The following is a 41,258-nucleotide window of genomic DNA, read 5'->3' on the forward strand; positions in this document are numbered from 1 at the left end:
CGGTAGCGCCCCTCCCAGAGCGTGCCGCGACGCGCATAGCGCCGGTTGAAATGCGCCACGTAGCGCCGGCCGACCGCCTGCATTGCCTTGGGCAGGCTGGATTCGTCGGAAGGCGTGACGAGCAGTTGCACCGCGCCGGGCATCAAAACCCACGCATGAACCGCCAGATGATGATCGCGCGCCGCGGCCTTCAGGCAGTCGATGAACAGTTCGTAGTCCTGGTCATCGACGAACGCGGGCTGCTGATCGAGTCCGCGCAGGATCACATGCTGTGGCTGATCGGGAACATAAAGACGTGCAAGCCGTGCCATGCTCGATTTTCCTGGTTCCGTTGGTGAATACCCGCAGACCCGCCAGGCCCCACCAGCGCTAGTTCTCGCTGGCATGCGGCTTCGGCGGAAAGCTCGCGGCGCTTAGTAAAAAAGCTCTAACGGTCGCGTCTGGTTTGTTGCAAACGTTGTGTTCATAATGAGCGGGCCTTTCATGGAGGAGCAATTAATATGAAATTAAAACAGGCGCTGGCAGGGGTCGCCGCGCTCGCCAGTTTCACGGCAGCACACGCACAATCCGCAAACACGTTCTACGTCACCACCGGCTGGTTCCGCTTCATGCCGCAGGACACCAGCGATTCGCTCAAGATCGACAGCGTCGGCGGCACGCCCGTCAACATGGCCATTCCGAATACGGGCGCCAGTGTCGGCTCGGCCGACACCGTGGGTTTCTCCCTCGGCTACTACATCACCGACCACTTCGCTACCGAAGCCGAACTGGGCATTCCGCCGAAGTTCGATATTTCCGGCGGCGGCAGCTTCAGCAGCTTCGGCAAGGTCGGCTCGGCAAAACTGTGGAGTCCCGCGCTGCTGTTCAAGTACTACTTCAACAGCCCGGAAGCAAAATTCCGTCCTTACCTCGGCATCGGCGTGACCTACGCCTGGTTCACGGACGCGAAGATCACCAACGGCTCCTTCGAACAGGGTGTGCTTGGGGGTCCGACCAGTGTTTCGACGGATCGTTCCTGGGCCCCCGTGTTTAACCTGGGCTTCAACTACAACTTCACGAAGCACTGGTTCGCCGGTTTCTCGCTCTCGTACATTCCGATCAACGTGACGGCCACGTACCACACGACGCTGAACAACCAGTTCGGCACCCAGCGAATCGCAGAATCGAAGATTCACCTGAACCCGCTCGTGACGTACCTGAAGGTCGGCTACAACTTCTAACGCGCTGCGGCGCCCCGCACTACCTCGCGCCGGCCCTTCGCCTCGCCCTTGCGGCGTCTGGCGGAGGGCGGCGTTTCCCGCCCGGCCGTGCCCTTCCCGTCTTCGCGTCTCCATCGATTTTTTCCGCCTCCGCATGGGCTTATCCTGATTCTATGCCTCTGCGAAAAAGCGTGCTGTCCCCGTAATCACCTGTTTTGTCACCAGAGAGCGAAGCCCCGCCTGGCGGGCGTTTGCGCCCGGCTCACTGCGCTCGTTCGAGGCTCGGGCACTGGAATTGCGCAATACTTGCACTCCGGCTCTCGCTCCCGCGCCCTTTTTCGTGCGCGCCGCGGCGAGCCTTTTACCTGTGACTTTTCAACGACGGAGCCATACATGAGCGCCTTTCCGAACACGCGAGAAGCCCTCGGAGATTCCTGGACGCGCACGAGCCGACACGCGCGGCGCATCGCGCGCCGCGGCCGCAGCGCCGCCGCCGATATCACCGACGAGTTGCGTGATCTGCTCGCCGAGCTGGAAAACACGCTGGGCGAAGGAACCCAGGCCGATGCTGCCGCGCTGCGCGACGACATCCGCAAGCGTCTCGACGCCGCCCGCGAGCGGCTCGAAGTGGCGCGTGCAGCCGCGCGTGACCATACTGACGCGGCCATCGCCAGCGCGGACGACTACGTGCACCGCAATCCCTGGCAGGCCGTCGCGATCGTCGGCGGCGTGGCGCTGGTAGTGGGCGCGCTGCTCGCGCGCCGCTGAATGAGGATCCGGGCGCTGGCCGCCCGGCTTGGGGCCTCAGGCGTCGAGCGCGTGCGGCCCGATCAGGTCGATACGGTCGGTACAGACCGTATCGACGCCCCAGCTCACGAGCTGGCGAGCGCGCTCGAGGTCGTTCACCGTATAGGCGAGGATGAAAAGCCCCGCCGACTTGATGCGCTCGACGAGCGCCTCGTCGAGATGGCGATAGCTCGCATGGAGCGACACACATTCGAGCGCCGCGGTCTGCTCGCGCCAGTCGGCGGGCACGCGCTCGAATAGCAGGCCGCGCGGCAGTTCCGGCGCGCTCTCGCGCGCCGCCTCGAGTGCCGCGTAGGAAAACGACGAGAGCAAAGGCGGCATACCTGCCTGCGCTTCTTGCGCCCACAGGCGCGCCGTTTCGGCGCCGACCATGCGCCCTGTCTCCACGTCGCGGCCCGCGCAGGGCTTGACCTCGACGTTCGCCGACAGCCCCAGCTCACGACAGCACGCTGCGACTTGAGCGAGCGTGGGCATCGGCTCGCCCGCAAAACGCGCATCCCGCCAGCTGCCCGCGTCCAGCGTGGCAAGTTCCACGTAGCGCATGCACGCCGCAGCGCCCTGCCCGTTCGACGTGCGGTTCACCGTGTCGTCGTGGAGCAGGAACGCGACGTTGTCGACGGACAGCCTCGCGTCGAACTCGACCATCGTATGGCCGAGGCTCGCGCCGGTGTGCAGACCCGCCAGCGTGTTCTCGGGCGCGAGCGTGCCGCCCCCTCGGTGCGCGGCCACGCGCGGGTACGGCCAGGACTTGATCAAATGGGCTCCCGGAATCCGCAGGGGCGGTGAGATGGGGCGAGCCGCGCCGTCAAACGTCGTCGGCGACGACGAAGAGACGGCGGTACTCCTTCAGGGCATAGCGGTCGGTCATGCCCGCGATGTAATGCGCGATCAGCCGCGGCTGCACGGCGGCGTCCTGCGTCTGGTACGGCGGCGGCAACAGGCGCGAGTCTTCGCTGAACGCCTCGAACAGCCCCTTCACCACGCGCCGCGCCTTGTTGGCCATGCGCATCACGCGGTAGTGGCGGTACAGGTTGCGGTAGAGGAAGCGTTTGAGCGCAGCCGCCTGCGCGGCCACACGCTCGCTGTGCGCGACGAGCGCAGGCGCCGAGCGCACGTCGTCGAGCGACTGCGGCGCGCACTCGGCGAGATTGCGCCGCGTCTGCCCGATCAGATCGACGATCAGCGTGTTGATGATGCGCCGCACGGTCTCGTGAACCAGCCGGCGGCCCTCGATCTGCGGATATTCGGCGCGTGCGGCATCGTAGTGCGTTTGCCAGAGTTCGACCTCGGCGAGCTGCTCGATGGCGAGCAGACCCGAGCGCAAGCCGTCGTCGACGTCGTGGTTGTTGTAGGCGATTTCGTCGGCAATGTTGGCGATCTGCGCTTCGATCGACGGCTGCCGGCCGAGCAGAAAACGCTCGCCCAGATCGCCCAGATGCCGCGCATGCTCGCGCGAACAGTGCTTGAGAATGCCTTCGCGCGTCTCGAAGCACAGGTTCAGGCCGTCGAACGCGCCGTAATGCTCTTCGAGCTCGTCCACGACCGCGAGGCTCTGGAGATTGTGCTCGAAGCCACCGTGCTCGCGCATGCACTCGTTGAGCGCGTCCTGGCCCGCATGGCCGAACGGCGTATGGCCGAGGTCGTGGGCGAGCGAGATCGCCTCGACCAGATCTTCGTTCACGCGCAGGTTGCGGGCGACCGAGCGGGCGATCTGCGCGACTTCCAGGCTGTGCGTGAGCCGCGTGCGAAAGAGATCGCCCTCGTGATTCACGAACACCTGGGTCTTGTACTCGAGGCGGCGAAACGCCGTGGAATGGACGATGCGGTCGCGGTCGCGCTGGAACTCGCTGCGCGCGGCGGGCGGCGGCTCGGGAAAGCGCCGCCCGCGCGAGCGCGAGGCGTGCGCCGCGTAAGGCGCGAGGCCCGCCTCGAATGACGCGACCAGCGCGGCGCTGGCGTCGCCACCATGCGCGTCGCTACCTTCCTGAACACTACGGGGATCACTGCGGTTATCGCTGCGGGTGTCGCTCACCGTTCCTCCGCAAGGGGTTGTTGCCGGCGCCGCCTCAGTTCTGCGTCGCGGCGGCGAGCGTGGCCTGCACGGCTTCGTCGGGCGCGCGGCCGATGTGCGTCTCGCCAAAGCGCTTGAGCAGGATGAACTTGATCGCCCCGCCCTCGGCCTTCTTGTCGACCTGCATCAGCTCGACGTAGCGTTCGGCGCCGAGCGCGGGCGCACGCACCGGCAGCTTCGCGGCCTCGACCACGCGCACGAGGCGCGTGCGCGAGGCTTCGTCCAGCATGCCCATGCGCACCGAGAGATCCGCCGCCATCACCATGCCGCAACCCACCGCCTCGCCGTGCAGCCACTCGCCGTAGCCGAGCCCGGCCTCAATCGCATGGCCGAACGTATGGCCGAAGTTGAGGATGGCGCGCAGGCCACCCTCGCGCTCGTCGGCGGCCACGACCGATGCCTTGATCTCGCACGAGCGCTTGACCGCGTGCGCGAGCGCTTCGGGCTCGCAGCGGTTGAGCGATTCGACGTTGGCTTCGATCCAGTCGAAGAATTCGGCGTCGGCAATCGCGCCGGTCTTGATGACCTCGGCAACGCCCGCCGCCAGCTCGCGCTCGGGCAGCGTGGCAAGCGCGCCGATATCGGCGATCACGGCCTGCGGCTGGTAGAACGCGCCGATCATGTTCTTGCCGAGCGGATGATTGATGCCCGTCTTGCCGCCCACCGACGAATCGACCTGCGAAAGCAGCGTGGTCGGCACCTGGACGAACGGCACGCCGCGCATGTAGCAGGCGGCCGCGAAGCCCGTCATGTCGCCCGTCACGCCGCCGCCCAGCGCGATGAGCGTGGTCTTGCGGTCGGCGCGCGAGGTGAGCAGCGCGTCGAAGATCTCGTTGAGCGTTTCCCAGTTCTTGTGCGCCTCGCCATCGGGCAGCACCACCGTGTTGACGTCCTTGCCGAGCGGCGCGAGGGCGGTGCGCAGCGTCTCGCCGTAGAGCGGGTCGACGACGGTGTTCGTCACGATCGTCACCGACTTGCCGGCGATATGGGGCGCGAAGAGCGCCGTCTGACCGATCAGGCCGGAGCCGATATGGATGGGGTAGGCGCGGTCGCCCAGTTCGACATTGACGGTAATCATGCTCTGAATCTTGTGGGTTTCCGATGCGCTGCCTGCTGCACGACTCACTACGCGACTTACTGCGCGACCTGCGCCCTACTCGCGCGCCGTGGCCCGCACGACGCCGGCCATGTCGAGCTGCATCAGCACCATGTTGACGAGTCCGTTGACGGAAGGCCGGCCCGTTTCGATCACGAAATCCGCGATTTCGCGATACAGCGGGTCGCGTACTTCGTACAGCGCTTCGAGCCGCGCCTTGGGGTCTTCGGTTTGCAGGAGCGGGCGATTCTTGTCGCGCCGCGTGCGCAGCCACAGGTCGTGCGGATGCGCGCGCAGATATACGACGAAGCCGCGCGCCTTGAGCGCCGCGCGATTCTCGGGCCGCAGCACCGCGCCGCCGCCGGTCGCGAGGACGATGCCTTCGCGCCCCGTGAGCTCTTCGATCATCTGGGCCTCGCGGTCGCGAAAGCCCGCCTCGCCTTCGAGTTCGAAGATCACCGGGATGCGCGCGCCCGTGCGCGCCTCGATCTCGTGATCGGAGTCGAAGAACGGACGCTCCAGCCGGCGCGCGACCGCCCGGCCCACGGTCGTCTTGCCGGCGCCCATGAGCCCTACGAAAAATACATTGGCGTTTGCGTCCCGCACTTGCAGCGATTCCTACGAAAGGTTGGTGCCGCAGCTTACTGGCAAAGCGGCGGCGTTGTCGAGCCTGCGGCCCCGTCGTTCCGGCCCCGCAAGCATGCGGCTGCCCGCTTGCGGCCGGTTCGCCCGATCAATGAGGGTCAATTTGACTCCACGACACGCGGCGTGATGAAAACCACCAGCTCGCTGCGCTTATCCCGGTGCGCGCGGTGCGAAAAAAGCGCGCCCAGAACCGGTATTTTGCCCAGGAGTGGCACGCGCGTCACATCATCGCGGTCATCCGTCGCGTCGATGCCGCCAATCGAGACCGTCCCGCCGTCCTCGATTTCCACTCGCGTCTGCACGTGTTTGGTGTTGATCGCAGGCCCGGCGGCCGTTTGCTCGCCGACACTGTCCTTCGCCACATCGAGGTCGAGTATCACGCGGCCATCGGGTGTGATCTGCGGCTCGACTTCGAGTTTCAGGCTGGCGCGCCGGAACTGTACGCCCGAAACGCCCTGCCCGACCTTGGCCTGATATGGCAGCTCGGTGCCCTGCTCGACGACGGCCTTCGTGCGGTCGGCGGTGACGACGCGCGGACTCGACACCACGCGCCCGCGCCCCTCGGCCTCGAGCGCGCTTAACTGGATGTCGAGCAGGCGCGTGGCGCGCGCGGCCAGCAACGTCAGCCCAAGGCCTGCGGCCTCGAAGCCGGAGATCGGGCCCGCCGCGAGGTTGTACACCGTGCCGTCGGCTCTGGTGGTCAAGCCGCGGGCCGTCGTGCCGTCCACGTTCACCGGCGTCACGCCAAGACGTACGCCCAGCTCGCGCGATAGCCCCTCCTCTCCCTCGACGATGCGGGCCTCGATCAGCACCTGACGCGCGGGCGCGTCGAGCCGCCACACGAGTTCGCCGATCTGGTCGAGTCGCGCCGGCAGGTCGGTGACGAACAGAAGGTTCGTGCGCGCGTCCGCCACCGCCGTGCCGCGCTTCGACAGTGCGCGCTGTGTGCCCGAGCCGGTCAGGAAGCGGCGCACATCCTCGGCGCGTGCGTATTGCAACTCGAACGAGCGGCTCGCGAGCGGCTCCAGCTCCGTGGCCCGGGCGTGCGCTTCGTAACGCTGCCGCTCGCGCGCCGCCACCTCCGCGGCGGCCGCGACCCAGATCACGTCGCCGATGCGCGACATCGCAAGGCCGTTTGCCTCCAGCAGCAAGTCGAACGCGGTACGCCACGGCACGCGGTCGAGGCGCAACGTCACCTGGCCACGCGCACGCTCGCTTGCGACGATATTGAGCTTCGTGAACTGGGCGAACGCGTGCAGCACGGCCGTGAGTTCAGCGCGCTGGAAGTTGAGCGTGATCGGCCGGTCTGGCGGCAACCCATCGTTTGCTGCCGCGGTGTCGCCGAGGCGCATCGGCGCGCGCATGGGTACGGGCGGCCCTTCGAGCAGCCCAGCCGCTGGCGCGTCGCTGCCGGGATCGCGCGTAGGCGGGGCGGCGCGTTGGGACACGCCAGCGTCGCCGTCCGCGTCTGCCCGCGAAACGTCCCCGGGCGCGACTTCGGTCGTTGGGGCATCGCTGCCACCCATGAACGGATTGGCGACCCACTGATTTGCTGCGGGCTCCCCCGCCCCATCGGGCAACGGCGGCACTTCGTAGCGCGCGAGCGGCGCCGGCGAACGTGCCCACCCTGGTCGAGGCGACGGCACAGCGGCCCATGCAGCGCACGCGGCGACGCTCACCATCAACGCGGCGAGTGCAGCAACGTTCCACTTGAGCGCGCTCATTTCGCCGGCTCCGCCCAGCCGAGCGCGCGCGTCGTCCCACCTGCCGCGACGACGACCCGCGCCGGCCCGATTGCCAGCACGCGAGCGTCGCCGATCGCCTCGCCCGCCTGCGCGGTCACGATGCCCTCGGGCGTCTCCACGAGCGCGAGGATGCGCTGCCGATCCTGGAGGATGCCGGCAAGACGCCACCCGTCTTCCGCCCTCCCGGCCGCAGCCGCATGAGTGAAGGGATCGCGAGCCGCCGCTGCGGGAGCTGCCGCCAGCGGCACGGCGGGAAGCGCATCGTACACACGCAATGTTGCCGAGACCGACAAGCCGGTTCCGATGCGCCGGATTGCCAGCTCGAATGGCACCGTGAGCGCCGGCTCGCGCGCCAACCCTTCGAGCAGTCCGCGCAGTTGCGCGAAGCTGCCTTGCGCGACCAGCTTGATCGACCGGAACGCCTCGGCTTGCGCGCCGCCCGCAACGCCTGGCTCCAGCGCATGCAGCACGAGGCCCGATTGCGCGGCGAGTTGCGAGGTGCGGCGAATGTCGTCGGCGGAATTGCCCGCACGCCGCGCACGCGAAGTCGTTCGCGCCGCGGCTTCGCGCAGCGCGGGCAGGCGCGCCAGGACTTGCCGGGCGTCGCCGTAGCGCCTTTGAGCGGCTTCCAGCGCGGCGCGCGCTGCATGCACACCAAGCGGATCCCCGACGATGCACGCGCCGCTCGCGGTGGCGAGAGCGAGCACAGCAATCGTCAACGCGACAGCCTGGCGGCGGCGCGTACCCCATGCGTGCAGCGGCGGCCACCCGCGCAATGCGTTGCCCGCGCCTGACTGAGCCGAAACGAGCGCCCGCTCCTGTCCAGCGTGCGCAGGCATCGTGCTCATGTCGCCTCCTTCGCTGCGACGCCGCTCGACGCTCGCGGCACCTCGTGCGCTCGCGGTGCGCCGGCCCGCGGCACGGTGCTCGCGCCTTGCCAGACGAGATGAGCCGCCACGCGAATCGGCTCGCCGCCGGGCGCGCTCCCGCGTGCAGCGCCAGCCGGCGCGCCGCGCTTGAGTTCGCGCACGCTCACGGCCTCGACATCGGGCAGCGAGCGCAGCCGTCCGAGCCACGCCGCAGCTGCCGATTCGTCCACCACGCTCGCCTGCAGATCGGTTTCATCGGCGGACTGCGCGAGTTGCTGCAAGCCGACGCCCGGCAGAGGGTCGCTTGCCAACGCGTCCGCGAGGGCAAAAAAGCGCGCCGTTGCCCGCGCGTGCTGCCGGGCCAGTCGATCGCCGGCGCGCCGCGCTTCGCTCTCCCGCACGAGGCGCTGCGCCTCCGCGAGCGGCGTGCGCCACTGCGCCAGCGGCCGTTCCAGCGCCTCGCGCCGAGCCTCGAGCGCGTTGCATTCGACGCGCTGCCAAAGCACGACACCCAGCGCGCACGCGCACCCGCCAAGCACGGCGGCGCCCCATTCGAGCAGGCGCCAGCAACGCCGCTTGCGGATCGCACGCCGCCGCCATGGCAGCAGATTGAACCCGCCGACGGCCCGGCCCGGCAATACGCGCACGGCGCGCGCGAGCGTCATTGCGCCACCCCGCGCAACGCGAGTCCGAACGCCACCGCGCACGCCGGATCATGCAACAGCGTCGCTGCGAGCGGCCACTCGATGTCGGCCAGCGGTGCGCATTCGAACGGCAGCACTGGCGCGCCCAGCGCGTCGCCGATGTCGGCCATCGTGAAGTTCGCGCCGCGCAGCATGGCAAGCTCGCCCGAGACCTGCACGCAGCCGGCCTGCTCGCCGTCGACGAGGTCGCGCAACGCCTCCACGAGATCGGCATGTTCGAGCGCGGGAAAGCGCATGTGCCGGATGACCGAGTCGTCGACGAGCAACCAGCCGTGCACGCCTTCCGGGCCGACCCAGATCGCCACCCAGGGTTCGTGCGGCGGCAACTCGTACACCGCCGCGTGCCGCATGGCGCGCAACGCGGCGTGCGCCTCGCCGTCCACGGCGCACAGCGTGATGCCGGCCATGGCCGCACACTCGATGCGCGCTTCGAGATGCTGCCGCGCCGTCGCCGCGATCGTCACCTGCGCTTCGTGGCTGCGCGGCGTGGCCGGCAGCACGCTCCAGTCGACCGCCAGCTCGCCGCGCTCCACGCCCGCCACGCGTTCCGCCTCCGCCAGCACGAGCGGCTCGAGCGCCGCGTGAATACCCGACTCGTCCATCGCACCCGCCGGTGCAAGACGCGCGAGCGGCACGGTCGCGACGAGCGTCGCGCTCGTGGGCAGCGCCATGGCACACCGCAGCGACGCCGCGGCGCTGGCGCGCGGCAACTCGCCAAACACGCTGCGAAGCGCCGCGACGATGGCCGCCCGGTCGACGATCTCCGCGCCGGCGAGCGCCTCGCGCGCGAGCGGCGCGCTCGCCAGCCATTCGAGGCGGACCGGCCCCGCCCCGACAATGCGCTGGCTCAACACCGCCAGCGTGACCCCGCGCGCGCTTAAATCCACACCCGCGGCAAAACGGCGAGCGCCCAACAACAGCGGATTCCCGAAACCCATCGCATCCCTCCCGTACGTCCGTGCGCCACGAACCGTTCGCAGCGCGTCGATAGAGAAATTGTGCGAACCGGGGCGGCGCACGAATACTCGGCCGAACGGCCAACGGTCGCCGCCAGCGCTATCCACGCGCGAGGGGCGCGTCTACAGTGCGAATATCAGCAATAAGTGTCAGCAAAAGCGTCGACAGAAATAACGGGTTGCGTGCTCGCATGCGCCGTCCATGTAAGCATCTCGAAAGCCAGCGGGCGAGCGACGGCTATAATCGCGGGACCGTTTTTCTGGTGTTCGTATGCAAGATCAGCTTCCTTCGTCCGTACCGCCTTCCACCCCGCCCGAGCCGCCCCGGCGGCGCAAGCGCCCGTGGTGGGCCACGCTGCTGATCGCCTTTTTCGGCCTCATCTTCGCCGGCGTGGTTTGCGTGGCGCTGGTGCTCGGCTACGCGCTCGTCGTGGCGACGCCCAACCTGCCGTCGCTCGAGGCGCTCACCGACTATCGTCCGAAGGTGCCGCTGCGCATCTACACGCGCGACCACGTGCTGATCGGCGAATTCGGCGAGGAGCGGCGCGACGTCGTCCATTTCAAGGACGTGCCCGACAACCTCAAGAAGGCCATTCTGGCCATCGAAGACGCGCGCTTCTACGATCACGGCGGCGTCGATCTCGCCGGCATCGCGCGCGCGGGCTTCGTCGCGCTGACCAATGGCCACGCCACCCAGGGCGCCAGCACGATCACCATGCAGGTGGCGCGCAACTTCTTCCTTTCGAGCGAAAAGACCTACACGCGCAAGATTTACGAGATGCTGCTCGCCTACAAGATCGAGTCGAAGCTCTCGAAGGATCAGATTCTCGAGGTGTACATGAATCAGATCTATCTGGGCCAGCGCGCGTATGGCTTCGCGAGCGCCGCGCGCGTGTACTTCGGCAAGGATCTGAAAGACCTCACGCTCGCCGAGTGCGCGATGCTGGCCGGGTTGCCCAAGGCGCCGTCGGCCTACAACCCGGTCGTCAATCCGAAGCGGGCGAAGGTGCGCCAGGAGTACATTCTGCAGCGCATGCTCGAACTGCACTACATCACGCAGCAGCAGTACGACGAGGCTGCGGCGCAGCCGCTCGTCGTCAAGGGCGCGGGCAAGGAATTCAGCGTCCACGCCGAGTACGTCGCGGAAATGGTGCGCCAGATGATGTACGCGCAGTACCACGAAGAGGCGTACACGCGCGGACTGAACGTCGTCACCACCATCGACTCCGCCGATCAGGACGTCGCCTATCGCGCGCTGCGCAAGGGGCTGATGGACTACGAGCGGCGCCACGGCTACCGCGGGCCCGAGGCGTTCATCGACCTGCCCACGGACAGCGACGAGCGCGAGCAGGCCATCGACGACGCGCTCGTCGAGCACCCCGACAACGGCGAACTCGTGGCGGCAGTGGTGACGGCGGCGAGCCCGAAGGAAGTGAAAGCCACCCTCATGGACGGCAACACCACGAGCATCACCGGCGACGGGCTGCGCTTCGCGCAGTTCGCGCTCTCCGCGCGCGCGCAGCCGTCGCAGAAGATCCGGCCGGGCGCGATCATCCGCATCGCGCGCAACAACGCGGGCGAGTGGTCGATCACGCAGCTGCCGCAAATCGAAGGCGCGTTCATCTCGATCGTGCCGCAGGACGGCGCGATCCGCGCGCTCGTGGGCGGCTTCGACTTCAACAAGAACAAGTTCAACCACGCCACCCAGGCGTGGCGTCAGCCGGGTTCGAGCTTCAAGCCGTTCATCTACTCGGCGTCGCTCGACAAGGGGCTCGGGCCGGCGACCGTCATCAACGACGCGCCGCTCTTCTTCAGCGCCGCCGAAACGGGCGGCCAGCCATGGGAGCCGAAGAACTACGGCGGCGGCTTCGACGGCCCCATGAGCATGCGTACGGCGCTCATGAAGTCGAAGAACCTCGTGTCGATCCGTATTCTCAACCACATCGGCACGAAGTACGCGCAGCAGTACATCACGCACTTCGGCTTCGACGCCGACCGGCATCCCGCCTACCTGCCGATGGCGCTCGGCGCGGGTCTCGTCACACCGTTGCAGATGGCCGCCGGCTACTCGGTGTTCGCCAACGGCGGGTATCGCGTGAATCCGTATCTGATCGCCGAGGTCACCGACCAGCGCGGCATGGTGGTCGCCCAGGCGCAGCCGCTCGTGGCCGAGCAGAACGCGCCGCGCGCCATCGACCCGCGTAACGCGTACATCATGAACAGCCTGTTGCAGAGCGTCGCGCAGCGCGGCACGGGCGCGAAATCGAACGTCCTCAAGCGCACCGACCTGGGCGGCAAGACCGGCACGACCAACGACTCGCGCGACGCGTGGTTCGCGGGCTTTCAGCACACGCTGGCCGCGATCGCGTGGATCGGCTACGACAACCCGCGCAGCCTCGGCGACAAGGAAACGGGCGGCGGTCTCGCGCTGCCGGTCTGGATCGACTACATGCAGAAGGCGCTCAACGGCGTGCCCGAGTACAGGATGGCGATGCCGGACGGCATCGTCACGCTCGGCGACGAGCTCTACTACGCAGACGCCACGCCGGGCCACGGCTTCGTCTCGACCGTGGGCATCAGTCAGGCGGCGCTCGAGGCGTCGGCGAGCGGCGCATCGGGCGCGGGTGGCGCCGATGCGGGCGCCACGCCCACGCCGGAGCACGTGAATGCGAAGGAGAAGGAAGACATCATGAACCTGTTCCGCGGGCACTGAGGCTCGCCGCAGCGGTGGCAATGATAAATGGGCGCCAGTCTTTCGACTGGCGCCCATTTATTTTCCGAACTCACGCTTGCGCGTTTACGGCTCGAACCGCACCGGCTCGCCCGCCTGCTCCGTTGCATAGGCCGTGAGCGCCGAGAAGAATTCGGTGCCTGTGCGCGTGTCGCGCCATTCGCCGTCGATGAAGCGATAGTGGAAACCGCCAGCCTTCGCCGCGATCCAGATTTCGCGCATCGGCGGCTGCAAGTTCACGATGATCTTCGTGCGATTCTCGAATTCGAGCGTCAGAACGTTGCCGCTGCGCTCCAGTTCGATGTCCGCTTCGGCCTCGTCCACGGCCCGCTCCACGGCCGCCAGCACGGCCTCCGCGCGGCTCAGGTAGTCATTGTCTGGCATGCTAAACTCCACCGGTTATTCATTCAGGGACAATTATGCGTGTCATTTTCCGGACGCGCGCAGCGGCCCCCAGCGCATGGACGCCCCGCGCGATTTTAGCGGCTTTTGCGATCGGTGCCGTCACGCTCGCAGGCTGCGGCCAGCGCGGCGCGCTCTATATGCCCACCGTGCCGCCGCTTCCGCCCAAGCCCAATTTCGAAACCACGCAGCCGGAAACCGGCGCGACGCCTGCAAGCGCGCCCGCGAGTGCTCCCGAGTCGGCTTCGGCACCCGTCGGCACGATTCCGGACACCTCCGGCACGCCGCTCTCGTTGTCCCCGGACACCGAACTCGGCACGACACCCGCGACCACCGGCAGCCCGCAAGCGGCTTCCGACGCCACGCCAACCCAGTAAAACGCTCGCATGACCCAGTCCGCTTTTCACCGCGATAACGGCACGCTCTTCGTAGAAGGCGTCTCGGCCGCAGATCTCGCCGCACAGTACGGCACGCCGCTCTATGTGTATTCGCGCACGGCGCTCACCGCCGCATGGCACGCCTACGCCGACGCCTGCGCCGGCCGCCGCGCCAAGGTGCACGTCGCGGTCAAGGCGAACAGCAACCTCGCCGTGCTCAACGTGTTCGCGCGCGAAGGCGCGGGCTTCGACATCGTTTCGGCAGGCGAGCTCGCCCGCGTGCTCGCGGCAGGCGGTAAAGCGCAGGACGTGGTGTTCTCGGGCGTCGGCAAGACCGCCGGCGAAATGCGCGAGGCGCTCGAAGCGGGCGTGAAGTGCTTCAACGTCGAATCGATCCCTGAACTCGACCGCCTCAACGACGTGGCGGGCAAGCTCGGCAAGAAGGCGCCAGTTTCGCTGCGCGTGAACCCGGACGTCGATCCGAAAACGCATCCGTACATTTCCACCGGCCTGAAGGCGAACAAGTTCGGCGTGGCATTCGAGCAAGCGCGCGCGACCTATCGCGCCGCCGCGGCCATGGCGCACCTGGACGTGGTCGGCATCGACTGCCACATCGGCTCGCAGATCACCGAAATCGCGCCGTATCTCGACGCCATCGACAAGCTGCTCGAACTCGTCGACCAGATCGAAGCGGACGGCGTGAGTATCCGCCACATCGACGTGGGCGGCGGCCTCGGCATCACCTACGACGACGAAACGCCGCCCGACATCGGCGAGTTCGTGCGCACGGTGCTCGACCACATCGAGGCGTATGGCGCGAAAACGGGCAAGACGCGCGAGGTGTACTTCGAGCCGGGCCGCTCCCTCGTGGGCAATGCGGGCATCCTGCTCACCACGGTCGAGTTCCTGAAGCCGGGCTCGGAAAAGAACTTCGCGATCGTCGACGCCGCAATGAACGACCTCGCCCGTCCGGCCATGTACGACGCGTATCACGCGATGGAACCAGTCGTTGCGCGTCAGTCCGCGCCGCAGACCTACGACGTGGTCGGCCCAGTGTGCGAAAGCGGCGACTGGCTGGGCCGCGCCCGCTCGCTCGCGATCGAACCGGGCGACGTGCTCGCGATCCGCTCCGCGGGCGCATACGGCTTCGTAATGAGCTCGAACTACAACACGCGTGCGCGCGCGGCCGAAGTGATGGTCGACGGCAAGCGCGTACATCTCGCGCGCGAGCGCGAAAACGTGGCGCAGTTGTTCGCGAGCGAGCGCGTGCTGCCGGACTGAGTCTTTCGTCCGCTCGCCCATGTAAAAAAGCGACGCCACGGCGTCGCTTTTTATTTGCCTGCCTGCGCGCGGTGTACCTACGCGGCGCGCGCACCCGCGCGCGAAGCACGCCAGCGCGCAAGCAGCCACACGGCCACGCGCCAGCCGAGCAGCGCCAGCATGATCGCGCCGTAGAGCTTGGGCAGCACGAGGTCGTGCTTGCCCGCCTTCATCCACCAGAAGTGCAGGATCGCCAGCACGCCGATCGCGTAGATGAGCCGATGCAGCGTCTGCCAGCGGCGTCCGAGCCGACGCGCCATCGCGCGCGTGGACGTCACGGCGAGCGGAATCAGCAGCACGAACGCCGCGAAACCCACCGTGATGAACGGCCGCTTGCCCACGTCCTTGAACATCGCGGCGACGTCGAACCACTTGTCGAACCAGATGTAGGTCGTGAAGTGCAGCGTCGCGTAGAAAAACGCGAAGAGGCCCAGCATGCGCCGAAAGCGGATCAGCGTATTCCAGCCCGTGAGTCGTCGCAGCGGCGTGACCGCAAGTGTGATGCAGAGGAACACCAGCGTCCACAGGCCCGTGGACCGCGTGATGAACTCGATCGGATTCGCACCGAGCCCGTCTGTGAAGCCGAACAGCACGAGGCGCGCGAGCGGATACAACGCCGCGACGAACACCGCCGCCTTCGCCCACGGCAGCCAGCGCGGGCCCGTCACGCTCGCCGCACCGGCCTTTCGCGCAGGACGCGTCTGCCCCGCCCCCACGCGTGCGGCGGCCTGCGGTGTCGTCGTCGATTCCATCTCTCGCTCCATCAAGCTCGTTGCTCAGAAGTTCTTGCGCAGATCCATGCCCTGATACATCGACGCGACGAGGTCGCCGTAGCCGTTGTACATGAGTGTCTTGCGCTTGGGCTGGAAGAAGCCGTCCTCGCCGATGCGCCGCTCCGTGGCCTGGCTCCAGCGCGGGTGATCGACGTTCGGATTCACGTTCGAATAAAAGCCGTACTCGCTCGGTGCGTACTTGTTCCAGCTCGTGGGCGGCTGGTTCGCGACGAAGCGGATCTTCACCAGCGACTTCGCGCTCTTGAAGCCGTACTTCCACGGCACGATCACGCGCACCGGTGCGCCGTTCTGGTTCGGCAGCACCTGGCCGTAGAGGCCCACCGTGAGCAGCGTGAGCGGATTCATCGCTTCGTCCATGCGCAGGCCTTCGGAATAGGGCCAGTCGAGAATCGGCTCGGCGAGGCCCGGCATTTGCGAGGGGTCGGCGAGCGTGATGAACTGCACGTAGCGCGCGTTGCCCGTGGGCTGCGCACGGCGGATCAGTTCGGAAAGCGAAACACCGATCCACGGCACGACAATCGACCAGCCCTCCACGCAACGATGCCGGTACACGCGCTCTTCGAGCGGCGCGAGCTTGAGGATCTCGTCGATGTCATAGACCTTCGGATTCTTCACCTCGCCCTCGACGCTCAGCTTCCACGGACGCGGCCGCAGCGTGTGCGCGTTTTGAGCCGGATCGCCCTTGTCGGTGCCGAATTCGTAGAAGTTGTTATAGGTCGTGATGTCCTTGTAGGGCGTGACCTTGTCGAGCGCGACGAACTTCGTGTTCGTCTGCGCGGCGAGCTTCTGCGCCTTCGGGTCGCCGGGGGCGTATTCCGCAAGCGCCTGCGTTGCACTGAACGGCCCCGCGATGCCGCCGAGCGCGAGCGCGCCCGCAGCCCGCAGAATGCGCCGACGCTGTTCGTACACCCTTTGCGGCGTGATTTCGCTCGCGGGGATGTCGTCACCGTTGAGCAAGATCCTGCTGCTCCGCTTGATCCACATATCGCTGCTCCTGCTTTTTGCGTGGCGTGCGCCGCCAGCACATTGATCGTATCTTGACCCGTCCTGCCGTGCTGTGCACGACATGGATCGACTGGATGACCTCAAGCGGGCAAACGCGCAATTCGCAGAAAACTTCCCGGCGGCCCAAAAAAAACCGTCGGAGCGCGAGGCATCCGACGGTTAATTCGTCTTGAGAGCGGATTCGGTTACAGCTTGCCGTAACTGTGCAGGCCCGAAAGGAACATGTTCACGCCAAGGAACGCGAAGGTCGTGACAAGTAGACCCGTCAGCGCCCACCAGGCCGCCACGCCGCCTCGCAGGCCCTTCATGAGGCGCATATGCAGCCAGGCCGCGTAGTTGAGCCACACGATCAGCGCCCAGGTTTCCTTCGGGTCCCAGCTCCAGTAGCCGCCCCAGGCCTGCGCCGCCCACAGTGCGCCGAGAATGGTCGCGATGGTGAAGAAGGCGAAACCCACGGCGATCGACTTGTACATGACGTCGTCGAGCACCTCGAGCGCGGGCAGACGATCCGCCAGCACGCCGCGCTCCTTCATGATGTACGCCACGCCCACCATGGCCGAAAGCGCGAAGCTGCCGTAGCCGATGAAGTTCGCCGGCACGTGGATCTTCATCCACCAGCTCTGCAGCGCGGGCACGAGCGGCTGGATCTGCTGCGCGTCGCGCGAGATCGAGTACCACATGAGGAAACCCACGGCCGCGCTGATCACGAGCAGCACGAACGCGCCGAGCGCACGCGTGTTGTAGTGCTTTTCGTAATACAGATAGAAGAGCGCGGTGATGAGGCTGAACAGCACGAACACTTCGTAGAGGTTCGAGATGGGAATGTGCCCGACGTCCGCGCCGATGAGGTAGGACTCGTACCAGCGCACCATCAGGCCGACGAAGCCCATGAGCACCGCCGCCCACGTGAGCTTCGAGCCGATCGACCCGCCCGAGGGCGAGCGAGAGAGCAGGCCGATCCAGTAGAACAGCGTGGCGAGCACGAACAGCGCGCTCATCCACAGAATGGCCGACTGGCTGGACAGGAAATACTTGAGGAAGAACGCCTGATCCGCGCGCGCGAGGTCGCCCTGGTAGATCTGGAGCGCGAAAAGTGCGAGCACCGCGATGCCGGCCATGAGCAACCGCGCCGGCTTCCAGCGCCAGCCCAGTACGACGAGCGCCGGCGTCGTACCGCCGAGCACCAGCTTGTCGTAATAGTTCATGTGCGCGTGGTAGCGCGAGAGCGCGAAGCCCGCGCCCGCCACGAGCGCCAGCGCGAACAGCCAGTCGACCACCGTCAGGCGGCGCAGGAAGGGGCGTTCGTCGAACAGGGCGTCGGCGAGGGGATCGCGGGCACTCGCGGCGCCGTGCGCCACAGCGGCATTGGCCACCAGCGCACGTTCGGCGCGCCGGGCCTTCGCGGAGGAGGAAACCTGAGACAAGTCCATGGGCTTACCGATGTTGATCGTGAGTGGCTGCAATCACGTGCGTGAATCAGGGCGCACGGTCCGTGCCGCTGCCGTTCGTGTCGCCCGCATCGTTCGTGGCGCCCGTTTGCGGCGCCGCGCCCAGCACACGGCCGACCGCGTCGCGGGTACGGGCGAACTCCTTCTCGAAGTCGAGGGTACGGCGGGCGGTCGACATCGCCATGATGACGTCGACGCCGTGGTCCTGACCGTCCTGACCCTTCCGGTCCTTCAGCCAGAACCACAGACGCCGCTCACGCACGTAGAACATCGAGAAGATGCCGAGCACGAGCAACAGGCTGCCAAGATACACGACTTTCTTGCCCGGCGCGCGCGTCAACTGAAATACCGAAGCTTGCACCTGCTTGAATGAATCGAGCTGTAGATAGACAGGAGATCCATACAGGAAGCTGTCGGATATCGCGTTGATCGAATCCTGTACGAAGCGCGCGGCGTCGGCATCGGGCTTCAGGTCGGGCTCGCCTGCCTGCTCGCGCGCGAGCTGCCAGAGGTCCCAAGTCGCACCCTCGAGCATGCGCAGCAGCAGGCTCGCCGCCTTTTCCTGCTGCTCCTTCGGCACCGACTTGTCGATGAACGCGGCCACGGCCTGGAAGCCGCCTGCGGCACCTGCAGCCCCCGCAGCACCTGGCTGCGGTGCGTCCGAGCCCGCGAAAAGGGTCAAGACGCGCTCGGCGCTGTCCGCGAGATGCTGTTGCAACTCGCGGTTCGAAGCGGGGACTGAGCGCGTGCCGAAACGCTTCGCGGCCTGCGCGCGCAATGCGGGGTCCTCGAAGGCCGCGCGCAGCATCATCCACTCCTTCGGCGTGCCGCCACTGTCGGCGGGAATGCGCAGGTAGCGGAACGGATCGTCGGGATTCTCGCGCATGCCCGCGAGGAACATGCGATCGCCGCCGCCCACGTCCACAGGCAGCATGTAGTTGTTGTACTCGCGCGCCTGGCCGTCCTTGTCGCGCACCTTGTACTGCACCGAAGGGCCGACGTTATGCAGGTCGAGCGGCTTCGAGCTCTTCGCACCGGAGCCGAGGCGCTCGTCGAACGCTTCCTTGAGCGACTGGTGCGCCACGCCGCGCGCGTCGTTCGCGCCGCTGCCATTCGAGATGTTCTCGACGTTGATCGCGCGGAAGTCCGCGAATTCGATGGTCTGCCCATCCACGCCCGGCACCGTCTGGCCCGCGGGCACCGCGAGCGGAGCCGAATTGCCGATCGTGCCGCCGTACGGAAAGCTCTTCGCGCTTGCGCCCGACATGGGCCACGCCGTCATCGACATCTGCGAGCCGCCGTCCTGGAAGCTCGACTGATAGATCGACACGCCGTCGTACTCGAACGGCTCGTTCACCTCGATGCGCGCTGGAACACGCTGGCCCGTCTTGTGGTCGATCACGACGATATCGCTCGCAAAGAGCTTGGGCATGCCGGTCGAGTAGTAATCGACGATGAACTTGTTGAGCTGGATGGAGAACGGCAGGTCCTGGATCAGCGAGCCGTCGGGCTGGTTGAGGATGGCCGTGGAAACGAACTGGCCCTCCGGCACCCAGGCGTAGCCGCGGAAGGTCGGGTTCGACTGCGAGAGCCGGTGCTCGGGCGCAATGTCGTTGATGACTGCGTTGCTGCGGATGGGCGTCTTGTCGAACAGCCACATCTGGAATTTGATCGGCAGATTGCTGTCGAGCAGGCCGCCGAGGCAGATGATCACGATCGCGAGGTGCGCGAAGATATAGCCGATCTTCGTGAGCGCACCGCGCTTGGCCGCAATGAGCGTAGCGCCATCGCTCTCGCGCGTGACGAACCGGTAGCCCATGCGCCCCGCCAGCTTGCCGAGCATGGCGGCCGTTTGCTCACGCGTGCCGCCCTCCACCGCGAACTCGCCCTTGTGATGGAACGCGCGCAGGCTGCCTTCGCGGACCTTGTCCTTCCAGCTCTTCATGTCGGCGAGCATCTTCGGCGCGTTGCGGATCACGCACAGCGAGACCGACACCACGAGAAAGCCGAGGATCGTCATGAACCACCACGCGCTGTAGACCGTGTAGAGGCTCAGCGAGCGGAAGATATCGGCCCAGAAAGGGCCGAACTGGTTGACGTAGTTCGGGTACGGGTCGTCCTGCGTGAGCACCGTGCCGATGATGCTCGCAATGGCGAGCACAACGAGCAGCGCAATCGCGAAGCGCATCGAACTGATCAGCTCGACGGCGACTTTCACCGCCTTCTGGCGAACATTCAACTGCAAACCCTGCGTGGTGACGCTCATTCAAACTCCGCTTTGTCGCTCTTGCTGGCTTCTCGCCGATCAGGCGCTACAGCAAAAAAGGGTGCAGGCGCGCCGTCGGCGTGACGACGCCCTCACCCTTTTCTTGTTTTCCGGCCGGCCGCGCCGTGAAACTGCTGATCAAACGCGCGGCAAACCGATTACGCTCAATGCAGGCCGGCGGCGTAATCGGCGACGGCCTTGATCTCGTCGTCCGAGAGCCGGTGCGCGATGGTTCGCATCGGATCGTTATTGTTACGCGTGCCCTGCTGGAAAGCATTGAGCTGTGCAACGATATATTCCGACCACTGGCCCGAGAGGCGCGGATACTGGATCGGAATACCCTGGCCCGTAGGTCCGTGGCACGCCGCGCAGGCCGGCACGCCCTTGTCGGCGATGCCGCCACGCCAGATCGACTGGCCGAACGGCACGGTCTTCGCGTCGCGCGCGTAGCCGGGTTTGGGTGTCTGGGAGGCGAACCAGGCTGCGACATTGATCATATCCTGGTCTGACAGCGCGGCAGCGAAGCCGGCCATGATCGGGTTTGCGCGCGCCGCCGGCTTGCCGCCGGGCTGCGGTTTGAACTCCTTGAGTTGCTTGACGAGATAGTCGGCGTGCTGGCCGGCGAGCTTGGGATACGCGCCGCCGGTGCTGTTGCCGTCCGCCGCGTGACAGGCTGCGCACACTTGCGCAGCAATGGCTTGCCCCCGGGCGACGTCGGGCTTGGCCGGCGTTCCCTGATCCGCCGCGCTTGCCTGCCCCGCCATCATGAATAGACCTGCTGTAAGACCTGACGCTATCGCACTCTCGAACACCTTCAAGCACTTGCCCAGTCGATTCATTCGCGCACCTTGTTTCGTCTTGTGGGAATCAGGTTCTGCAATGGACGACAGCGACCGATCTACCTCGAAGGCCCGCGCTGGCCTCACTGGTATTCAGTAAACCATCGCATTGTACAATAGCGCGCAAGGCGCCACGGCGCCAGTCGGGCCTGCCCCCGATATCCCAGAATCCATCCCGGGCGCGTCCGGGCCCGGCGGGCCACCCGCCGCGTTGTCTCACATTGTGGTCCTTTTCCGATGGCCTTCCTGCTGCACCAAGCCCGCTTCTTCACGACGGTGAACCATCTGCGCGACCTGCCCGCTACGGCGCGGCCCGAGGTCGCGTTCGCCGGCCGTTCGAACGCCGGCAAATCCACCGCCATCAATCTGCTGTGCAACCAGAAGCGGCTCGCCTTCGCCTCGAAGACGCCGGGCCGCACCCAGCATATCAACTACTTCTCAGTCGGCCCCGCGGACGAACCCGCGGGCTATCTCGTCGACCTGCCCGGCTACGGCTATGCCGAAGTCCCGTTAGCCGCGAAGGCGCACTGGGAGCAGCTGCTTTCGCTCTATCTGCAAACGCGCGCGCAGCTCTCGGGGCTCATCCTGATGATGGATGCCCGCCGCCCGCTCACCGACCTCGACCGCCGCATGATCGAATGGTTTGCGCCGACGGGCAAACCGATCCATGCACTCCTCACGAAGTGCGACAAATTGACGCGTCAGGAAAGCGTGCTCGCGCTGCGCACGGCGAACAAGGCGTTCGACGAATACAGCAAGCAAGGCTACGAAGGGAAGCTGAGCGCCCAGCTCTTTTCGGCGCTCAAGCGCGTGGGGCTCGACGAGGCGCACGCCGTGATCGAGAGCTGGATCGTGCCGCAGGAATCTGTCGGCGAAACCGACGCGCAAGTGGAATAACATCCTCAGTCGTCTAAAAGACCACACTGTCGGGCTTTTCACGCGCTTTCATCAGATCTTTTCACAAGGCCGGCGCGGCATTCGCCGCGCTATGTGCGCTACCGCACACAGACCACGCTAATGCCAGGCGCAAGCGCCCTCTCCGGTCTGCGCCGCGGGGCCTTGCTACGGCGCTTTCGGCGCACATAAAAAAACCCGCCGTAATTTCCGGCGGGTTAAACAGCCTTATCGAAAAACGACAGGCACCCGCTCAGGGAGGAGAAGCGGGGAGCTCGGCGCCAGGCGCCTCGCTCGATCGGTATGATATACCATTGTCCCGAAAAGTTTCCTGTGCTCCGGGACCCATCCCGTTTCAAGATATCCGCCGACATGAGCTTCTATCCGCATCATCGTCCGCGCCGCATGCGACGTGACGATTTCTCGCGCCGTCTGATGCGCGAAAACCTCCTCACCACGAACGACCTGATCTACCCCGTATTCGTCATTGCGGGCAACAACGTGCGCGAAGCCGTGCCGTCGATGCCTGGCGTCGAACGCGTGTCGATCGATCTGCTGATGGGCGTCGCCGAGCAGTGCGTCGAACTCGGCATTCCGGTGCTTTCGCTCTTCCCCGTTGTCGATCCGGCGCTCAAGACGCCCGATGGCATCGAGGCGACGAACCCCGACGGTGTGATTCCGCGTGCCGTGCGCGAACTGAAGAAGCGTTTCCCCGACCTCGGCGTGCTTTGCGACGTCGCGCTCGACCCGTACACGAGCCACGGCCAGGACGGCGTGCTCGACGAGAACGGTTACGTCATCAACGACGAGACCATCGAGATCCTCGTCGCGCAGGCGCGCGCGCAGGCGGAAGCCGGCGTCGATATCGTCGCGCCGTCGGACATGATGGACGGGCGCATCGGTGCGATCCGCGAGATGCTCGAAAGCGAAAACCACATCCACACGCGCATCATGGCGTACTCGGCCAAATACGCTTCGGCGTTCTATGGTCCGTTCCGCGACGCCGTGGGCTCGGCGTCGAATCTGGGCAAGGGCAACAAGATGACCTACCAGATGGACCCGTCGAACTCCGACGAGGCGCTGCGCGAAGTGCGCCTCGACATCGAGGAAGGCGCCGACATGGTGATGGTGAAGCCCGGCATGCCCTACCTCGACATCGTGCGCCGTGTGAAGGACGAATTCCGCTTTCCGACCTACGTGTACCAGGTGAGCGGCGAGTACGCCATGCTCAAGGCCGCTGCGCAGAACGGCTGGCTCGATCACGACAAGGTGATGATGGAATCGCTGCTCGCGTTCAAGCGCGCGGGCGCCGACGGCATTCTCACGTATTTCGCGCTCGACGCCGCGCGTTTGCTGCGCGCACAGAAGTAAGCGCTGGGCACGTCGTATGAAAAAAGGCACGTCTGCGGACGTGCCTTTTTGCTTTTGGGCCGATGCGCGATCTCACGCGCGCGCAATGTCGCCGATCATGCCGATGGCGCTGCCTGCGTCTGCGGCGCCGGCGCCGTCACGCGATCGAGGCGCGCGAGGAACCGGTCGGCATTCTCGTAGCCGACGACGCGCAGCACTTCGTGCCCTTGCGTATCGAAGAAGATGATGCCCGGCGGCCCGAAGAGGCCGAAGCGCTTGAGTAGCGCCTGGTCGTCCGAATTGTTGGCGGTCACATCGGCGCGCAACAGCCCCAGCTCCGCGAGGCGCACCTGCACGCGCGGGTCGCTGAACGTGAACTTCTCCATTTCCTTGCAGCTCACGCACCAGTCAGCGTAAAAGTCGAGCATCGACGGCCTGCCCGCAGTCTTGAGTGCCGCGTCGAGTTGCGCGGGCGAGCGCACGGGTGCGAAGACCAACGCGTTCGCTTCGCTGGCGCCGGAGGACTGCGCCGCGCCGGCTGCGGCGACATCGCTCGTGCCACCCACGCGCGCGGCAAGCACCGCGAGCGGACGCAGCGGATTGGTCGAACCCGCCGCAAGACCTACGATCAGCGTCGCCGCCCAGATCGCAAACGCCGCGCCGAGACCACGCCCTAGGCGCCGCCAGACGTTGGCCGCACCCGCGTTCGGCGTGAAAAGGCCAAGCGCGGCGGCCGCCAGTAGCAGCCAGAGGGCGGCGAGCAGCATCTGCGCGGTGGCGCCGAGCACCGGCCAGACGATCCACAGCGCGGCCGCCAGCAGCACGACGCCGAAGAACACCTTCACGCCATCCATCCACGCGCCCGCTCGAGGCAGCAGCGAGCCCGCGCCGAGGCCGAGGATCATCAGCGGGACGCCAAGACCCAAGCCCATCGCGAAGAGCGCCGCGCCGCCGAGCACGGCGTTGCCCGTGTGCGCGATGAACGCCAGCACCGCGAAGAGCGGCGCGGTCATGCAGGCGCCCACGACGAGCGCGGAAAGCGCGCCCATCACGGCGACAGCGGCGAATTTGCCGCCGGAACGGCCCTGGGTGGCGCGCGAGGCGCCGTCCTGCCAGCGCTGCGGCAGCGCGATGTCGTAGCCGGCGATCAGCACGACGGCGAACGCGGCGAGGAGCACAGCGAACACGCCCAGCACCCACGGGTTCTGCAGCCATGCGCCAAGGCTCTGGCCGACCAGGGCAGCGGCAATACCCAGCGCCGTGTAGACGAGCGCCATGCCGAGCACGTAGACGAACGAGAGCGCGAAGCCGCGCGAGCGCGTGACGCGGGCACCCTCACCAACGATGATCGCCGAGAGGATCGGGATCATCGGGTACGAGCAGGGCAAGAGGCTCAGCACCATGCCGGCCACGAAGTACAGGCCCACCACGGCGAAAAAGCCGCCGCCCTGCAACAGCGATTGCGCGTAGTCGGCGCTCGTGGCGCGCTCGTACCAGGGCTCGTCGGTACCGCCTGCTGCGGGTGCTGCGCTGGTTTGCGGCTGGGGCGCGGGCGTCGGGTTCGCTGCGCCCGGCACGGGGCTCTGGCCAGCCGTAGCGGCCTGCAACGCCGCGCCGCTTACGTGAAGCACGTGTTCCGCGGGCGGATAACAGATGCCCGCATCGGCGCAGCCCTGCGATGTCACCGCGAGATCGAACGGACCGCTCGCCTTTTGCACCGGCACGCGGATCGTCAGCTCGCCTCGATAGGTTTCGACATTCTTCTGGAAGGTCGGATCGAACTTGACGTGGCCAGGCGGGATCTGCGCCTCGCCGAGCTGCGCCGTCCCGTTGCGCGCGGCGAAGGCGAAGCGCTCGCGGTACATGTAGTAGCCGTCGGCGATCTTGAAGTGCACGTCGACCATGCCCGGCGCTTCGCTCGCGCTGAACGTGAAGGCCTGGTCGGGCGGCAGGAAGTCGTCGTCGTCGGCCGCACGCGCAAGCGAAGTGCCAAACAGCATCGGCAGCAGACAGCAGACGAGCAGGAGAAAGCCGGACAGCGTAGCGTACGGCGCGGCGCGCAAGCGCCGATCGAAGCGGTTAGACATGAAGAGTGCGCTGAGTCTCGGCATTGACCCATTGCCCGTAGGCGTTCGACGCCGTGGCTTGCCACGAGAGAATCTCGGGCGTCTCGTAGGGATGCTGGGTCTGGATGAACTGTTCGAGCTCGGCCGCGCGGGCGAGGCTCGTCTTGAAGAGCAGCTGGATCTCGTTGCCCGACGCGATGTTGCCCTGCCAGTGATACTGCGAGTGCACGGCGCCGAGGCGCGTCACGCACGCAGCGAGGCGCTGCGCGAGCGCCCCGGCGGCGAGCGCTTCGGCGGTGCCCTCGTCGGGCACCGTAGTCAGCATCAGGGTCACATTGAGGGTCACGACGAACTCCGGCGTGGTGCCCGCGTGCGGGAGCAAACGGGCTTCGGGGCAGAACGTAATCGTACCATCGGCGCCGATCGGCTTCTCTCGTGCACCGTGTGGCAAAAGGGGACTGCAACCGGCAAACACGGTTCGGAGCGATTTCATCCACGCCCGAAAACAAAAAAAGCCAGGCTAGGCCTGGCTTTTTTGCGTGCCGCTCAATCCGGGGATCGAGCGACGGAAAGCTTATTCCGCTTCCTGGATGTTCTCTTCCGCGACTTCCGGACGGTCGAGCAGTTCGACCAGTGCCATCGGTGCGTTGTCGCCAACACGGAAACCGAACTTCAGGATACGCAGGTAGCCGCCCGGACGGTTCGCGAAACGCGGACCGAGCACGTCGAACAGCTTCGTGACCGAGTCACGATCGCGCAGGCGGTTGAACGCCAGACGACGGTTTGCGAGCGACGGCTTCTTGCCCAGCGTGATGAGGGGCTCGACAACCTTACGGAGTTCCTTGGCCTTCGGCAGCGTCGTCTTGATGACTTCGTGCTCGATGAGCGAGTTGGACATGTTACGGAGCATTGCCAGACGGTGGCTGCTCGTGCGGTTCAGTTTCCGCAGACCATGACGGTGACGCATTTCAATTTCCTTGAAACAAAGTTTTGGTCCAGCTCTTCTATCGCCTCGCGGGTTTGGCAACCCCGCCTAAGGCACGGGCCGGTACGTGAAAAAGGCAAGACGCGGATTTTAAAGGAAAATCCGCGTCCGTGCCAGACTTCTTACTTGTCGAGACCAGCCGGCGGCCAGTTTTCGAGCTTCATGCCGAGCGTGAGACCGCGCGAAGCGAGCACTTCCTTGATCTCGTTGAGCGACTTGCGACCCAGGTTCGGGGTCTTGAGCAGCTCGTTCTCGGTGCGCTGGATCAGATCGCCGATGTAGTAGATGTTCTCGGCCTTCAGGCAGTTCGCCGAGCGAACCGTGAGTTCGAGATCGTCCACCGGACGCAGCAGGATCGGGTCGATCTGCGGTGCGCGCGAAGGCGCTTCCGCGGCCGTTTCCGTGCCTTCCAGTGCCGCGAACACCGACAGCTGATCCACGAGGATGCGGGCCGACTGGCGGATCGCTTCCTCAGGCGAGATCACGCCGTTGGTTTCGATGTTCATCACGAGCTTGTCGAGGTCGGTACGCTGTTCGACACGCGCGCTTTCCACGGCGTAGCTCACGCGGCGAACCGGCGAGAACGACGCGTCCAGCACGATGCGACCGATGATCTTGGCCGACTCTTCGCCGTAACGACGCACGTTGCCAGGCACGTAGCCACGGCCCTTTTCGATCTTGATCTGCACGTCGAGCTTGCCGCCCTTCGTCAGACGCGCAACCACGTGATCCGGGTTGATCACTTCGCAGTCGTGCGAGAGTTCGATGTCGCCAGCGGTGACAACGCCTTCGCCTTCCTTGCGCAGCGTAACCGTCACTTCGTCACGGTTATGCAACTTGAAAACGACACCCTTGAGGTTCAGCAGCAGGTTGACCACATCCTCTTGCACACCATCGAGCGTCGAGTATTCGTGCACGACGCCTGCGATCGTCACTTCGGTCGGCGCGTAGCCCACCATCGACGACAGCAGCACGCGCCGGAGCGCGTTACCCAAGGTGTGGCCATAACCGCGTTCGAACGGCTCCATGACCACTTTCGCGTGGTTGTCGCCGAGCGATTCCACAGCGATGATCTTGGGTTTCAACAAACTGGTTTGCATAGGTTTTCCTTTTCAATACCCTCGGCTCGTTACACCGATAAGGCTGAGATGGCAACAACCTGAAAAAAACGGCCGAGGCCGCCTCCTGCGCGAAGCACAGAGGTTACCCCGGCCGTCAATCCGATTACCGCGAATACAATTCGACGATCAGGCTTTCGTTGATGTCGCCGGCGATGTCGCTGCGCTCAGGCATGCCCTTGAACGTGCCTTCGAACTTCTTCGCGTCGACCGACACCCAACCTGCCATGCCGCCTTGCTCTGCGAGCGAGAGGGCTTCGACGATACGCGCCTGCTTCTTCGCCTTTTCGCGAATCGCGACGACGTCGCCAGCCTTCACTTGCATCGACGGGATGTTCGCGACGACGCCGTTCAGCGTGAGAGCCTTGTGGCTCACGAGCTGGCGCGCTTCGGCGCGGGTCGATGCGAAGCCCATGCGGTACACGACGTTGTCGAGACGCGATTCGAGCAGTTGCAGCAGGTTTTCGCCGGTGTTGCCCTTGATGCGGTCAGCTTCCGCGAAGTAGCGGCGGAACTGGCGCTCGAGCACGCCGTAGATGCGCTTCACTTTTTGCTTTTCGCGAAGCTGCGTGCCGTAGTCGGACGTGCGGGCGCCCGAGGTGCGGCCGTGCTGACCCGGCTTGCTGTCGAGCTTGCACTTGTCGGCGAGCGAGCGGCGTGCGCTCTTCAGGAAGAGGTCAGTGCCTTCACGGCGGGACAGCTTGGCCTTCGGGCCGATATAACGTGCCACGTTGCTTTCCTTCGATAATTGATCACGCGAAACCTCAGTGGGAAACCCGCGGTATCGCGCTAGTCCGGCCCTTTGGGCCGAACGGTGGGCTTAGTCAATTCATTAACGCCGAGAGCCTGGGTCGCCGTTTCCGGCGGCTCAGGCATTCGGCTAAAACGACGCCTTAGATGCGGCGGCGCTTCGGCGGCCGGCAGCCGTTGTGCGGAACCGGCGTCACGTCGGAGATCGCGGTGATCTTGATGCCAAGACCATGCAGCGCGCGCACCGCCGATTCGCGGCCAGGACCGGGGCCCTTGATCCGCACTTCGAGGTTCTTGACGCCGTATTCCATCGCCACGCGGCCAGCCGATTCGGCTGCGACCTGAGCTGCGAAGGGCGTCGACTTACGCGAGCCCTTGAAGCCCTGACCGCCCGACGTTGCCCAGGCAAGCGCGTTGCCTTGACGGTCGGTGATCGTGATGATGGTGTTGTTGAACGACGCGTGAACGTGAACCACGCCCTCGGCGACGTTCTTCTTAACCTTCTTGCGAACGCGTTGCGCCGCGGAGTTGTTCGAAGCCTTAGCCATTACGTTTTCCTGTAACTTTCAGTTCCGCTTACTTCTTCAGCGACTGTGCTGCGCGGCGCGGACCCTTACGCGTACGTGCGTTGGTACGCGTACGCTGGCCACGCAGGGGCAGGCCCTTGCGATGGCGCACGCCGCGGTAGCAGCCGAGGTCCATCAGGCGCTTGATGTTCATCGTCACTTCACGGCGGAGATCGCCTTCGACGACAAACTTGCCCACTTCCTCACGCAGCTTTTCCAGATCCGCGTCGTTCAGGTCCTTGACCTTCTTGTTGAACGGCACACCGGCGGACACGCAGATGTTGCGCGAACGCGTGCGGCCAACACCGAAAATTGCCGTCAGGCCGATTTCAGTGTGCTGGTGGTTCGGGATGTTAACCCCTGCAATACGAGCCATTGTTTTTCCTCAAACAAAAAGCGCAAGCGCGCTAATCAGCCTTGGCGCTGCTTGTGGCGCGGGTCCGAGCTGCAGATCACGCGAACGACGCCGTTGCGCTTGATGATTTTGCAGTTGCGGCAAATGCGCTTTACCGATGCCATCACTTTCATGATATTACCCTTTTTCCTAAATCACTTCGCCCGGAACACGATCCGCGCACGCGACAGATCGTAAGGCGTCAACTCAACCGTCACCTTGTCGCCCGGGAGAATGCGGATGTAGTGCATCCGCATCTTTCCGGAAATATGTCCCAGAACGACATGGCCGTTTTCCAGCTTCACCCGGAAGGTTGCGTTGGGGAGGTTTTCGATCACCTCGCCTTGCATCTGGATTACATCGTCTTTGGCCATAGGTCCTTTCAACGCATCGGGACGCCGCCGCCCTTGAAGTTGGCCTTCTTGAGCAGCGATTCATATTGTTGCGACATCACGTACGACTGCACCTGCGCCATGAAGTCCATTGTGACGACGACAATGATCAGCAGCGACGTTCCACCAAAATAAAACGGCACATTCCAGCGCAGCACCAGAAACTCCGGCAGCAGGCAAACGAACACGATATAGATCGCACCGGCCAGCGTCAGACGCGTGAGGATGCGGTCGATATAGCGTGCCGTCTGATCGCCCGGGCGGATGCCAGGTACGAACGCGCCACTCTTCTTCAGGTTGTCGGCCGTTTCCCTGCTGTTGAACACCAGTGCGGTGTAGAAGAAGCAGAAGAACACGATCGCCAACGCGTACAGCAACACGTACACGGGCTGGCCAGGCTTGAGGGCTTCGGCCACATTGTGCAGCGTGTCCGCAAACCAGCCGGTTCGCGACCCCGAACTGAACCAGTTCAGGATAGTTGCCGGGAACAGGATGATCGACGACGCGAAGATCGGCGGAATCACACCCGACATGTTCAGCTTGAGCGGCAGGTGGGACGACTGCCCGCCGTAAATCTTGTTACCGACCTGACGCTTCGCATAGTTCACGAGGATCTTGCGCTGGCCGCGTTCGATGAACACCACCAGGTACGTCACGGCTGCGATCAGAACGACCACGATGATCGCCGAGATGATGCTCATCGAGCCGGTGCGAACCAGTTCGAAAAGACCACCGAGCGCATTCGGGAAGCCTGCCGCGATCCCGCCGAAGATGATGATCGAGATACCGTTGCCAAGCCCGCGTTCCGTGATCTGCTCACCAAGCCACATCAGGAACATCGTGCCCGTTACGAGCGTCACGACCGTCGTCAAGCGGAACACCATGCCCGGATCGATCACGAGGCCGGGCTGGTTTTCCAGCGCGACCGCGATGCCGAACGCCTGAAACGTCGCCAGCACCACCGTGAAGATCCGCGTGTACTGCGTGATCTTGCGTTGCCCAGCCTGCCCTTCTTTCTTCAACGCTTCCAGCTGCGGCGAAACAATTGCCATCAGCTGCAGGATGATCGACGCCGAGATATACGGCATCACACCCAGCGCGAAGATCGTGAACCGCGACAGTGCGCCACCCGAGAACATGTTGAACATGCCAAGGATGCCGCCCGACTGGCTCTGGAAGAGCTTCGCCAGTTGGTCCGGATCGATACCCGGAACCGGAATATGCGCGCCGATACGATAAACGACCAACGCCAGCAGCAGGAACACTGCACGCCGGCGCAGGTCGCCGAACTTCGGTGCGCTGCGACCGGTTTTTGCGAGACTCGGGCTGTTAGCCAAGTACCTTCTCCGATGCAGATGTTAGTGACGGCGGGCAAGCCCGCGCGCACCACTCACAATCACTCGGCAAAAGAACCGCCTGCTGCTTCAATCGCAGCACGCGCATTCTTCGTCGCACCCAGACCCTTCACGACGACCTTGCGCTTGATCTCGCCGGTGGCGATGATCTTTGCGCTACGGGTCAGTTCGCCCACGAGGCCTGCCTGCTTGAGAGCCAGCAGATCGATTTCGTCGACCGGCAGCTTCTCGATGTCGGCGAGGCGCACTTCACCGACGAATTCCTTCGTCAGCGAGGTGAAGCCGCGCTTCGGCAGACGACGCTGCAGCGGCATTTGACCGCCTTCGAAGCCAACCTTGTGAAAGCCGCCCGAACGCGATTTCTGACCCTTGTGACCACGGCCCGCGGTCTTGCCGAGGCCGGAGCCGATGCCGCGACCGACGCGACGCTTAGCGTGCTTCGCGCCTTCTGCCGGCTTCAGGTTATTCAATTCCATTTTCAACTCCTGGAGTCCTGGTCGAGCGCTTAGCCGATGACCTTGACGAGGTACGAGACCTTGTTGATCATGCCGCGCACAGCCGGCGTGTCCTGCAGCTCGGAGACCGAGTTCAGGCGGCGCAGGCCGAGACCGCGCACGGTGGCGCGGTGCGTTTCGCGGGTCCCAATCAGGCTCTTGACGAGCTGAACCTTGACAGTTTTTTCAGACATGGTGCCCACCCTTAGCCCAGAATGTCTTCGACGGACTTGCCGCGCTTCGCCGCGATGTCAGCCGGGGTCGACTGCTTGCGCAGACCGTCCAGCGTGGCACGAACGAGGTTGTACGGGTTCGTCGAACCGTGGCTCTTGGCCACGACGTTCTGCACGCCCATCACGTCGAACACTGCGCGCATCGGGCCGCCGGCGATCACGCCCGTACCTGCCTTCGCCGGAGCGAGGAGGACGACCGATGCGCCGTGCTTGCCGTGCACTTCGTGTTGCAGGGTGCCGTTCTTCAGGGGCACCTTGAACATGTTGCGGCGAGCTTGTTCCATCGCCTTCTGGACAGCAACGGGCACTTCCTTCGACTTGCCCTTGCCCATACCGACGCGGCCATCACCGTCACCAACCACGGTCAGTGCGGCGAAGCCGAGAATACGGCCACCCTTCACGACCTTGGTCACGCGATTGACCGAAATCATTTTTTCGCGAAGGCCGTCGTCGCGTTCGTCAGCCTGAACTTTCGCTTGCATCTTTGCCATGACGAATTCCTTCCTTAGAACTTGAGCCCGGCTTCGCGCGCAGCATCAGCCAGCGCCTTGACGCGGCCGTGATAGCGGAAACCCGAGCGGTCAAAGGCGACGGATTCGATGCCGGCGGCCTTAGCCTTTTCTGCAATACGCTTGCCGATCAGCGAGGCAGCGGCGACGTTGCCGCCCTTGCCCGACTGGTCAGCCAGTTGCGCACGCACTTCAGCTTCAAGCGTCGACGCGCTGGCCAGCACCTTGGTGCCGCAGGGCGAGAACACTTGCGCATAGATGTGCGTGTTCGTGCGATGCACGGCCAGACGCGCGACCTGCAGCTCAGCGATCTTGAGACGCGTCTGACGAGCGCGGCGCAGGCGAGATTGAGTCTTATCCATGATTGCGCACCCTTACTTCTTCTTCGTTTCTTTGAGGATCACGACCTCGTCGGCGTAACGCACACCCTTGCCCTTGTAGGGCTCAGGCGGGCGATAACCGCGCACTTCTGCAGCGGTTTGGCCGACTTTCTGCTTGTCGATCCCCTTGATCACGATTTCCGTTTGCGACGGGGTTTCGGCCTTGATGCCTTCCGGCATCTGGTGCACCACGGGGTGCGAGAAACCCAGCGACAGGTTCAGCTTGTCGCCTTGCGCTTGAGCACGATAACCAACGCCAACCAGCGTCAGCTTGCGCTCAAAACCCTTCGTCACGCCTTGCACCATGTTCGCGACGATCGCGCGCATCGTGCCCGACATCGCATTGGCTTCGCGGCTGTCGTCGGTCGGCTCAAACTTGAGCGTGCCGTTGTCGTTCACCACCTTCACGAGGCGGTTCGCGGCTTGCGAAATCGTACCCAGCGCGCCCTTGACGGTAATCTTCTCGTCGCTGAGCGTCGCTTCTGCGCCTTGCAGCGCGACCGGACTCTTACCTACTCGAGACATGTTTCTTCTCCTTAGGCCTTAAGCGACGTAGCAGATAACTTCGCCGCCGACGCCAGTAGCGCGCGCCTTGCGGTCCGTCATCACACCCTTGGGCGTCGACACGATCGCAACGCCCAAGCCATTCATGACCTGCGGGATGTCGTTGCGGCCGCGGTACACGCGCAGACCCGGCTTCGAGACGCGTTCGATGCGCTCGATAACGGGACGGCCAGCGTAGTACTTCAACGCGATGTTCAATTCCGACTTCGCACCTTCGGTTTTCACCGCGAAGTCGTCGATATAACCTTCGTCCTTCAGAACCTGCGCAATCGCAATCTTCACTTTCGACGAGGGCATAGCAACCGAAACCTTCTCGACCATCTGCGCATTGCGGATGCGAGTCAGCATATCGGCGATAGGATCACTCATGCTCATTTATGTTTCTCCTATTACCAGCTCGCCTTGGTGATGCCAGGGATCTCACCACGGAACGCGATTTCACGAATCTTGTTACGTGCGAGACCGAATTTGCGGAACGTGCCACGCGGACGACCCGTGATCGCGCAGCGGTTACGCTTGCGGGTCGGGTTCGAGTTGCGGGGCAGTTGTTGCAGTTCGAGGCGAGCTGCGTAACGCTCTTCTTCCGACTTGCTTTGGTCGTCGATGATCGCCTTCAGCGATGCGCGCTTCGGCGCAAATTTCGCTGCCAGACGAGCGCGCTTCTTTTCACGTTCGATCAGTGCCAGTTTAGCCACGGTAACCTCAGTTTCTGAACGGGAACTTGAAGCCGGCGAGCAGTGCCTTTGCTTCTTCGTCGGTCTTCGCGGTCGTCGTGATGCTGATGTTCAGCCCACGCAGCGCGTCGATCTTGTCGTAGTCGATTTCGGGGAAAATGATCTGCTCTTTCACACCGATGTTGTAGTTACCACGGCCGTCGAACGCCTTGCCCGACACGCCACGGAAGTCGCGCACGCGGGGGAGCGCAACCGTCACGAAACGGTCCAGGAATTCGTACATGGCATTGCCACGCAGGGTAACCATCGTGCCGATCGGGTAGCTCTCGCGAATCTTGAAGCCGGCGATTGCTTTACGCGACTTCGTGATGACGGGCTTCTGGCCGGCGATCTTCGTGAGGTCGCCAACGGCGTGCTCGAGGACCTTCTTGTCAGCGACGGCTTCACCAACACCCATGTTCAGGGTGATCTTGGTGAGGCGCGGCACTTCCATGACCGACTTGTAACCGAACTTCTCGATCAGGCCAGGAACGACCTTCTCTTTATAAAATTCTTGCAAACGTGCCATTTTTTACTCCGCAGCGTCAGGCGCTCAGAACAGCACCGGTCGTCTTCAGGAAACGAACTTTCTTGTCCCCTTCGACCTTGATGCCCACGCGCGACGGCTTACCGTTCGCGTCGACCAGTGCGACGTTCGAAATCTGCAGCGGCATCGTCTTGGCTTCCACACCGCCCGTCGTACCCTTCATCGGGTTCGGCTTCACGTGCTTCTTGACGATATTGACGCCTTCGACAGTGACGCGCTCGTCGCCCATAGCCAGCACGACGCCGCGCTTGCCTTTGTCTTTACCGGTGATGACGATAACTTCGTCACCCTTGCGAATCTTGTTCATCGCGACTCCTTACAGCACTTCCGGCGCCAGCGAAACGATCTTCATGAATCGTTCGCTACGCAGCTCACGCGTAACCGGCCCGAAAATGCGGGTGCCGATCGGCTCAAGCTTGGTATTCAAAAGCACGGCGGCGTTGCCATCGAACTTGATCAGCGAGCCGTCTTGACGGCGCACGCCCTTCGCAGTGCGAACCACAACAGCGTTGTAGATTTCGCCCTTTTTAACGCGCCCGCGCGGCGTTGCTTCCTTGACGCTCACCTTGATGATGTCGCCAATGCTGGCATAACGACGCTTCGAGCCGCCGAGCACCTTGATGCACAGGACTTCGCGTGCACCCGTGTTGTCGGCCACTTCAAGCCGAGTTTCGGTCTGGATCATGGTTTATCTTTCCCAACTTAATCCGGTCGCGCCACCATGGCGCATCCGGTCAGTCTTGGTCCCGTCAGCCGCGCCGCCACTAGAACGACCGCTCAGCTGCTTGGGTAAGAACAGCAGCGACGGCAAACGAAACCGGCCATCGCATTCCGGTGAATCTTGCTAACCCGGACTGGCGCCCGAATCTGCTTCCCCACCCACATCCGCCTGCTGCTTTGCCAACAGCAAACCTGAAAGGAGGGAAGACCAAGATTATAACCAGACAATCTTGGCCTCGCAAGCGAAATCTTTAGCGATTTCAACTACTTCTACACCCCGGGAAATGGCTCCCCGGGGTGTTGCGTCACTTTTAGATGACGCGTGCTGCTTCGATCAGCTTCGACACGGTCCAGGCCTTCGTCTTCGAGAGAGGACGGGTTTCCTGGATTTCAACGAGGTCACCCTCGTTGTACGTGTTCGCTTCGTCGTGAGCGTGGTACTTCTTCGACTGCACGACGTACTTGCCGTAGATCGGGTGCTTGACGCGGCGCTCGACCAGGACGGTGACCGTCTTGTCCATCTTGTTGCTGACGACCTTGCCGACCAGCGTCCGCTTAAGCGAGGTTTTCACGCTTTCGTTCATTTCTGGTTCGCCTTCTGAGTCAGGACGGTCCGCACACGTGCGATGTCGCGACGGACCTTCTTCAGCTGGCTCGTGTTCGTGAGCTGCTGGGTCGCGAGTTGCATGCGCAGGCCGAATTGCGCCTTCAAGAGGTCCGACAGCTCTTTGTCGAGCGCGGCCTTGTCTTTCTGAAGAAGTTCAGATGCCTTCATCAATCACTCCTTAGGCGCCGAGCTGGCGAACCATGAAGACCGTCTTCAGCGGCAGCTTGGCTGCAGCCAGACGGAAGGCTTCACGGGCCAGTTCTTCGGACACACCATCCATTTCATACAGCATCTTGCCCGGCTGAATCTCGGCGACGTAGTACTCAGGGTTACCCTTACCGTTACCCATACGCACTTCCGCCGGCTTTTGCGAGATCGGCTTGTCCGGGAAGATACGGATCCAGATGCGGCCGCCACGCTTGATGTGACGCGTCATTGCACGACGCGCTGCTTCAATCTGACGCGCGGTCAGGCGACCACGACCGATAGCCTTCAGACCGTATTCACCGAACGAAACTGCGTTGCCGCGCGTTGCGACGCCGGTGTTACGACCCTTCTGCTCTTTGCGATACTTCCTGCGTTTCGGTTGCAGCATCGTTATTCTCCACTCTTGCCGTCGCCGCCGGCGCCACGGCGCGGTGCGCCACGACGGGCACCCGGTGCGCCTTCACCATCACGGCGCGGACGACGATCGCCCGGACGCGCGTTGCGGCGCGGACGCTTTTCTTCGGCGACTTCTTCCACCACCGGTGCGTCGTTGCGGCCGAGCGTGTCGCCCTTGTAGACCCAAACCTTCACGCCGATGATGCCGTACGTCGTCTTCGCTTCCGAGGTTGCGTAGTCGATATCAGCACGCAGCGTGTGAAGCGGCACTCGACCTTCGCGGTACCACTCGGTACGTGCGATTTCGATACCGTTCAGACGGCCGGCGCTCATGATCTTGATGCCCTGGGCACCCAGACGCATCGCGTTCTGCATCGCGCGCTTCATTGCGCGACGGAACATGATGCGGCGCTCGAGCTGCTGCGTGATCGAATCGGCGATCAGTTGAGCATCGGTTTCCGGCTTGCGGATTTCTTCGATGTTCACGTGAACCGGAACGCCCATGCGCTTCTGAAGTTCGGCCTTGAGGAGTTCGATGTCCTCGCCCTTCTTGCCGATCACCACACCCGGACGCGAGCTGTAAATCGTGATGCGAGCGTTCTTTGCCGGACGCTCGATCACAACACGGCCCACCGAAGCGTTCTTCAGCTTCTTCTTCAGGTATTCACGAACACCGATGTCTTCCTTCAACATCGCCGCGAAATTGTTGTTGTTCGCGTACCAACGCGAAGCCCAATTGCGGCTGACGGCCAAACGGAAGCCAGTCGGATGAATTTTCTGTCCCATCGTATGGCTCCTTAATTCCCGACCGTCACAGTGATGTGACAGGATTGCTTCTCGATGCGGTTGCCGCGGCCCTTGGCGCGCGCGGTGAAACGCTTCAGCGAAGCTGCCTTGTCGACGTAGATGCTCTTGATCTTGAGCTCGTCGATGTCAGCACCTTCGTTGTGTTCCGCGTTTGCGATCGCCGAGAGCACAACCTTTTTCACGATGCCAGCCGCTTTCTTCGGCGAGAACGTCAGAACGTTCAGTGCCTTGTCGACCGGCAGACCGCGGATCTGGTCAGCCACAAGGCGCGTTTTCTGCGCCGAGATGCGGGCACCGCGATGAATTGCCTTCACTTCCATCTTGATTGCCCCTTATTTCTTGGCCTTCTTGTCGGCCGCGTGACCCTTGAACGTACGGGTCAATGCGAACTCGCCAAGCTTGTGGCCGACCATGTTTTCCGTGACATACACCGGAACGTGTTGACGGCCGTTGTGCACGGCGATCGTCAGGCCGATGAAGTCCGGCAGAATCGTCGAACGACGCGACCAGGTCTTGATCGGTTTCTTGTCGCGCGTAGCTGCAGCCGCCTCAACCTTCTTCAGCAAATGGGCGTCGCAGAACGGACCTTTCTTAATAGAACGTGCCATTGCCTACTCCTTAACGCTTGTGACGGCGCTGGACGATCATGCTCGTCGTGCGCTTGTTGCTGCGGGTGCGATAGCCCTTCGTCGGCGTGCCCCACGGGCTCACCGGGTCGCGACCAGCCGCAGTCTTGCCTTCGCCACCACCGTGCGGGTGGTCGACCGGGTTCATTGCAACGCCACGGACCGTCGGGCGGATACCGCGCCAGCGGTTCGCGCCAGCCTTACCGATTTGACGGAGGCTGTGCTCTTCGTTGCCGACTTCACCGATCGTTGCGCGGCATTCAACGTGCACCCGGCGGATTTCGCCCGAACGCAGACGAACCTGCGCGTAGACGCCTTCGCGTGCCAGCAGCATTGCCGACGTGCCAGCCGAACGCGCCATTTGCGCGCCCTTGCCCGGCAGCATTTCGATGCAGTGGATCGTCGTACCGACCGGAATGTTGCGGATCGGCAGCGTGTTGCCTGCGCGGATCGGCGCTTCCGAACCCGACATCAGCTGCGTGCCAACCGTCACGCCCTTCGGCGCGATGATGTAGCGGCGCTCGCCGTCTGCGTAAAGAACCAGCGCAATGTTCGCGCTACGGTTCGGGTCATACTCGAGACGCTCCACCTTCGCGGGGATGCCATCCTTCGTACGACGGAAATCGATCACACGGTAGTGCTGCTTGTGACCACCACCCTGGTGACGCGTCGTGATGCGACCGTTGTTGTTACGGCCAGCCGTCGAGGACTTCTTTTCGAGCAGTGCCGCGAACGGCGCGCCCTTATGGAGGTCCTTGTTGACGATCTTGACCATCGCGCGGCGACCCGGCGAGGTCGGCTTAACTTTCACGATTGCCATGATTACTTGGCCTCCGCTTCAAAGTTGATTTCCTGGCCGGGCTTCAGGCAGACATACGCCTTCTTCACGTCCTTGCGCTTGCCGTTGAAGCGGCCAAAGCGCTTGGCTTTGCCCTTCTGGACCAGCACGTTGACGGACTCGACTTCCACCTTGAACAGCAGCTCGACAGCAGCCTTGACTTCCTGCTTGTTCGCGTCCGGCGCGACTTCGAAGACGACTTGTTCGTTCTTCTCCGCAACCAGCGTCGCCTTTTCGGAGATCACCGGTGCGAGCAGGACCTGCATCAAACGATGATCGTTCTTGCGAATCTCGCTCATGACAGCAACTCCTCGATCTGGGCGACCGCTGCCTTCGTGATCAGGATCTTCTTGAAGTAGATCAGCGAGAGCGGGTCGGCAAAACGCGGCTCAACGACTGCCACGTGGGGCAGGTTGCGCGACGCGAGATACAGGTTCTCGTCGACCGTGTCGGTGATGACCAGCACGGATTCGAGACCCATGGCCTTGAACTTTTCGGCCAGCAGCTTCGTCTTCGGCGCTTCGAGCGAAAGCTCTTCGACAACCGAGATACGGCCTTCGCGGGCCAGCTGCGAGAAGATCGAGCAGAGACCTGCGCGATGCATCTTCTTGTTGACCTTGTGCGAGAAGTTTTCTTCCGGCGAATTCGGGAAGATGCGACCACCGCCACGCCACAGCGGACTCGACGACATACCGGCACGAGCGCGGCCCGTACCCTTCTGACGCCACGGCTTCTTGGTGGTGTGCTTGACCTGTTCGCGGTCCTTCTGCGCGCGGTTACCGCTGCGCGCGTTCGCCTGGTAGGCGATAACGATCTGGTGGATCAGCGCTTCGTTATAGTCACGGCCGAACACGACGTCCGACGCGTTGACAGCTGCGCCTTCCTGACCATTAGCGTTCAGGAGCTTCAGTTCCATTATTGCGCTCCTTTCTTGGCGCGCGCCTTGACGGCGGGCGTCACGAAAACCTTGCCGCCCTTTGCACCCGGGACGGCACCCTTGACCAGCAGCAGCTTGCGCTCTGCGTCGATACGGGCGATTTCGAGGTTTTGCACCGTCACGGTTTCGTCACCCATGTGACCGGTCATGCGCTTACCCGGGAACACGCGACCCGGATCCTGCGCCATACCGATCGAGCCCGGCACATTGTGCGAGCGCGAGTTACCGTGCGAAGCACGACCCGAAGCGAAGTTGTAACGCTTGATGGTACCGGCGTAGCCCTTACCGATCGAGGTGCCTTGCACGTCGATCTTCTGGCCTTCTTCGAAGAGTTCCACACCGATCACAGCGCCAGCGGACAGTTCGGCGGCCTTAGCGGCGTCGATCTGGAATTCCTTGAGGATTTCACCGGCTTGAACGCCAGCTTTGGCGAGATGACCTGCGAGCGGCTTCGTCACGCGCGATGCGCGGCGAGTACCGAAAGCAACCTGCACGGCCGTGTAGCCGTCGGTTTCAACAGTCTTGATCTGCGTCACGCGGTTGTCGGACACGTCCAGCACGGTCACGGGAATCGAATCCCCTTCGGCCGTGAAGATACGGGTCATGCCAACCTTGCGACCTACGAGTCCAAGGCTCATCGTTTTCTCCATTCCCGACTGCGATTGGTCGGGGCTAATTTACAAAGTACCGGCATGTTTTCGAGGTAAAGGCTCGAAAGGGACACACCGATTTTTGCGCAAACGCGCGAAAAGACGTCAAGTATAACGTCCTTCTTCGTTTTCCGCAAGCAATCAAAGACTTAGCGCCACCAGAAGATTCTGGCAGCGCTCGAGGCTCTTACTGCAGCTTGATTTCGACGTCCACGCCAGCCGGGAGGTCCAGCTTCATCAGCGCGTCAACGGTCTTGTCCGTCGGGTCGACGATGTCCATCAGGCGCAGGTGCGTGCGGATTTCGAGCTGATCGCGCGACGTCTTGTTGACGTGCGGCGAACGCAGGATGTCGAAACGCTGGATGCGCGTGGGCAGCGGCACCGGGCCACGAACGATTGCACCCGTCCGCTTCGCCGTGTCGACGATTTCAGCAGCCGACTGGTCGATCAGGCGATAGTCGAAAGCCTTCAGGCGAATACGGATCTTTTGGTTCTGCATGACAATTCCTTGAAAAGAGCGAGGCGGACTTGCGCCGCCAAACGATATAAAGAGCGCAGGACCGCCCCGCGACAAGGTGTCGCGAGAACGGTCCCTGGGTACATCAACTTCTACAGCAAGCCGAGTATTCTACTCGAATTACTCGATGATCTTCGCAACCACGCCGGCGCCGACGGTACGGCCACCTTCGCGGATTGCAAAGCGCAGACCTTCTTCCATCGCGATCGGAGCGATCAGCTTCACCGTGATCGACACGTTGTCGCCCGGCATGACCATTTCCTTGTCCTTCGGCAGCTCGATCGAGCCCGTCACGTCCGTCGTACGGAAGTAGAACTGCGGACGGTAGTTGTTGAAGAACGGCGTGTGACGGCCGCCTTCGTCCTTGCT

The 41,258-nt window shown here is 64.0% G+C and carries 53 protein-coding genes and 2 pseudogenes (1 of these 55 cut by a window edge); 8 read left to right on the plus strand and 47 right to left on the minus strand.

Features of this window, described 5'->3' with window-relative positions; all coding sequences use genetic code 11:
• Nucleotides 1-311 (minus strand): annotated as a pseudogene (locus tag M3I56_RS24975) (transposase); its annotated part reaches 379 nt to the left of the window's first position; the annotation flags it as partial.
• A gap of 189 nt (nucleotides 312-500) precedes the next feature.
• On the opposite strand from M3I56_RS24975, the gene M3I56_RS24980 reads away from it, so the two are divergent.
• Together M3I56_RS24980 and M3I56_RS24985 are read left to right on the plus strand one after the other, a co-directional pair.
• The gene (locus M3I56_RS24980) at nucleotides 501-1,220 is read left to right on the plus strand and encodes an OmpW family protein (protein WP_254356230.1); all 720 of its coding nucleotides are present in this window, start codon (nucleotides 501-503) and stop codon (nucleotides 1,218-1,220) included.
• 372 nt (nucleotides 1,221-1,592) lie between these two features.
• The gene (locus tag M3I56_RS24985; protein WP_028206548.1) at nucleotides 1,593-1,967 is read left to right on the plus strand and encodes a YqjD family protein; all 375 of its coding nucleotides are present in this window, start codon (nucleotides 1,593-1,595) and stop codon (nucleotides 1,965-1,967) included.
• 36 nt (nucleotides 1,968-2,003) lie between these two features.
• On the opposite strand, the gene ugpQ is transcribed toward M3I56_RS24985, so the two are convergent.
• The 8 genes from ugpQ to pilM all read right to left on the minus strand — a co-directional run bounded on the left by ugpQ (nucleotide 2,004) and on the right by pilM (nucleotide 10,074).
• Nucleotides 2,004-2,759, minus strand: a complete 756-nt coding sequence (ugpQ, locus tag M3I56_RS24990; protein ID WP_375541785.1) for a glycerophosphodiester phosphodiesterase — start codon at nucleotides 2,757-2,759, stop codon at nucleotides 2,004-2,006.
• 52 nt (nucleotides 2,760-2,811) lie between these two features.
• Entirely contained in the window at nucleotides 2,812-4,038 is a 1,227-nt protein-coding gene (locus tag M3I56_RS24995) for a deoxyguanosinetriphosphate triphosphohydrolase (protein ID WP_375541784.1), read from the minus strand.
• A 34-nt stretch (nucleotides 4,039-4,072) separates the two neighbouring features.
• The gene (gene aroB / locus M3I56_RS25000) at nucleotides 4,073-5,155 is read right to left on the minus strand and encodes a 3-dehydroquinate synthase (RefSeq protein ID WP_254356232.1); all 1,083 of its coding nucleotides are present in this window, start codon (nucleotides 5,153-5,155) and stop codon (nucleotides 4,073-4,075) included.
• 75 nt (nucleotides 5,156-5,230) lie between these two features.
• Nucleotides 5,231-5,785: a shikimate kinase AroK gene (gene aroK / locus M3I56_RS25005; protein ID WP_028206544.1), complete on the minus strand. Its 555-nt coding sequence runs from the start codon at nucleotides 5,783-5,785 to the stop codon at nucleotides 5,231-5,233.
• Nucleotides 5,786-5,916: 131 nt separating this feature from the next.
• Nucleotides 5,917-7,542, minus strand: a complete 1,626-nt coding sequence (gene pilQ, locus M3I56_RS25010) for a type IV pilus secretin PilQ (protein ID WP_254356233.1) — start codon at nucleotides 7,540-7,542, stop codon at nucleotides 5,917-5,919.
• Nucleotides 7,539-8,411 (minus strand): hypothetical protein, encoded by an 873-nt coding sequence (locus M3I56_RS25015; protein WP_254356234.1) that lies wholly within the window; start codon nucleotides 8,409-8,411, stop codon nucleotides 7,539-7,541. Before M3I56_RS25015 ends, pilQ begins: the two co-directional genes overlap by 4 nt.
• Nucleotides 8,408-9,097 carry a fimbrial assembly protein gene (locus M3I56_RS25020; RefSeq protein ID WP_254356235.1) on the minus strand — a complete coding sequence of 230 codons (690 nt, stop codon included), beginning with the start codon at nucleotides 9,095-9,097 and terminating at the stop codon, nucleotides 8,408-8,410. Before M3I56_RS25020 ends, M3I56_RS25015 begins: the two co-directional genes overlap by 4 nt.
• The gene (pilM, locus tag M3I56_RS25025; protein WP_254356236.1) at nucleotides 9,094-10,074 is read right to left on the minus strand and encodes a type IV pilus biogenesis protein PilM; all 981 of its coding nucleotides are present in this window, start codon (nucleotides 10,072-10,074) and stop codon (nucleotides 9,094-9,096) included. The genes M3I56_RS25020 and pilM overlap by 4 nt, the downstream gene beginning before the upstream one ends.
• 289 nt (nucleotides 10,075-10,363) lie before the next feature.
• On the opposite strand from pilM, the gene M3I56_RS25030 reads away from it, so the two are divergent.
• A complete protein-coding gene (locus M3I56_RS25030; RefSeq protein ID WP_254356237.1) occupies nucleotides 10,364-12,805 on the plus strand; it encodes a penicillin-binding protein 1A in 2,442 nt (813 codons plus the stop codon).
• An 84-nt stretch (nucleotides 12,806-12,889) separates the two neighbouring features.
• Here M3I56_RS25030 and cyaY read toward each other — a convergent pair whose 3' ends face one another.
• Nucleotides 12,890-13,207 (minus strand): iron donor protein CyaY, encoded by a 318-nt coding sequence (gene cyaY / locus M3I56_RS25035; RefSeq protein ID WP_028206540.1) that lies wholly within the window; start codon nucleotides 13,205-13,207, stop codon nucleotides 12,890-12,892.
• Between the two features lie 35 nt (nucleotides 13,208-13,242).
• On the opposite strand from cyaY, the pseudogene M3I56_RS41410 reads away from it, so the two are divergent.
• The 3 genes and pseudogenes from M3I56_RS41410 to lysA form a co-directional block, all read left to right on the plus strand.
• Nucleotides 13,243-13,365 (plus strand): annotated as a pseudogene (locus tag M3I56_RS41410) (lipoprotein); the annotation flags it as partial.
• Nucleotides 13,366-13,602 carry a hypothetical protein gene (locus M3I56_RS25040; RefSeq protein WP_309249181.1) on the plus strand — a complete coding sequence of 79 codons (237 nt, stop codon included), beginning with the start codon at nucleotides 13,366-13,368 and terminating at the stop codon, nucleotides 13,600-13,602.
• 9 nt (nucleotides 13,603-13,611) lie between these two features.
• The gene (gene lysA / locus M3I56_RS25045) at nucleotides 13,612-14,883 is read left to right on the plus strand and encodes a diaminopimelate decarboxylase (protein WP_254356239.1); all 1,272 of its coding nucleotides are present in this window, start codon (nucleotides 13,612-13,614) and stop codon (nucleotides 14,881-14,883) included.
• A 77-nt stretch (nucleotides 14,884-14,960) separates the two neighbouring features.
• Here lysA and msrQ read toward each other — a convergent pair whose 3' ends face one another.
• The 5 genes from msrQ to M3I56_RS25070 all read right to left on the minus strand — a co-directional run bounded on the left by msrQ (nucleotide 14,961) and on the right by M3I56_RS25070 (nucleotide 21,274).
• On the minus strand, nucleotides 14,961-15,686 hold the full coding sequence (gene msrQ, locus M3I56_RS25050; RefSeq protein ID WP_254356240.1) for a protein-methionine-sulfoxide reductase heme-binding subunit MsrQ: 726 nt from the start codon (nucleotides 15,684-15,686) through the stop codon (nucleotides 14,961-14,963).
• Nucleotides 15,687-15,698: 12 nt separating this feature from the next.
• Nucleotides 15,699-16,700 carry a protein-methionine-sulfoxide reductase catalytic subunit MsrP gene (gene msrP, locus M3I56_RS25055; RefSeq protein ID WP_254356241.1) on the minus strand — a complete coding sequence of 334 codons (1,002 nt, stop codon included), beginning with the start codon at nucleotides 16,698-16,700 and terminating at the stop codon, nucleotides 15,699-15,701.
• Between the two features lie 206 nt (nucleotides 16,701-16,906).
• Nucleotides 16,907-18,151, minus strand: a complete 1,245-nt coding sequence (gene ccsB, locus M3I56_RS25060; protein ID WP_254356242.1) for a c-type cytochrome biogenesis protein CcsB — start codon at nucleotides 18,149-18,151, stop codon at nucleotides 16,907-16,909.
• A 46-nt stretch (nucleotides 18,152-18,197) separates the two neighbouring features.
• On the minus strand, nucleotides 18,198-20,435 hold the full coding sequence (locus M3I56_RS25065; RefSeq protein ID WP_254356243.1) for a cytochrome c biogenesis protein ResB: 2,238 nt from the start codon (nucleotides 20,433-20,435) through the stop codon (nucleotides 18,198-18,200).
• A 164-nt stretch (nucleotides 20,436-20,599) separates the two neighbouring features.
• Nucleotides 20,600-21,274: a cytochrome c gene (locus M3I56_RS25070; protein WP_254356244.1), complete on the minus strand. Its 675-nt coding sequence runs from the start codon at nucleotides 21,272-21,274 to the stop codon at nucleotides 20,600-20,602.
• A gap of 237 nt (nucleotides 21,275-21,511) precedes the next feature.
• Between M3I56_RS25070 and yihA the strand changes: the two genes are divergently transcribed.
• Both yihA and hemB read left to right on the plus strand, forming a co-directional pair.
• Nucleotides 21,512-22,171 carry a ribosome biogenesis GTP-binding protein YihA/YsxC gene (gene yihA, locus M3I56_RS25075; protein ID WP_254356245.1) on the plus strand — a complete coding sequence of 220 codons (660 nt, stop codon included), beginning with the start codon at nucleotides 21,512-21,514 and terminating at the stop codon, nucleotides 22,169-22,171.
• Between the two features lie 369 nt (nucleotides 22,172-22,540).
• Nucleotides 22,541-23,539 carry a porphobilinogen synthase gene (gene hemB / locus M3I56_RS25080; protein WP_028206531.1) on the plus strand — a complete coding sequence of 333 codons (999 nt, stop codon included), beginning with the start codon at nucleotides 22,541-22,543 and terminating at the stop codon, nucleotides 23,537-23,539.
• A gap of 95 nt (nucleotides 23,540-23,634) precedes the next feature.
• Here hemB and dsbD read toward each other — a convergent pair whose 3' ends face one another.
• The 32 genes from dsbD to M3I56_RS25240 all read right to left on the minus strand — a co-directional run.
• Nucleotides 23,635-25,605 carry a protein-disulfide reductase DsbD gene (gene dsbD, locus M3I56_RS25085; protein ID WP_254356248.1) on the minus strand — a complete coding sequence of 657 codons (1,971 nt, stop codon included), beginning with the start codon at nucleotides 25,603-25,605 and terminating at the stop codon, nucleotides 23,635-23,637.
• Nucleotides 25,598-25,909, minus strand: coding sequence for a divalent-cation tolerance protein CutA (gene cutA, locus M3I56_RS25090; protein ID WP_254356249.1), 312 nt, complete (start codon nucleotides 25,907-25,909; stop codon nucleotides 25,598-25,600). The genes dsbD and cutA overlap by 8 nt, the downstream gene beginning before the upstream one ends.
• Before the next feature lie 249 nt (nucleotides 25,910-26,158).
• Nucleotides 26,159-26,551, minus strand: a complete 393-nt coding sequence (gene rplQ, locus M3I56_RS25095) for a 50S ribosomal protein L17 (protein ID WP_028206528.1) — start codon at nucleotides 26,549-26,551, stop codon at nucleotides 26,159-26,161.
• A gap of 140 nt (nucleotides 26,552-26,691) precedes the next feature.
• Nucleotides 26,692-27,669 carry a DNA-directed RNA polymerase subunit alpha gene (locus M3I56_RS25100; RefSeq protein ID WP_028206527.1) on the minus strand — a complete coding sequence of 326 codons (978 nt, stop codon included), beginning with the start codon at nucleotides 27,667-27,669 and terminating at the stop codon, nucleotides 26,692-26,694.
• Nucleotides 27,670-27,793: 124 nt separating this feature from the next.
• Entirely contained in the window at nucleotides 27,794-28,417 is a 624-nt protein-coding gene (gene rpsD, locus M3I56_RS25105; protein ID WP_158758789.1) for a 30S ribosomal protein S4, read from the minus strand.
• Between the two features lie 163 nt (nucleotides 28,418-28,580).
• Complete coding sequence (rpsK, locus tag M3I56_RS25110; protein WP_006052224.1) at nucleotides 28,581-28,985, minus strand: 30S ribosomal protein S11; 405 nt, start codon at nucleotides 28,983-28,985, stop codon at nucleotides 28,581-28,583.
• Nucleotides 28,986-29,013: 28 nt separating this feature from the next.
• Nucleotides 29,014-29,379, minus strand: a complete 366-nt coding sequence (gene rpsM, locus M3I56_RS25115) for a 30S ribosomal protein S13 (protein WP_028206525.1) — start codon at nucleotides 29,377-29,379, stop codon at nucleotides 29,014-29,016.
• 35 nt (nucleotides 29,380-29,414) lie between these two features.
• A complete protein-coding gene (gene rpmJ, locus M3I56_RS25120) occupies nucleotides 29,415-29,531 on the minus strand; it encodes a 50S ribosomal protein L36 (protein WP_027819338.1) in 117 nt (38 codons plus the stop codon).
• 21 nt (nucleotides 29,532-29,552) lie between these two features.
• Entirely contained in the window at nucleotides 29,553-29,771 is a 219-nt protein-coding gene (gene infA, locus M3I56_RS25125) for a translation initiation factor IF-1 (RefSeq protein ID WP_004521905.1), read from the minus strand.
• 8 nt (nucleotides 29,772-29,779) lie between these two features.
• Nucleotides 29,780-31,126, minus strand: coding sequence for a preprotein translocase subunit SecY (secY, locus tag M3I56_RS25130; protein WP_028206524.1), 1,347 nt, complete (start codon nucleotides 31,124-31,126; stop codon nucleotides 29,780-29,782).
• Between the two features lie 59 nt (nucleotides 31,127-31,185).
• Nucleotides 31,186-31,620: a 50S ribosomal protein L15 gene (rplO, locus tag M3I56_RS25135; protein WP_028206523.1), complete on the minus strand. Its 435-nt coding sequence runs from the start codon at nucleotides 31,618-31,620 to the stop codon at nucleotides 31,186-31,188.
• Nucleotides 31,621-31,649: 29 nt separating this feature from the next.
• Nucleotides 31,650-31,832: a 50S ribosomal protein L30 gene (gene rpmD / locus M3I56_RS25140; RefSeq protein WP_010106952.1), complete on the minus strand. Its 183-nt coding sequence runs from the start codon at nucleotides 31,830-31,832 to the stop codon at nucleotides 31,650-31,652.
• An 11-nt stretch (nucleotides 31,833-31,843) separates the two neighbouring features.
• Complete coding sequence (gene rpsE / locus M3I56_RS25145) at nucleotides 31,844-32,362, minus strand: 30S ribosomal protein S5 (RefSeq protein ID WP_028206522.1); 519 nt, start codon at nucleotides 32,360-32,362, stop codon at nucleotides 31,844-31,846.
• Nucleotides 32,363-32,376: 14 nt separating this feature from the next.
• Entirely contained in the window at nucleotides 32,377-32,742 is a 366-nt protein-coding gene (gene rplR, locus M3I56_RS25150; RefSeq protein WP_027819343.1) for a 50S ribosomal protein L18, read from the minus strand.
• A 12-nt stretch (nucleotides 32,743-32,754) separates the two neighbouring features.
• A complete protein-coding gene (gene rplF / locus M3I56_RS25155; RefSeq protein WP_254356246.1) occupies nucleotides 32,755-33,285 on the minus strand; it encodes a 50S ribosomal protein L6 in 531 nt (176 codons plus the stop codon).
• A gap of 18 nt (nucleotides 33,286-33,303) precedes the next feature.
• A complete protein-coding gene (gene rpsH / locus M3I56_RS25160) occupies nucleotides 33,304-33,699 on the minus strand; it encodes a 30S ribosomal protein S8 (protein WP_027819345.1) in 396 nt (131 codons plus the stop codon).
• A gap of 14 nt (nucleotides 33,700-33,713) precedes the next feature.
• Nucleotides 33,714-34,019, minus strand: a complete 306-nt coding sequence (gene rpsN / locus M3I56_RS25165) for a 30S ribosomal protein S14 (protein WP_028206520.1) — start codon at nucleotides 34,017-34,019, stop codon at nucleotides 33,714-33,716.
• A gap of 7 nt (nucleotides 34,020-34,026) precedes the next feature.
• Nucleotides 34,027-34,566, minus strand: a complete 540-nt coding sequence (rplE, locus tag M3I56_RS25170) for a 50S ribosomal protein L5 (protein ID WP_028206519.1) — start codon at nucleotides 34,564-34,566, stop codon at nucleotides 34,027-34,029.
• A gap of 16 nt (nucleotides 34,567-34,582) precedes the next feature.
• The gene (gene rplX, locus M3I56_RS25175) at nucleotides 34,583-34,891 is read right to left on the minus strand and encodes a 50S ribosomal protein L24 (RefSeq protein WP_028206518.1); all 309 of its coding nucleotides are present in this window, start codon (nucleotides 34,889-34,891) and stop codon (nucleotides 34,583-34,585) included.
• A gap of 9 nt (nucleotides 34,892-34,900) precedes the next feature.
• Nucleotides 34,901-35,269, minus strand: a complete 369-nt coding sequence (gene rplN, locus M3I56_RS25180; protein WP_028206517.1) for a 50S ribosomal protein L14 — start codon at nucleotides 35,267-35,269, stop codon at nucleotides 34,901-34,903.
• Nucleotides 35,270-35,615: 346 nt separating this feature from the next.
• Nucleotides 35,616-35,888, minus strand: coding sequence for a 30S ribosomal protein S17 (gene rpsQ, locus M3I56_RS25185; protein ID WP_028206516.1), 273 nt, complete (start codon nucleotides 35,886-35,888; stop codon nucleotides 35,616-35,618).
• Complete coding sequence (rpmC, locus tag M3I56_RS25190; protein ID WP_028206515.1) at nucleotides 35,885-36,079, minus strand: 50S ribosomal protein L29; 195 nt, start codon at nucleotides 36,077-36,079, stop codon at nucleotides 35,885-35,887. Before rpmC ends, rpsQ begins: the two co-directional genes overlap by 4 nt.
• A 10-nt stretch (nucleotides 36,080-36,089) precedes the next feature.
• On the minus strand, nucleotides 36,090-36,506 hold the full coding sequence (gene rplP, locus M3I56_RS25195; RefSeq protein WP_027797288.1) for a 50S ribosomal protein L16: 417 nt from the start codon (nucleotides 36,504-36,506) through the stop codon (nucleotides 36,090-36,092).
• A 2-nt stretch (nucleotides 36,507-36,508) separates the two neighbouring features.
• Nucleotides 36,509-37,300, minus strand: a complete 792-nt coding sequence (rpsC, locus tag M3I56_RS25200; protein WP_027797287.1) for a 30S ribosomal protein S3 — start codon at nucleotides 37,298-37,300, stop codon at nucleotides 36,509-36,511.
• An 11-nt stretch (nucleotides 37,301-37,311) separates the two neighbouring features.
• A complete protein-coding gene (gene rplV / locus M3I56_RS25205; protein ID WP_004199272.1) occupies nucleotides 37,312-37,641 on the minus strand; it encodes a 50S ribosomal protein L22 in 330 nt (109 codons plus the stop codon).
• Between the two features lie 12 nt (nucleotides 37,642-37,653).
• On the minus strand, nucleotides 37,654-37,929 hold the full coding sequence (rpsS, locus tag M3I56_RS25210; protein ID WP_027797286.1) for a 30S ribosomal protein S19: 276 nt from the start codon (nucleotides 37,927-37,929) through the stop codon (nucleotides 37,654-37,656).
• Between the two features lie 10 nt (nucleotides 37,930-37,939).
• Nucleotides 37,940-38,767 carry a 50S ribosomal protein L2 gene (gene rplB / locus M3I56_RS25215; protein WP_069268211.1) on the minus strand — a complete coding sequence of 276 codons (828 nt, stop codon included), beginning with the start codon at nucleotides 38,765-38,767 and terminating at the stop codon, nucleotides 37,940-37,942.
• A gap of 2 nt (nucleotides 38,768-38,769) precedes the next feature.
• A complete protein-coding gene (rplW, locus tag M3I56_RS25220; protein ID WP_028206513.1) occupies nucleotides 38,770-39,084 on the minus strand; it encodes a 50S ribosomal protein L23 in 315 nt (104 codons plus the stop codon).
• Nucleotides 39,081-39,701, minus strand: a complete 621-nt coding sequence (gene rplD, locus M3I56_RS25225) for a 50S ribosomal protein L4 (RefSeq protein ID WP_028206512.1) — start codon at nucleotides 39,699-39,701, stop codon at nucleotides 39,081-39,083. The genes rplW and rplD overlap by 4 nt, the downstream gene beginning before the upstream one ends.
• Nucleotides 39,701-40,360, minus strand: a complete 660-nt coding sequence (gene rplC / locus M3I56_RS25230) for a 50S ribosomal protein L3 (RefSeq protein ID WP_052406167.1) — start codon at nucleotides 40,358-40,360, stop codon at nucleotides 39,701-39,703. The genes rplD and rplC overlap by 1 nt, the downstream gene beginning before the upstream one ends.
• Nucleotides 40,361-40,559: 199 nt before the next feature.
• The gene (gene rpsJ / locus M3I56_RS25235; protein WP_017777154.1) at nucleotides 40,560-40,871 is read right to left on the minus strand and encodes a 30S ribosomal protein S10; all 312 of its coding nucleotides are present in this window, start codon (nucleotides 40,869-40,871) and stop codon (nucleotides 40,560-40,562) included.
• 138 nt (nucleotides 40,872-41,009) lie between these two features.
• Nucleotides 41,010-41,258 (minus strand): elongation factor Tu (locus M3I56_RS25240; RefSeq protein ID WP_082664594.1); only part of this gene is annotated, 249 nt, incomplete at its 5' end.

Source organism: Paraburkholderia sp. CNPSo 3281, assembly GCF_024206515.1.
In the GTDB taxonomy this organism is placed as follows: Bacteria; Pseudomonadota; Gammaproteobacteria; order Burkholderiales; family Burkholderiaceae; genus Paraburkholderia; species Paraburkholderia nodosa.

Bases quoted from the DNA above. Each gene is read 5' to 3' on its own strand.
- M3I56_RS24980 (WP_254356230.1), top strand. From the start codon at position 501: ATGAAATTAAAACAGGCGCTGGCAGGGGTCGCCGCGCTCGCCAGTTTC.
- M3I56_RS24985 (WP_028206548.1), top strand. From the start codon at position 1,593: ATGAGCGCCTTTCCGAACACGCGAGAAGCCCTCGGAGATTCCTGGACG.
- aroB (WP_254356232.1), bottom strand. From the start codon at position 5,155: ATGATTACCGTCAATGTCGAACTGGGCGACCGCGCCTACCCCATCCAT.
- pilQ (WP_254356233.1), bottom strand. From the start codon at position 7,542: ATGAGCGCGCTCAAGTGGAACGTTGCTGCACTCGCCGCGTTGATGGTG.
- M3I56_RS25015 (WP_254356234.1), bottom strand. From the start codon at position 8,411: ATGAGCACGATGCCTGCGCACGCTGGACAGGAGCGGGCGCTCGTTTCG.
- M3I56_RS25020 (WP_254356235.1), bottom strand. From the start codon at position 9,097: ATGACGCTCGCGCGCGCCGTGCGCGTATTGCCGGGCCGGGCCGTCGGC.
- pilM (WP_254356236.1), bottom strand. From the start codon at position 10,074: ATGGGTTTCGGGAATCCGCTGTTGTTGGGCGCTCGCCGTTTTGCCGCG.
- M3I56_RS25030 (WP_254356237.1), top strand. From the start codon at position 10,364: ATGCAAGATCAGCTTCCTTCGTCCGTACCGCCTTCCACCCCGCCCGAG.
- cyaY (WP_028206540.1), bottom strand. From the start codon at position 13,207: ATGCCAGACAATGACTACCTGAGCCGCGCGGAGGCCGTGCTGGCGGCC.
- M3I56_RS25040 (WP_309249181.1), top strand. From the start codon at position 13,366: ATGCCCACCGTGCCGCCGCTTCCGCCCAAGCCCAATTTCGAAACCACG.
- lysA (WP_254356239.1), top strand. From the start codon at position 13,612: ATGACCCAGTCCGCTTTTCACCGCGATAACGGCACGCTCTTCGTAGAA.
- msrQ (WP_254356240.1), bottom strand. From the start codon at position 15,686: ATGGAGCGAGAGATGGAATCGACGACGACACCGCAGGCCGCCGCACGC.
- msrP (WP_254356241.1), bottom strand. From the start codon at position 16,700: ATGTGGATCAAGCGGAGCAGCAGGATCTTGCTCAACGGTGACGACATC.
- ccsB (WP_254356242.1), bottom strand. From the start codon at position 18,151: ATGGACTTGTCTCAGGTTTCCTCCTCCGCGAAGGCCCGGCGCGCCGAA.
- M3I56_RS25065 (WP_254356243.1), bottom strand. From the start codon at position 20,435: ATGAGCGTCACCACGCAGGGTTTGCAGTTGAATGTTCGCCAGAAGGCG.
- M3I56_RS25070 (WP_254356244.1), bottom strand. From the start codon at position 21,274: ATGAATCGACTGGGCAAGTGCTTGAAGGTGTTCGAGAGTGCGATAGCG.
- yihA (WP_254356245.1), top strand. From the start codon at position 21,512: ATGGCCTTCCTGCTGCACCAAGCCCGCTTCTTCACGACGGTGAACCAT.
- hemB (WP_028206531.1), top strand. From the start codon at position 22,541: ATGAGCTTCTATCCGCATCATCGTCCGCGCCGCATGCGACGTGACGAT.
- dsbD (WP_254356248.1), bottom strand. From the start codon at position 25,605: ATGTCTAACCGCTTCGATCGGCGCTTGCGCGCCGCGCCGTACGCTACG.
- cutA (WP_254356249.1), bottom strand. From the start codon at position 25,909: ATGCTGACTACGGTGCCCGACGAGGGCACCGCCGAAGCGCTCGCCGCC.
- rplQ (WP_028206528.1), bottom strand. From the start codon at position 26,551: ATGCGTCACCGTCATGGTCTGCGGAAACTGAACCGCACGAGCAGCCAC.
- M3I56_RS25100 (WP_028206527.1), bottom strand. From the start codon at position 27,669: ATGCAAACCAGTTTGTTGAAACCCAAGATCATCGCTGTGGAATCGCTC.
- rpsK (WP_006052224.1), bottom strand. From the start codon at position 28,985: ATGGCTAAGGCTTCGAACAACTCCGCGGCGCAACGCGTTCGCAAGAAG.
- rpsM (WP_028206525.1), bottom strand. From the start codon at position 29,379: ATGGCTCGTATTGCAGGGGTTAACATCCCGAACCACCAGCACACTGAA.
- rpmJ (WP_027819338.1), bottom strand. From the start codon at position 29,531: ATGAAAGTGATGGCATCGGTAAAGCGCATTTGCCGCAACTGCAAAATC.
- infA (WP_004521905.1), bottom strand. From the start codon at position 29,771: ATGGCCAAAGACGATGTAATCCAGATGCAAGGCGAGGTGATCGAAAAC.
- rplO (WP_028206523.1), bottom strand. From the start codon at position 31,620: ATGGAATTGAATAACCTGAAGCCGGCAGAAGGCGCGAAGCACGCTAAG.
- rpmD (WP_010106952.1), bottom strand. From the start codon at position 31,832: ATGTCTGAAAAAACTGTCAAGGTTCAGCTCGTCAAGAGCCTGATTGGG.
- rpsE (WP_028206522.1), bottom strand. From the start codon at position 32,362: ATGGCAAAGATGCAAGCGAAAGTTCAGGCTGACGAACGCGACGACGGC.
- rplR (WP_027819343.1), bottom strand. From the start codon at position 32,742: ATGGATAAGACTCAATCTCGCCTGCGCCGCGCTCGTCAGACGCGTCTC.
- rplF (WP_254356246.1), bottom strand. From the start codon at position 33,285: ATGTCTCGAGTAGGTAAGAGTCCGGTCGCGCTGCAAGGCGCAGAAGCG.
- rpsH (WP_027819345.1), bottom strand. From the start codon at position 33,699: ATGAGCATGAGTGATCCTATCGCCGATATGCTGACTCGCATCCGCAAT.
- rplE (WP_028206519.1), bottom strand. From the start codon at position 34,566: ATGGCACGTTTGCAAGAATTTTATAAAGAGAAGGTCGTTCCTGGCCTG.
- rplX (WP_028206518.1), bottom strand. From the start codon at position 34,891: ATGAACAAGATTCGCAAGGGTGACGAAGTTATCGTCATCACCGGTAAA.
- rplN (WP_028206517.1), bottom strand. From the start codon at position 35,269: ATGATCCAGACCGAAACTCGGCTTGAAGTGGCCGACAACACGGGTGCA.
- rpsQ (WP_028206516.1), bottom strand. From the start codon at position 35,888: ATGAACGAAAGCGTGAAAACCTCGCTTAAGCGGACGCTGGTCGGCAAG.
- rpmC (WP_028206515.1), bottom strand. From the start codon at position 36,079: ATGAAGGCATCTGAACTTCTTCAGAAAGACAAGGCCGCGCTCGACAAA.
- rplP (WP_027797288.1), bottom strand. From the start codon at position 36,506: ATGCTGCAACCGAAACGCAGGAAGTATCGCAAAGAGCAGAAGGGTCGT.
- rpsC (WP_027797287.1), bottom strand. From the start codon at position 37,300: ATGGGACAGAAAATTCATCCGACTGGCTTCCGTTTGGCCGTCAGCCGC.
- rplV (WP_004199272.1), bottom strand. From the start codon at position 37,641: ATGGAAGTGAAGGCAATTCATCGCGGTGCCCGCATCTCGGCGCAGAAA.
- rpsS (WP_027797286.1), bottom strand. From the start codon at position 37,929: ATGGCACGTTCTATTAAGAAAGGTCCGTTCTGCGACGCCCATTTGCTG.
- rplB (WP_069268211.1), bottom strand. From the start codon at position 38,767: ATGGCAATCGTGAAAGTTAAGCCGACCTCGCCGGGTCGCCGCGCGATG.
- rplW (WP_028206513.1), bottom strand. From the start codon at position 39,084: ATGAGCGAGATTCGCAAGAACGATCATCGTTTGATGCAGGTCCTGCTC.
- rplD (WP_028206512.1), bottom strand. From the start codon at position 39,701: ATGGAACTGAAGCTCCTGAACGCTAATGGTCAGGAAGGCGCAGCTGTC.
- rplC (WP_052406167.1), bottom strand. From the start codon at position 40,360: ATGAGCCTTGGACTCGTAGGTCGCAAGGTTGGCATGACCCGTATCTTC.
- rpsJ (WP_017777154.1), bottom strand. From the start codon at position 40,871: ATGCAGAACCAAAAGATCCGTATTCGCCTGAAGGCTTTCGACTATCGC.